Annotated in this window: 68 protein-coding genes and 7 pseudogenes (2 of these 75 running past the window's edge); 23 read left to right on the forward strand and 52 right to left on the reverse strand. The window is 40.7% G+C overall.

Translation table 11 applies throughout. The features are described 5' to 3' along the window. A protein-coding gene (deoD, locus tag G9F75_RS10535) for a purine-nucleoside phosphorylase (protein WP_003153702.1) crosses the window boundary here: on the reverse strand, nt 1-112 show its 5' portion. Its footprint begins 587 nt before the window's first position; the window shows 112 of its 699 coding nt (coding positions 1-112); it begins with the start codon at nt 110-112; its stop codon lies off the left edge, out of view. Nucleotides 113-248: 136 nt separating this feature from the next. Between deoD and G9F75_RS10540 the strand changes: the two genes are divergently transcribed. Continuing rightward, nucleotides 249-374 (forward strand): hypothetical protein, encoded by a 126-nt coding sequence (locus G9F75_RS10540; protein ID WP_003153701.1) that lies wholly within the window; start codon nt 249-251, stop codon nt 372-374. A gap of 54 nt (nt 375-428) precedes the next feature. Here the strand turns inward: G9F75_RS10540 and G9F75_RS10545 are convergent, their stop codons facing one another. From G9F75_RS10545 to G9F75_RS10555, 3 genes are all read right to left on the reverse strand, one after another. After that, nucleotides 429-749, reverse strand: coding sequence for a YodL domain-containing protein (locus G9F75_RS10545; RefSeq protein WP_003153700.1), 321 nt, complete (start codon nt 747-749; stop codon nt 429-431). A 59-nt stretch (nt 750-808) separates the two neighbouring features. Continuing rightward, nucleotides 809-1,420, reverse strand: coding sequence for a phosphatase PAP2 family protein (locus tag G9F75_RS10550; RefSeq protein ID WP_017417984.1), 612 nt, complete (start codon nt 1,418-1,420; stop codon nt 809-811). A gap of 73 nt (nt 1,421-1,493) precedes the next feature. Beyond that, complete coding sequence (locus G9F75_RS10555; protein ID WP_003153696.1) at nt 1,494-1,667, reverse strand: YozD family protein; 174 nt, start codon at nt 1,665-1,667, stop codon at nt 1,494-1,496. 117 nt (nt 1,668-1,784) lie between these two features. On the opposite strand from G9F75_RS10555, the gene G9F75_RS10560 reads away from it, so the two are divergent. After that, a complete protein-coding gene (locus G9F75_RS10560) occupies nt 1,785-1,928 on the forward strand; it encodes a hypothetical protein (protein WP_014418137.1) in 144 nt (47 codons plus the stop codon). Here the strand turns inward: G9F75_RS10560 and G9F75_RS10565 are convergent. The 15 genes from G9F75_RS10565 to cgeC form a co-directional block, all read right to left on the reverse strand. Then, on the reverse strand, nt 1,925-2,605 hold the full coding sequence (locus tag G9F75_RS10565) for a hypothetical protein (protein WP_014418138.1): 681 nt from the start codon (nt 2,603-2,605) through the stop codon (nt 1,925-1,927). The genes G9F75_RS10560 and G9F75_RS10565 overlap by 4 nt on opposite strands. Nucleotides 2,606-2,855: 250 nt before the next feature. Next, entirely contained in the window at nt 2,856-3,062 is a 207-nt protein-coding gene (locus tag G9F75_RS10570; protein WP_167409094.1) for a VOC family protein, read from the reverse strand. A gap of 303 nt (nt 3,063-3,365) precedes the next feature. After that, nucleotides 3,366-3,590, reverse strand: a complete 225-nt coding sequence (locus tag G9F75_RS10575; RefSeq protein WP_003153684.1) for a YozE family protein — start codon at nt 3,588-3,590, stop codon at nt 3,366-3,368. Nucleotides 3,591-3,664: 74 nt separating this feature from the next. After that, nucleotides 3,665-3,943 carry a YokU family protein gene (locus G9F75_RS10580; RefSeq protein ID WP_012117773.1) on the reverse strand — a complete coding sequence of 93 codons (279 nt, stop codon included), beginning with the start codon at nt 3,941-3,943 and terminating at the stop codon, nt 3,665-3,667. Then, complete coding sequence (kamA, locus tag G9F75_RS10585; RefSeq protein ID WP_167409095.1) at nt 3,940-5,361, reverse strand: lysine 2,3-aminomutase; 1,422 nt, start codon at nt 5,359-5,361, stop codon at nt 3,940-3,942. The genes G9F75_RS10580 and kamA overlap by 4 nt, the downstream gene beginning before the upstream one ends. Next, nucleotides 5,358-6,230 (reverse strand): putative beta-lysine N-acetyltransferase, encoded by an 873-nt coding sequence (gene ablB / locus G9F75_RS10590; protein WP_014418140.1) that lies wholly within the window; start codon nt 6,228-6,230, stop codon nt 5,358-5,360. The genes kamA and ablB overlap by 4 nt, the downstream gene beginning before the upstream one ends. After that, entirely contained in the window at nt 6,193-7,494 is a 1,302-nt protein-coding gene (locus G9F75_RS10595) for a peptidase (protein WP_017417986.1), read from the reverse strand. The genes ablB and G9F75_RS10595 overlap by 38 nt, the downstream gene beginning before the upstream one ends. After that, nucleotides 7,466-8,161: a 3-oxoacid CoA-transferase subunit B gene (locus tag G9F75_RS10600; protein ID WP_065180610.1), complete on the reverse strand. Its 696-nt coding sequence runs from the start codon at nt 8,159-8,161 to the stop codon at nt 7,466-7,468. Before G9F75_RS10600 ends, G9F75_RS10595 begins: the two co-directional genes overlap by 29 nt. Beyond that, a complete protein-coding gene (locus G9F75_RS10605; protein WP_072177840.1) occupies nt 8,146-8,835 on the reverse strand; it encodes a CoA transferase subunit A in 690 nt (229 codons plus the stop codon). The genes G9F75_RS10600 and G9F75_RS10605 overlap by 16 nt, the downstream gene beginning before the upstream one ends. Before the next feature lie 6 nt (nt 8,836-8,841). Beyond that, nucleotides 8,842-10,173, reverse strand: a complete 1,332-nt coding sequence (locus tag G9F75_RS10610; protein WP_045511216.1) for an aspartate aminotransferase family protein — start codon at nt 10,171-10,173, stop codon at nt 8,842-8,844. A gap of 246 nt (nt 10,174-10,419) precedes the next feature. Further along, nucleotides 10,420-10,866, reverse strand: a complete 447-nt coding sequence (locus G9F75_RS10615; RefSeq protein WP_029974271.1) for an AraC family transcriptional regulator — start codon at nt 10,864-10,866, stop codon at nt 10,420-10,422. A 137-nt stretch (nt 10,867-11,003) separates the two neighbouring features. Next, complete coding sequence (locus G9F75_RS10620) at nt 11,004-11,150, reverse strand: YjcZ family sporulation protein (RefSeq protein WP_014418145.1); 147 nt, start codon at nt 11,148-11,150, stop codon at nt 11,004-11,006. A 78-nt stretch (nt 11,151-11,228) separates the two neighbouring features. Beyond that, nucleotides 11,229-12,008: a GNAT family N-acetyltransferase gene (locus G9F75_RS10625; protein ID WP_017417993.1), complete on the reverse strand. Its 780-nt coding sequence runs from the start codon at nt 12,006-12,008 to the stop codon at nt 11,229-11,231. Between the two features lie 38 nt (nt 12,009-12,046). Further along, nucleotides 12,047-13,318, reverse strand: coding sequence for a glycosyltransferase family 2 protein (locus tag G9F75_RS10630; RefSeq protein WP_017417994.1), 1,272 nt, complete (start codon nt 13,316-13,318; stop codon nt 12,047-12,049). Between the two features lie 64 nt (nt 13,319-13,382). Further along, nucleotides 13,383-13,682 (reverse strand): spore maturation protein CgeC, encoded by a 300-nt coding sequence (gene cgeC / locus G9F75_RS10635; protein ID WP_007407929.1) that lies wholly within the window; start codon nt 13,680-13,682, stop codon nt 13,383-13,385. A gap of 210 nt (nt 13,683-13,892) precedes the next feature. Between cgeC and G9F75_RS10640 the strand changes: the two genes are divergently transcribed. Both G9F75_RS10640 and G9F75_RS10645 read left to right on the forward strand, forming a co-directional pair. Next, nucleotides 13,893-14,324 (forward strand): hypothetical protein, encoded by a 432-nt coding sequence (locus G9F75_RS10640; RefSeq protein ID WP_014418148.1) that lies wholly within the window; start codon nt 13,893-13,895, stop codon nt 14,322-14,324. Between the two features lie 6 nt (nt 14,325-14,330). Continuing rightward, nucleotides 14,331-15,287, forward strand: coding sequence for a CgeB family protein (locus tag G9F75_RS10645; protein ID WP_029974272.1), 957 nt, complete (start codon nt 14,331-14,333; stop codon nt 15,285-15,287). Between the two features lie 51 nt (nt 15,288-15,338). On the opposite strand, the gene phyC is transcribed toward G9F75_RS10645, so the two are convergent. After that, on the reverse strand, nt 15,339-16,490 hold the full coding sequence (gene phyC, locus G9F75_RS10650) for a 3-phytase (protein ID WP_014418150.1): 1,152 nt from the start codon (nt 16,488-16,490) through the stop codon (nt 15,339-15,341). Nucleotides 16,491-16,806: 316 nt separating this feature from the next. Here phyC and G9F75_RS10655 point away from each other — a divergent pair, with 316 nt between their 5' ends. After that, complete coding sequence (locus G9F75_RS10655) at nt 16,807-17,232, forward strand: SDR family NAD(P)-dependent oxidoreductase (RefSeq protein ID WP_003153663.1); 426 nt, start codon at nt 16,807-16,809, stop codon at nt 17,230-17,232. A gap of 33 nt (nt 17,233-17,265) precedes the next feature. On the opposite strand, the gene sprB is transcribed toward G9F75_RS10655, so the two are convergent. From sprB to G9F75_RS10670, 3 genes and pseudogenes are all read right to left on the reverse strand, one after another. Next, entirely contained in the window at nt 17,266-17,442 is a 177-nt protein-coding gene (sprB, locus tag G9F75_RS10660) for a recombination directionality factor SprB (protein ID WP_007612049.1), read from the reverse strand. Nucleotides 17,443-17,444: 2 nt separating this feature from the next. Further along, a pseudogene (locus G9F75_RS10665) lies at nt 17,445-17,618 on the reverse strand (hypothetical protein); the annotation flags it as partial. Between the two features lie 185 nt (nt 17,619-17,803). Then, nucleotides 17,804-18,148 carry a YobA family protein gene (locus tag G9F75_RS10670; protein WP_260399126.1) on the reverse strand — a complete coding sequence of 115 codons (345 nt, stop codon included), beginning with the start codon at nt 18,146-18,148 and terminating at the stop codon, nt 17,804-17,806. A gap of 465 nt (nt 18,149-18,613) precedes the next feature. Here G9F75_RS10670 and G9F75_RS20090 point away from each other — a divergent pair, with 465 nt between their 5' ends. Continuing rightward, nucleotides 18,614-18,850: a hypothetical protein gene (locus G9F75_RS20090; protein ID WP_021493521.1), complete on the forward strand. Its 237-nt coding sequence runs from the start codon at nt 18,614-18,616 to the stop codon at nt 18,848-18,850. 37 nt (nt 18,851-18,887) lie between these two features. Here the strand turns inward: G9F75_RS20090 and G9F75_RS10680 are convergent, their stop codons facing one another. Next, complete coding sequence (locus G9F75_RS10680) at nt 18,888-19,358, reverse strand: hypothetical protein (protein WP_021493932.1); 471 nt, start codon at nt 19,356-19,358, stop codon at nt 18,888-18,890. 346 nt (nt 19,359-19,704) lie between these two features. Here G9F75_RS10680 and G9F75_RS10685 point away from each other — a divergent pair, with 346 nt between their 5' ends. The 4 genes and pseudogenes from G9F75_RS10685 (at nt 19,705) to G9F75_RS10695 (ending at nt 22,013) form a co-directional block, all read left to right on the forward strand. Continuing rightward, complete coding sequence (locus G9F75_RS10685) at nt 19,705-20,133, forward strand: hypothetical protein (RefSeq protein WP_021493933.1); 429 nt, start codon at nt 19,705-19,707, stop codon at nt 20,131-20,133. 74 nt (nt 20,134-20,207) lie between these two features. Continuing rightward, a complete protein-coding gene (locus G9F75_RS10690; RefSeq protein ID WP_021493934.1) occupies nt 20,208-20,729 on the forward strand; it encodes a hypothetical protein in 522 nt (173 codons plus the stop codon). Nucleotides 20,730-20,886: 157 nt separating this feature from the next. Then, nucleotides 20,887-21,286 (forward strand): annotated as a pseudogene (locus G9F75_RS20095) (ATP-dependent DNA ligase); the annotation flags it as partial. Between the two features lie 262 nt (nt 21,287-21,548). Continuing rightward, nucleotides 21,549-22,013 (forward strand): hypothetical protein, encoded by a 465-nt coding sequence (locus tag G9F75_RS10695; protein ID WP_021493936.1) that lies wholly within the window; start codon nt 21,549-21,551, stop codon nt 22,011-22,013. Nucleotides 22,014-22,191: 178 nt separating this feature from the next. Here G9F75_RS10695 and G9F75_RS10700 read toward each other — a convergent pair whose 3' ends face one another. Beyond that, nucleotides 22,192-22,488, reverse strand: a complete 297-nt coding sequence (locus tag G9F75_RS10700) for a hypothetical protein (protein WP_021493937.1) — start codon at nt 22,486-22,488, stop codon at nt 22,192-22,194. Nucleotides 22,489-23,066: 578 nt separating this feature from the next. Between G9F75_RS10700 and G9F75_RS10705 the strand changes: the two genes are divergently transcribed. Further along, nucleotides 23,067-23,441: a YoqO family protein gene (locus G9F75_RS10705; RefSeq protein WP_095060707.1), complete on the forward strand. Its 375-nt coding sequence runs from the start codon at nt 23,067-23,069 to the stop codon at nt 23,439-23,441. A 246-nt stretch (nt 23,442-23,687) separates the two neighbouring features. Here G9F75_RS10705 and G9F75_RS10710 read toward each other — a convergent pair whose 3' ends face one another. Then, complete coding sequence (locus tag G9F75_RS10710; protein ID WP_094295960.1) at nt 23,688-24,140, reverse strand: YoqH family protein; 453 nt, start codon at nt 24,138-24,140, stop codon at nt 23,688-23,690. Between the two features lie 376 nt (nt 24,141-24,516). On the opposite strand from G9F75_RS10710, the gene G9F75_RS10715 reads away from it, so the two are divergent. Further along, nucleotides 24,517-25,632 (forward strand): Rap family tetratricopeptide repeat protein, encoded by a 1,116-nt coding sequence (locus G9F75_RS10715; protein WP_159354279.1) that lies wholly within the window; start codon nt 24,517-24,519, stop codon nt 25,630-25,632. Then, a complete protein-coding gene (locus G9F75_RS10720; protein WP_029974280.1) occupies nt 25,629-25,751 on the forward strand; it encodes a PhrK family phosphatase-inhibitory pheromone in 123 nt (40 codons plus the stop codon). The genes G9F75_RS10715 and G9F75_RS10720 overlap by 4 nt, the downstream gene beginning before the upstream one ends. Nucleotides 25,752-25,796: 45 nt before the next feature. Here G9F75_RS10720 and G9F75_RS20100 read toward each other — a convergent pair. Beyond that, nucleotides 25,797-25,914: pseudogene (locus G9F75_RS20100) on the reverse strand (DNA polymerase); the annotation flags it as partial. Nucleotides 25,915-27,143: 1,229 nt separating this feature from the next. Beyond that, nucleotides 27,144-27,431, reverse strand: a complete 288-nt coding sequence (locus G9F75_RS10730) for a hypothetical protein (RefSeq protein WP_022553196.1) — start codon at nt 27,429-27,431, stop codon at nt 27,144-27,146. Nucleotides 27,432-28,121: 690 nt separating this feature from the next. Here G9F75_RS10730 and G9F75_RS10735 point away from each other — a divergent pair. The 3 genes from G9F75_RS10735 to G9F75_RS10745 all read left to right on the forward strand — a co-directional run bounded on the left by G9F75_RS10735 (nt 28,122) and on the right by G9F75_RS10745 (nt 29,850). Next, nucleotides 28,122-28,400, forward strand: coding sequence for a collagen-like protein (locus G9F75_RS10735; RefSeq protein ID WP_022553195.1), 279 nt, complete (start codon nt 28,122-28,124; stop codon nt 28,398-28,400). A gap of 141 nt (nt 28,401-28,541) precedes the next feature. Continuing rightward, the gene (locus tag G9F75_RS10740) at nt 28,542-29,678 is read left to right on the forward strand and encodes a response regulator aspartate phosphatase (RefSeq protein ID WP_029974900.1); all 1,137 of its coding nucleotides are present in this window, start codon (nt 28,542-28,544) and stop codon (nt 29,676-29,678) included. Next, nucleotides 29,668-29,850: a hypothetical protein gene (locus G9F75_RS10745; protein ID WP_029974898.1), complete on the forward strand. Its 183-nt coding sequence runs from the start codon at nt 29,668-29,670 to the stop codon at nt 29,848-29,850. Before G9F75_RS10740 ends, G9F75_RS10745 begins: the two co-directional genes overlap by 11 nt. A gap of 33 nt (nt 29,851-29,883) precedes the next feature. Here G9F75_RS10745 and G9F75_RS10750 read toward each other — a convergent pair. The 7 genes and pseudogenes from G9F75_RS10750 to G9F75_RS10785 form a co-directional block, all read right to left on the reverse strand. Beyond that, nucleotides 29,884-30,512: pseudogene (locus tag G9F75_RS10750) on the reverse strand (DinB/UmuC family translesion DNA polymerase); the annotation flags it as partial. A gap of 62 nt (nt 30,513-30,574) precedes the next feature. Then, nucleotides 30,575-31,987, reverse strand: coding sequence for an MBL fold metallo-hydrolase (locus G9F75_RS10755; protein WP_167409096.1), 1,413 nt, complete (start codon nt 31,985-31,987; stop codon nt 30,575-30,577). Between the two features lie 158 nt (nt 31,988-32,145). Further along, nucleotides 32,146-33,345, reverse strand: a complete 1,200-nt coding sequence (locus G9F75_RS10760; RefSeq protein ID WP_022553191.1) for an FAD/NAD(P)-binding oxidoreductase — start codon at nt 33,343-33,345, stop codon at nt 32,146-32,148. A gap of 177 nt (nt 33,346-33,522) precedes the next feature. Next, nucleotides 33,523-34,167, reverse strand: a complete 645-nt coding sequence (locus tag G9F75_RS10765; protein WP_022553190.1) for a response regulator — start codon at nt 34,165-34,167, stop codon at nt 33,523-33,525. Continuing rightward, nucleotides 34,160-35,233: a sensor histidine kinase gene (locus G9F75_RS10770; protein WP_022553189.1), complete on the reverse strand. Its 1,074-nt coding sequence runs from the start codon at nt 35,231-35,233 to the stop codon at nt 34,160-34,162. Before G9F75_RS10770 ends, G9F75_RS10765 begins: the two co-directional genes overlap by 8 nt. A gap of 447 nt (nt 35,234-35,680) precedes the next feature. Further along, complete coding sequence (locus G9F75_RS10780; RefSeq protein WP_029974893.1) at nt 35,681-36,460, reverse strand: sulfite exporter TauE/SafE family protein; 780 nt, start codon at nt 36,458-36,460, stop codon at nt 35,681-35,683. 602 nt (nt 36,461-37,062) lie between these two features. After that, nucleotides 37,063-37,358 (reverse strand): annotated as a pseudogene (locus G9F75_RS10785) (hypothetical protein). A gap of 330 nt (nt 37,359-37,688) precedes the next feature. On the opposite strand from G9F75_RS10785, the gene G9F75_RS10790 reads away from it, so the two are divergent. Next, on the forward strand, nt 37,689-37,772 hold the full coding sequence (locus tag G9F75_RS10790; RefSeq protein ID WP_082786706.1) for a putative holin-like toxin: 84 nt from the start codon (nt 37,689-37,691) through the stop codon (nt 37,770-37,772). A 308-nt stretch (nt 37,773-38,080) separates the two neighbouring features. Here G9F75_RS10790 and G9F75_RS10795 read toward each other — a convergent pair whose 3' ends face one another. From G9F75_RS10795 to G9F75_RS10810, 4 genes are all read right to left on the reverse strand, one after another. Continuing rightward, entirely contained in the window at nt 38,081-38,539 is a 459-nt protein-coding gene (locus tag G9F75_RS10795) for a YrhA family protein (protein ID WP_021493963.1), read from the reverse strand. 92 nt (nt 38,540-38,631) lie between these two features. Then, nucleotides 38,632-39,093, reverse strand: coding sequence for an SMI1/KNR4 family protein (locus G9F75_RS10800; RefSeq protein ID WP_021493964.1), 462 nt, complete (start codon nt 39,091-39,093; stop codon nt 38,632-38,634). A gap of 15 nt (nt 39,094-39,108) precedes the next feature. Further along, on the reverse strand, nt 39,109-40,872 hold the full coding sequence (locus G9F75_RS10805; protein ID WP_167409097.1) for a T7SS effector LXG polymorphic toxin: 1,764 nt from the start codon (nt 40,870-40,872) through the stop codon (nt 39,109-39,111). 36 nt (nt 40,873-40,908) lie between these two features. Then, nucleotides 40,909-41,343: an SMI1/KNR4 family protein gene (locus tag G9F75_RS10810; RefSeq protein WP_110124793.1), complete on the reverse strand. Its 435-nt coding sequence runs from the start codon at nt 41,341-41,343 to the stop codon at nt 40,909-40,911. A 260-nt stretch (nt 41,344-41,603) separates the two neighbouring features. Between G9F75_RS10810 and G9F75_RS10815 the strand changes: the two genes are divergently transcribed. Beyond that, nucleotides 41,604-42,569: a thermonuclease family protein gene (locus G9F75_RS10815; protein ID WP_110124210.1), complete on the forward strand. Its 966-nt coding sequence runs from the start codon at nt 41,604-41,606 to the stop codon at nt 42,567-42,569. A 134-nt stretch (nt 42,570-42,703) separates the two neighbouring features. Here the strand turns inward: G9F75_RS10815 and G9F75_RS10820 are convergent, their stop codons facing one another. Then, nucleotides 42,704-43,024, reverse strand: coding sequence for a hypothetical protein (locus G9F75_RS10820; protein WP_021493967.1), 321 nt, complete (start codon nt 43,022-43,024; stop codon nt 42,704-42,706). A 23-nt stretch (nt 43,025-43,047) separates the two neighbouring features. After that, nucleotides 43,048-43,680, reverse strand: a complete 633-nt coding sequence (locus G9F75_RS10825; protein WP_050569603.1) for a hypothetical protein — start codon at nt 43,678-43,680, stop codon at nt 43,048-43,050. Nucleotides 43,681-44,409: 729 nt separating this feature from the next. On the opposite strand from G9F75_RS10825, the pseudogene G9F75_RS10830 reads away from it, so the two are divergent. Both G9F75_RS10830 and G9F75_RS10835 read left to right on the forward strand, forming a co-directional pair. After that, nucleotides 44,410-46,093, forward strand: a pseudogene (locus G9F75_RS10830) (recombinase family protein). Beyond that, nucleotides 46,069-46,689 (forward strand): annotated as a pseudogene (locus G9F75_RS10835) (polysaccharide biosynthesis protein); the annotation flags it as partial. The pseudogenes G9F75_RS10830 and G9F75_RS10835, both read left to right, overlap by 25 nt. A 40-nt stretch (nt 46,690-46,729) precedes the next feature. On the opposite strand, the gene msrB reads toward G9F75_RS10835, so the two are convergent. Further along, nucleotides 46,730-47,164 carry a peptide-methionine (R)-S-oxide reductase MsrB gene (gene msrB / locus G9F75_RS10840; RefSeq protein WP_115940578.1) on the reverse strand — a complete coding sequence of 145 codons (435 nt, stop codon included), beginning with the start codon at nt 47,162-47,164 and terminating at the stop codon, nt 46,730-46,732. Nucleotide 47,165: 1 nt separating this feature from the next. After that, nucleotides 47,166-47,699 (reverse strand): peptide-methionine (S)-S-oxide reductase MsrA, encoded by a 534-nt coding sequence (gene msrA, locus G9F75_RS10845; protein ID WP_003153641.1) that lies wholly within the window; start codon nt 47,697-47,699, stop codon nt 47,166-47,168. A gap of 128 nt (nt 47,700-47,827) precedes the next feature. Between msrA and G9F75_RS10850 the strand changes: the two genes are divergently transcribed. Beyond that, the gene (locus G9F75_RS10850; protein WP_025649777.1) at nt 47,828-48,253 is read left to right on the forward strand and encodes a MarR family transcriptional regulator; all 426 of its coding nucleotides are present in this window, start codon (nt 47,828-47,830) and stop codon (nt 48,251-48,253) included. A 49-nt stretch (nt 48,254-48,302) separates the two neighbouring features. Here G9F75_RS10850 and G9F75_RS10855 read toward each other — a convergent pair whose 3' ends face one another. From G9F75_RS10855 to ilvA, 5 genes are all read right to left on the reverse strand, one after another. After that, complete coding sequence (locus G9F75_RS10855; protein WP_110124212.1) at nt 48,303-48,866, reverse strand: YpmS family protein; 564 nt, start codon at nt 48,864-48,866, stop codon at nt 48,303-48,305. A 9-nt stretch (nt 48,867-48,875) separates the two neighbouring features. Then, nucleotides 48,876-49,631, reverse strand: coding sequence for an SGNH/GDSL hydrolase family protein (locus G9F75_RS10860; RefSeq protein WP_003153635.1), 756 nt, complete (start codon nt 49,629-49,631; stop codon nt 48,876-48,878). A gap of 77 nt (nt 49,632-49,708) precedes the next feature. Beyond that, nucleotides 49,709-50,290 (reverse strand): SCO family protein, encoded by a 582-nt coding sequence (locus tag G9F75_RS10865; protein ID WP_128496690.1) that lies wholly within the window; start codon nt 50,288-50,290, stop codon nt 49,709-49,711. A 99-nt stretch (nt 50,291-50,389) separates the two neighbouring features. Continuing rightward, nucleotides 50,390-50,641: a DUF2535 family protein gene (locus G9F75_RS10870; RefSeq protein ID WP_128496691.1), complete on the reverse strand. Its 252-nt coding sequence runs from the start codon at nt 50,639-50,641 to the stop codon at nt 50,390-50,392. 92 nt (nt 50,642-50,733) lie between these two features. Next, nucleotides 50,734-52,002 (reverse strand): threonine ammonia-lyase IlvA, encoded by a 1,269-nt coding sequence (gene ilvA, locus G9F75_RS10875; protein ID WP_007612085.1) that lies wholly within the window; start codon nt 52,000-52,002, stop codon nt 50,734-50,736. 184 nt (nt 52,003-52,186) lie between these two features. On the opposite strand from ilvA, the gene G9F75_RS10880 reads away from it, so the two are divergent. Together G9F75_RS10880 and trhA are read left to right on the forward strand one after the other, a co-directional pair. Further along, nucleotides 52,187-53,179: a sigma-54-dependent transcriptional regulator gene (locus G9F75_RS10880; protein ID WP_061862300.1), complete on the forward strand. Its 993-nt coding sequence runs from the start codon at nt 52,187-52,189 to the stop codon at nt 53,177-53,179. 16 nt (nt 53,180-53,195) lie between these two features. Further along, the gene (gene trhA, locus G9F75_RS10885) at nt 53,196-53,834 is read left to right on the forward strand and encodes a PAQR family membrane homeostasis protein TrhA (RefSeq protein WP_003153625.1); all 639 of its coding nucleotides are present in this window, start codon (nt 53,196-53,198) and stop codon (nt 53,832-53,834) included. Nucleotides 53,835-53,875: 41 nt separating this feature from the next. Here trhA and G9F75_RS10890 read toward each other — a convergent pair whose 3' ends face one another. The 4 genes from G9F75_RS10890 to G9F75_RS10905 all read right to left on the reverse strand — a co-directional run. After that, nucleotides 53,876-54,499, reverse strand: coding sequence for a lysophospholipid acyltransferase family protein (locus tag G9F75_RS10890; RefSeq protein WP_017418002.1), 624 nt, complete (start codon nt 54,497-54,499; stop codon nt 53,876-53,878). 21 nt (nt 54,500-54,520) lie between these two features. Further along, complete coding sequence (locus tag G9F75_RS10895; RefSeq protein WP_095060730.1) at nt 54,521-55,006, reverse strand: dihydrofolate reductase; 486 nt, start codon at nt 55,004-55,006, stop codon at nt 54,521-54,523. Beyond that, on the reverse strand, nt 55,003-55,797 hold the full coding sequence (locus tag G9F75_RS10900; protein ID WP_003153622.1) for a thymidylate synthase: 795 nt from the start codon (nt 55,795-55,797) through the stop codon (nt 55,003-55,005). The genes G9F75_RS10895 and G9F75_RS10900 overlap by 4 nt, the downstream gene beginning before the upstream one ends. A gap of 99 nt (nt 55,798-55,896) precedes the next feature. Then, on the reverse strand, nt 55,897-55,968 hold the end of the coding sequence (locus G9F75_RS10905; protein ID WP_167409099.1) for a YpjP family protein. 537 nt of this gene lie beyond the right edge of the window; only the last 72 of its 609 coding nucleotides appear in the window; its start codon lies off the right edge, out of view; it ends in the stop codon at nt 55,897-55,899.

Here is a 55,968-nt window from a genome sequence, read left to right on the forward strand (position 1 = left end):
ATTCCACATTTTCAAGATAAGTTTCCGCAATAAATTTCGCTCGGAGCGGATCTCCCGGCAAAAGCACTGTATCCGCAATTTGGCCTTTTTCTGCGTTTATATGTACACTCATTTCCTTTTCCTCCTGCCTATTCAAACTCCCACCCATTGTACACTGAATAACGGTAAGAGACAATCATCAGCATGATCAGGGCGATCTTGGGCAGAATATGCGGGATGACAAGCCTAAAGAAAAAGGAGTGAACATAATGGGCAAAAAACAGCGCAACCGGGTGACCGGCCAGAAAAAAAACAATCATGTGCCCGTTTCAGACGTCATTGCAGCTGATGAAGCGCATGGAAAAGAGCATTCCGCCGCTAAACGGAAGCCTTAACACTGTCTTTCCCAGACAATACGGAAGCCGGCTGAAGATTCAGCCGGCCCCGTCTTACCTCGGCTGGACGAGCAGCCGGTTAATTTTGCTCCATCCCGCAGGGTTAAGCCTGTAATAGGTCTTTCCTTTTCTTCCTTCGTCTATGAGTATGACATCTCCGGTCGCTATGAATCTGGCTTGATAGTCGTTTGGGACCGTATCAGGCACATTAAAAACAGAAAATGCCCTTTCCAGTGCGTCTTGATGATTGTCAGCGGCCAGCTCTGTCCGATAGACGACCCTGTATCCCTTTTTCTCGCCGTAGCGGGGTGTTTGAAAAATCGTCACATCATAGGCGCAAGTCTTTTTTTTAAACACGGGCAGCGATAACAGCATCAAGATCCCTCCCTCTTATTTCTTAATAGTATTAGCGTTTTTTCTCATTTTTCCTGTCTCTATTTTTGTCGAAACGGATGATACTTTTCGTCAAAGAGCGCAAAAAGCGAAACGAGGCAAAGTCCGAGACTGAATCCGGCAAGGACATCCGTCGGAAAATGCGCGCCTAAATAAATTCTGCTGAGTCCGATCAGAATGACGAGAACTCCGGTAAAGACGGTGACGGCCCGTTTTCTTTTCGTAAAAAACGGAACATGCTTAATCAAAAAGTAAGCGATGACGGGATACATCACTGCCGAATTCATGGAGTGGCCGCTCGGAAAACTGTATGAGGTTTCATGGACGAGCGGTTCAAAAGCGGGTCTGGCTCTTTCAATCAATTCTTTTATTTTTATGTTTACAATCCGTTCAATGAGAAAGAGAAGCGGCAAAAAAACAACATCCGGCGTTTTTTTGTACATATACAGAGCCGCGCCTGTCAAAAGAAGAAGCGGTAAAAGCACCGCGGTCGTGCCGAGCTCCGTTATCCATAACATCAATTCATTCAGCCAGGCAGCCCTGATCCTGACAGCCGCTTCTATCACACGCTCATCAAAAGCCCGGACGGCTTCTATCCGGATCGCTGCTGCGAGCAGAATAAACAATGCGAAAAGACTTGCTGGCTTGTACAACGTTTTCCCCCCATGTTTCATTCTCCCGAGCCGATTGAAAAAACCGAAGCTTTTTCACTTCGGTTCCGCAGTTTCAGTCTTCATCAAGCTCTTCGTCTATCATACATTTTTCTAATAAATAATCAAAGGTGATGTCGGCTATTTCGAAGATTTCCTCTTCACTCGGTATGTACCCGCGCATAGCAAGCTGACTGTAAAAATAATCAGCTATTTCTTCTGTGTCAATCACAAGATCTATTTCTTTCATGCAAACACCGCCTCCTTTTTTATGTTTTATGAAAAAACCGTTCAAATTATACCCGAAAGTTCTAAACGTTTTGTCCGCTCATATACTTTTAAAAAACAAGCCCCGGAGGGAGAAAAGATGATGACGAAAATGATGGCTTTTTTGGACGGAGATGGATTTGATATCGTATTGGAAAAAGTGCTGAAAGGAATGTCGTTTGTAATCTTTGCCGGCTGTCTGCCCTGGTTTTTATATGTCACCGTCCGTTTTTTTGCCGGCTAGCTGAAATGCTCCCGCAGGCTTTCCAGCACAAAATTCATCATATCTTTATATTCTTCGTCACCGAACAAATGATAAAGAATCTTATAATCGTTATAAATATCAAGCAGCTCATCTACAATCGATACCGCCAGCACATGCAGGGTATCGGGATCATCAGCATCGCCTTCAAACTGAAGAAGAGCAGACGCGACGGTATCCTCGCCGATCTCATGAGATGCTTCCCCAACATAGTGGACAAACAGCAGCTGATGCACAAACTGATCCATTTCATATTTTCTCAGAACCAGCGTGAGATCCTCTTCCTCCGTTTCAAGCCACTCTCCGTCTTTCAGCCGAGTCAGCTCATAAATAATATCCTCCCAGCCATCCTCTAAATATCTCCATATTTCAGTTCTGTGGCCGATGACACGGAATAATTCCTTTCCGTAGTCCTTTACATATACGACGTCGCCGATCAGAAATTCATATTCAATATCCAATTTCTCCATATCGACGATCACGCCCTCATAATCTTTATAAAGCTGGATGGACGATTCAAAATAAAGCACTTCATTATGATTGACTTCGTAAAGATAATGTTTATCAATTTGATGAACCTTCGTAATGGTGCCGACGGTTCCGTACATCACGACGACCACGATGTCTCCCACTTGAAATTTCGGTTTATCTGGCTTCATGCTGTCTCCCCCTTGCCGCGGACTGTCATACGCTATCGTATGCCGGCCGCCATAATTTCGCATGGGCATGAAAACCACAGGAAATATCTATTTCTGCACCTGTTCAAAATGTCAAAAACCGCAACATGCTTGTGCGTTTTTTCACTTATCGTAAACAGAAGCGTCCGATGACATTCCGCTCTCGATCGAATGAGCAGTAACAATGCTGAGACAAAAAGCTTCTATTTTTTATGAGTTTTTGTTTTTTTCTCTATGACGCAAAGGAAAATACCCGGCCCGAAGGCATGTTGACAATATCACCGCCGTGATGTTCAAGATTTGCCGTGAAACACATCATCGAAGGTGTATGGAGATCCAATTCCGGCTGCATATTTGCAATGGCTTGTGTATCATGAAGAACCAAACTCGTTTCGGCTTTCAATGAAGCCACAGCTTCAATCCGCTTCAACCTTGTCACATAAAATCCCCTTTTCCGTCCAAACGTCAGTGCCTCATCAGCCTTACCTAATGGATCATTCGATTCCCCTCACTTCATTAGAAACATTTCTCAGTGAAGATGCTCCTTACACGGGACCCCGCCGGCAGCAGGCCTGATCCGGTGAACTCTGCAGCTATACATTCTACTGCCTTAAGATACGTGCTGTCAGGAAGATTTGTTTACGTGCTGATCAAAACGGACGGCGTCGCGGGATTTGATCATACGGCACCTCATAAGCGAGTGATTTCAACAGAAAAAAACCGCACAATGTGCGGTTTTTCGTCAGGCGTGATGCACCTCGGTCTCATATTTTTCCCAAGCTTCATCAAAGGTCGCCATCGTTTCTAAATAGTCGGCGCTCAGTTCTAAATAAGAACTGAGCTCGTGATAATCGCTTGACGTTTTCGGAAAGCCGTGATCTTCGTATGCCTGATTCGCAAACCGGCTGATTGCGTCCTGCGGTTTGGGATGCCTGTATTTCATCAAATAGTGATAAAAGGATTTCATGGGTTTCCCCTCCTGATGACTGTCTTTTGTTGTACTATTATACAATTCAAGTGTGAAATTACAACAAAAGAAGACTAGGAGAAGTCAAAATAATTCCGTTTCAAGATCCGTTCTGTCTCCATCAGCTCTTGATATGTGAGTGTTTCCGGTAATTTTTTTGCATTGACTAAAAAAAGCTGATTTTCGATTTCTGCTATGACCGCTTCCTCCTGATAAGTCATGCCGCAGGAGGAACAGGCGAATGCAGGTGTTTCTGTAATTTCTATGGCCCTCGTACCGTCAGGAAGCTCCCAGTACACAGCCGCCTGACAAGCTGACGCCTTCTGATTGCCGCACCACTCGCATGGCTTCACGGCGATTCACCTCCGACTTCCGATCCTGCTTTTTGCTCTTTCTTTTGCTGTGCAATAAATTTCTTTTCTTTTAATTCATCTCTCTTTTCCCTGCGGTCTTTCAGCGTTTCATGATCAGGATTTGATGTAAACGTTTTCCTCCTGTCGATCCTCGATACATTTTCCGGTGTCAACGAAACCTCTTTGTCCGCGAAAATGGCGCTCAGTCCGACCGGCTCTTGTTTAGCCATCGTTCCCGGAAAAACAGATTCAAAATAGTCGTCGGCTTGATTCGGGATATAGTTTTCCGGCTCGGGATAAGATGTAATCACCCCTTCGAAGTTTCTGATCACAACTTTCTCCGGACTTTGGGAGAGCAAGTAGTTCGGCTGCAGGGCGATTTTACCGCCTCCGCCCGGGGCGTCGACGACAAAGGTCGGCACGGCAAAGCCCGTTGTGTGGCCCCTCAGTCCTTCAATGATTTCCAGCCCTTTTGACACAGGCGCTCTGAAATGGCCGATTCCCTCTGACAAATCACATTGGTAAATATAATACGGACGCACGCGGATTTTCACTAAATCATGCATGAGTTTTTTCATAATCGGCACCGAATCGTTAATGCCTGCTAAAATAACGGCCTGGTTACCGACCGGAACACCTGCGTTAACGAGCTTTTCACACGCCGCAACCGATTCTTCCGTCAGTTCGATGCTCGTATTAAAATGAGTGTTCAGCCAGACCGGATGATATTTTTTCAAAATCTGACAAAGGTTATCCGTTATCCGCTGCGGAAATACGACGGGCGCTCTCGTTCCGATCCGGATAATTTCAAGGTGGGGAATGTCACGCAGGTTTTTCAAAATATATTCCAGAATCTGATCGTTGATTAAAAGCCCGTCTCCGCCGGAAATCAGGCAGTCACGGATTTCCAGCGTTTCCCGGATGTAAGCGATTGCCGCATCAAGCTGTTTTTTCGGCACCCCCATTCCGATCTGTCCGGAAAAACGCCTTCTTGTGCAGTATCGGCAATACATCGAGCATTGATTTGTCACCAGAAAAAGAACGCGGTCGGGATAGCGGTGCGTAAGACCGGGAACCGGTGAATCTTCATCTTCAAACAGCGGATCTTCAAGGTCATATTTCGTTTTGTGCATTTCTTCTGACAGCGGCACGGACTGCATGCGGATCGGACATCTCGGGTTATCGGGATCCATTAAAGAAGCATAATAAGGCGTAATGTTCAGGGGAATGGTTTTTACAGACATCCTGACGCCTTCTTCTTCCTCTTCGGTCAAATGAATGACTTTTTTCAGGTCATCGACGGTTCTTACAGTATGGGTGAGCTGCCACAGCCAATCATTCCACTTTTCTTCCGGCACATCTTTCCACAATTCAATCTCCTTCCAATGACGCTTTGGCTGAAACCATTTGTTTGTCAAACGAATTCCTCCTTATGAATGGCCAAACGTAAAGTCTTGCACCATATATTCATATTTTCGAGCCCTTCTGAAATGCGGCAGTTGTTCACAAGCCTGCCTCTGTAGCCGTATCCCGCATGGTACAAAACGGCATTCATCCCGTAAGACGCTGCACGGGCCAAGGAAAAAAGATGAATGATTCCCCGGCCAGCGAGTTCCTGCTCCAACGCTTTAAACAAGTGTGCTGTTACGGAGTTCCCCCTGTAATCTGACAGAACCGCGCAATCGGTCATTTCAGCGTGCCCCAATACCGGATTGATATCTGCGCTTGCCGCCCCAATGAGACGATCCTGATCAAATGCGGCATAATAGATGGTGTTTTCTCTCATTGTTTTTTTAATATAAAGGGGATTAAAGACAGGAGTCGGATAGGTAAGAAAAACATGTTTATATAAGTGCGATAAGCGGTCTGCATCATCTTCGTCCGCTTTTCTGAACATCAGCGCGCTTTCAGTCTGAGTCAGTCCCCGCTGCGGTGTCTCATATAAACGGTCAACAGTCGAATCTTCTGATACATATGAATCTGACCGTCTCCGTTCCTCTGATAAATAGCGCACCATCACAACAGCCTCATGCCCGTTGTAATACCCGTCTATGACACCCTCAACAATAAAAAGATGCTTGACAAATTCCGGCTCATCGCCGCGCTTAGCAAAGAAAATTACCTTTTGGGCTCCTTCTTGCTTTGCTTCTGCCAAAACGGCCGGAATAAGCGCCGTAATCTGCCCGTCATAACGAATGACTCTGAGCCGCTCATTGAAACGGTCTGCATCAATCTCAGCCGCCCCCTTTTCAGCCCTCAGTTCCTTTATCAGCTCCGTCACCCCCATCTGCCACCCCGCACCATTCCATCATAAAAAGAGAAATGATTTTGACGGCATCGATTAACGCCCGGATTTCAATGTATTCATTCGCCTGATGCGCCGCCTTGACTTCTCCCGGACCGAAGACGATGACCGGCGTCTGTCCCGCGTGCTGCAAAAGCCCTCCGTCCGTTCCCCACGGGGACGCTTCACGAACCGGTTTTGCCCCTTTCATTTTCTCAAAAGATGATTCCAGAGCGGAAATCAGCGGATGCTCATCCGGGAGATCATTCGGAAGCCACTGAGCCCCAAACCATTCTATTTCCGCGGGGTGGTGTTTAAACCATTCATCCCGGTACTCCAAATCTTTCAGCCAGCTTGCCAATTCTTCTTTTACTGCTTCCGGCGTTTCATTCGGCGCTATTCCGCACCTGCCTTCTATCACCACACGGTCAGCTACCGATGATGGCCACGTTCCCCCTTGGACGGTGCCGATATTAATGGGAACCGGAATCGGAACGTCCCGATAAAGCGGGTCTGTGATACGGGCGTTGCGGACGTGTTCAAGCTCTTTAAGGGCTGTGATGACATGCAGGCTTTTTTCAATGGCGCTCACCCCTTCATAGCGGGTGCCGCCGTGTGCGGACAATCCTCTTACCGTAATGCGGAACCACATAGATCCTTGCTGCTTAACAAACAGCTTTAAATTAGTCGGTTCCGGAATAAGCGCCCCGTCAGCCTTGTAGCCCCTCATAACAGCCGACAGCGTTCCCGCGCCGCCGCACTCTTCATCTACGACACTTTGAAACAGAACATCTCCTTTTAACGTAATCCCGCAGGCTTCAAGCGCTTCTAACGCAAACAAGAGGGCTGTATTGCCGCCCTTCATATCCGTTGAACCGCGGCCGTAAACTTTGCCGTCCTTTTCAACAGCGGTAAACGGTTCATACGTCCATGCGGCGGGATTTCCTTCCGGGACAACATCAATATGTCCGTTCAGTATCAGTGATCTTCCGCCCCCGGCCCCTTTTTTTACGGCTGTGATATTCGGGCTTTCATGGAAATTTTCGCGTTCCGATACAAAATAAGGATGCTCTTTCAAATGTTTGACACTCGGCTCCCATACATCAATATCCATGTCAAACTGTCTCAGTTTTTCTAAAACGACTGCCTGTGCGTTAAATTCATGGCCGAACGTGCTTTTTTCCCCGATCAGCCGTTTCAGCAGGCTTACCGCTTTTGCTGTGTTTTCTTCCGCCCACTCAGTGACTTTCTTTTCTAATTGATCCATGGACAGACCCCCTTTTAAGAAAACATTCTCCCAATCTGATTTCGGCATCCGTTGTTTGAATGACATCGTCTATGGTCGTGCCATTCAGCAGTTCCTCAAGAACAAAAGCCCCATCATCTATGCTGATGACGGCTTTCTCTGTAATGATGAGATCTGCACAGCCCGCTGCTGTAAGCGGCAACGAACAGCTTTCGACCAGCTTCGGCCGGCCTTTCTGATCGGTGTGGCTCATGACGACAACCACTTTTTTTGCGCCTTGGGCAAGCTCCATCGCCCCGCCCATTCCGGGCACTTTTTTCCCCGGCACGAGCCAATTGGCGAGATCACCTGTCCTGCTGACTTGGAGCGCGCCTAAAATGGTAATATCTATCAGCCCTTTTCTGATCATGGCAAAAGACAGAGCTGAATCAAAATAGGAAGCACCCTTAACTGTACTGACAGGAAATCCGGCCGCATTGCATAAAAGCTCATCCTCCTCTCCGCGCTCCGGACTTCCGCCGATCCCCAGGACGCCGTTTTCCGCCTGCAGCATTACCTCCATGCCGTCCGGCAGAAAATTCGGCACTAAAGAAGGAATGCCGATCCCCAAGTTGACGATCATTCCTGAGGTAACTTCACTGGCGGCCCGCCTCGCGATACTCTCTCTTTCCGCTATTCCCAAGCCCATCTCCACTTCACTCCTTCACTTTGCACGACACCCTCCACGAAAACGCCCGGCGTTACAATATGCTCGCTGTCAAGTTCGCCGGCAGGCACAATCTCTGCAGCCTCAGCAAATGTTCTTTCGGCCGCCGCAGCCATCAGAGGGTTCATGTTGCGCGCCGTTTTGTCAAACGTCAGATTCCCAAATTCATCAGCAGTATGTGCGGACACAAAAGCGAAATCAGCCGTCAGCGCTTTTTCAACTAAATAGGACTTTCCGTCAATCGTTACGGTTTCTTTGTTTTCACAAACGGTTGCGTTATCAATGCCGATATCAGTTAAAATACCGCCTAGCCCCGCTCCGCCTGCGCGAATCCGTTCAGCAAGCGTCCCTTGCGGCGAAAATTCCACCTCAAGCGTTCCGTCAGTCATTTGCCTGCCCGCGACAGGATTTGAGCCGATATGGGAAGCGATCAGCCTTTTTACCCGTTTATGAACGATAAGCGGGCCGATGCCGATTTCCGGAAATCCGGCATCATTGCAGATGACGGTCAGCTCTTTAACGCCGCTTTCCAAAATCGCTTCGATTAATGACGGAGGTGAACCCACTCCCCCAAAACCGCCGAACATGATGACAGATTCGTCCTTGACATCGGCAATTGCTTCATGAATATCGGTTTTTTTATGAAAAATAGACATATCAGCTCAATCCTTCTTCATCATTTTTTCAACTTCTTCTGCGGCCTGGGAAAATAGATCTGACAGCTCATCCAGCTCAGCATATGAAATCGTGAACGGCGGGGCGATGATGACGGCGTCTCCTTCCCCGCTGTCAATACCGGGCTTTGCAGGGTAAATAAGCAGGCCCCGTTTTTTTGCCGCTTTAATGATTTTTTCGGTGAAGGCCTGTTTTTTCGAAAAAACGTCCTTCGTCGTTTTATCCTTAACGAATTCAACCCCGATCAGGAGGCCTTTACCGCGGACATCCCCAATCACCCCGCTGCGCTCTTTGATTTCTTCTAATTTCCGTTTCAGCATTACGCCTTTTTCCTCTGACTGCCGAAGCAGCTCGTGTTTCTTAACATAGCGAAGCACTTCAAGCGCCGCTCTTGCACAGTATGGGTTGGCGCTGTACGTATGTCCGCTCATAATGACCCCGGAGCCCCGCTTGATCGTTTCAATGATGTCATCAGACGCAACAGCTGCCGCTATCGGAGCGTAACCGGCGCCTAACCCTTTTCCGAGCACCGCGATATCAGGTGCGATCCCCCAATGCTCAGAAGCAAGCATCCGCCCTGTTCTCCCGAGCCCCGTCATGACTTCATCCGCGATAAACAAAATACCGTGCCGGCGGCAGACATCCTCAAGCGCTTCATAATAACCTGCCGGCGGAGTGATGGCCGCCCCGGCTGCTCCGACAATCGGCTCTGCGACAAATCCCGCGATAAATGAGGAACCGACCCGCTGAACAGCCGTTTCCAGTTCAGCTGCCGCAGCCTTCACAAATTCCTCTCCCTGCAGCTCAGAACGATACATATTAGGCGCTGAAACGGCCGGAAACCGTTCGAGCAGTTGGGTGAAGCGATATCTCCGTTCGTAGAACCCCGATAATGAAAGCGCTCCCAAAGTAATACCGTGATAACTGCCCCATCTTGATAGAAAGACGGATTTTTGGTATTGCCCTTTTTCCTGCCAATATTGAACGGCTATTTTCATCGCTGTTTCGACTGCCTCTGAGCCGCTGTTTACAAAAAATGACCAATTCAGCCCGCCCGGCAGATGATCGGCCAGGAATAAAGCCAGTTCTTCTGCCGGAGTACTGGTGAATTGCGAGCGATACACAAACGAAACGGAGTCAAGCTGCTCTTTTAAAGCTTGTATAATATCCTCCGTGCCGTGGCCGATATTGCAAGTGACCGCCCCCGATGCTCCGTCAAGATACTTGTTCCCCTCCTGATCATACACATATGATCCCTTTCCATGACTGACTGACGGATAATTCCCGTCAAGCTCCGGTTTGATTAAATAGCTCCCCATATCTTTCCACCTCGAAAACCCATTTGCTTCATTGTATGAACAGATGAATAACCGCATTCTTATCCTTCAGAAAGTTTTTTGCAGAAAATACCTTTCTGTAAAACAGGCTGCCGGAGATGTCCGACAGCCTGAAGAGCGTTCTGGAAATTCTATTCCTATTGTTGATTTTATTCTTTGCTCAGCTCATCATCACATCATTTTTGATCTGAATCAGTATAAGCAGAAAGCGGAAAATTCCCGTCTTCTTTACTGTATGGGAATCAATATTTCACACAAATGATGATTCACCTTTTGTAAAGTATACCTTTCGATAATGGGCTGTTCTCTGATTGATAAATTATTTTTTTCGATCTCAGAAAAAACAGTGTTCCAAAATCCACTGACTGCCTCTTTTGTATGATCAAGCAAGAAAACAGCGTACTTCCCTCCGGAAAATGTACCGATCCGGGCTGGTTCAGGCACATGGTCTTGATTGATAACAAGACAAACATCATAGCGGCATTTCTCTTTAGGAGTACGATTCGGATGATCTTGCGGAATTCCTAAAATGACATAATGATCAAGCAGACCATTCAATTGCGCCCAGTTTTTAAATGACTCCATCAGTTCTTTGTTTTGCTTTCCGCCATACTCTCCGACGTTTCGGAAATAAGCAATTCTTGATTCAGGTAATTCTTCAATCGTTATGTCCACATTTTCGCCCCCTTCTCCAGAAAGGTAATATGTATTAAAATGTTTTTCAAGCTGATTTTTCAGCATGGAAATAACAAAAAGCCTGCAGAAAGTGATGTTCTCTGCAGGCTGATTTTCATTATAGGATTTTTTTCAGTCTAACAAATAAAAGCCGCACCGACGATGATTAATAAAATAAACAATACCACAATCAGCACAAAAGTGCTGGTTCCGCCTCCGCAGCCGCCGTGCCCGTAACCATAGCCAAAACTGCCGCAGCCGTAGCCATATCCGTATCCGTACATACGCAAATCATCCTTTCTTCTTACGATATACGGCATTGTATGCGGGCCAACTCCCAATTGGTTTATGCGAATGCCCAACTATGTAAGAAAATAATGAAAAATTGTATGCACGCGCCGAAATCTTTTGAAGCCGAGTTTTTCATAAAAGCGGTTTACACCGTCCATCCCGGACGTCACAAGGTATACGGTTTCCATGCCGTTCAGCTTTGCCGCCGCCATCAGCTCATTCATCAATATCGATCCGTAGCCTTTTCGTTGGAATTGATCCAGAATTGCGACTTCTTCTATTTTTGCGGTTTTATCTGCTTTGTTGATGAAAAGCTCTCCGCAGCCGATCGGAATCGTTTGTGAGGCATCGCTGTAGCACACGACAAGCATAACCGTTCCGTCCTTATACAAAGGATATTTCCGCTCAAGCTTTTGTTCGGCCGCCGCCTCGCCAATGTAAAGGGCATCATAGATGTTCATAATAGACGACCCGTCGGCGAGGCTTTTTTCCGTTCCCCAAGCAGTGAGCGGGTGTCCGGCCTGCAGGTCCCCATTTTCCAGTTTCCTTGCAAAAAACAGCTCATCTTCCACTACGCAGCCCTGCTTTACCAGAGTTTGTTTCAGAAGAAGCGGAAACGTGTGCTCCGGAGCCGCTTTCACATGAATATAATTGGCTTGAAGCATGCCCGGAACGGACGAAAAAAACGGCAGGAGTTTGTCTAACGGAAATGTATGGTGCAGCTGAATAAAGTTATGCGAAAAAATCTGCGGCAAAAAAGGGTCCGTATATACACTGAAATGCTCGAACCTCTGAATGCCGGAAGTAAGCTCTATATACTGCTTCTCGGTTTTATCAAATTGATCGGTCATAAAAGCTCTCCTTTTCCTTACACATCCAACTGCATCTCTCAACCTTTTGTTATATTGAGATTTCTCATAATTTCATCGTACACCGGATAGAACGGCATTCCAATTGGTAATTGTTTAATTTGCTGAAAGGAAATGGGTATCGCCTTCTGATTCGCAAAAAAGCGTTTCGCTACGTCATGACTGATCGGATGGAGAACCCCTCTCAAATAAACATAAAATTCCCGTTCAATGCGAAACAGCATTCTCCCGGGCAGATGTTGAATACAGCCCGATGTCCCCCGGCTGATCGGCGGACCGTCCGGAAACGCTTGTATTTCGTCCCGTTCTAAAGCCGGGATGTCATGCCGTTTAAATCGGTAAAAGCGAAATGCGCTATGATCAACCAGCCTTTTCTCCCCGTCTTCTATAAAATAAACATGAAACTGATCCCTGACGAGCTGAAAATTCGGAATACTGACGGAGTTCTCTTCCTCATATTGAAATAAAAACGGATCCGGAATGACGACGGTTCGCCCTTCATATAACGTATGCCAGCGCTCGTTTACAGGCTTCCTTTTATTTCGGTCAAGCTGATATACTTTCTGATCCGTCCCCTTTACAAAGGACCCGTCGATCAGGACAGACGGAAGCGATTGATACGTGTTCTGAAATGAGTGGGGTGTTTTATAGGTCGTATCCAACACTTCTTTTATCGGCAGAAATGATGTAAATGTGTTGAGCCTGCTCCAAAAAACAGAGTCTCCGTGATTCCAATGCATAACATCTTCGTCCCAAAAGCTGCCGAACTTCTCTTTCACACGCTCAAGCAATGATCTCCGGTGCATCACCGAACAGTGATCAACGAGAAAAGCGGCCTGATCAAGCACCTCTTCAGCAAAACGATAGAAGTGGAATTGTTCTGTTCCGCGCCCGTTTACATGTATCACCTTCTGGCTGGAATAGACGGCATCAAACCCGCTGCATTGATTAAGAACTTCCGCCATGCGGCTGAGCCTATCCGGATGAAATACGGTGTCGTCTGTCAAATAAGTGATGTATTCGCCTTTAGCCCGTGAAAGCGCATCATTAATCAAAACGGCATACCGGGTCGACTTCAGCCGTTCGGCAGGATTGATAAAACTGTTGTCATAATATATGCGAGGATCTTTTATATACGTACTGATGGCAGCCGAAGTTTCTTCATTTGAATGATCATCCATCACAAACAGCTCCCAATTGCTGTAGGTCTGATGCAAAACACTTTCAATCGCCTGTTTCACAAGATCCGGTTTGTTGTAACTCGTTAAGATAATTGAGATCTTCTTTTCCATCCCATCACCCCTTCTGTAAAACGTAAAAAACGGCTCCGAAAGAGACAGAGCCTGATATCCGTTATTAAAAAGCACCCCAGCTGACGATGCTTGAAATCGCGACGTTTGATCTCGTATTATTGAGCGGATTTTGAAAAACGGCCAAATCTGACAGCACTTCTTTGACAATTACGTTTTGCAGTGTGCTGCCGTTAATCAGATTGACGCGTGATACAGGAACCCCAAGCTCTTTTGCCATTACAAGCTGACGCCGCAAATCTGAATGATCTCCGGACGGCTGACGGGATAACAAAAGAAGAAGAAGCAGTACGAGCTGAAATTCCTCCTCAAAACCCCCGTGTTTTACAGTTTCTTCTGAATCCAAAGTATTCCTCTCCTTCATTTTTTAATCTATACAACGTATGTCATACTCTTACAATCCGCATAGGCAAACAAAGCCTGATTCGAAAATTCAGCTGTTTGATTAAATATTGAAAAAAACACAAGCAAAACGGCATTCGACTTATACCAATCTCTTCAATCAGGAATATGAATAAACGTGAGGTTGAAATTGTTAAAGGAGGTGTATGTTCGCATGAGCGAGGATCGTTTGGAGCTTAAAAAGGAGTTATTGAAAACTCTTTTAGCCCCTGTATTTGACAACAGCGCTTTATCTGGCGGCACAGATGGAGGAGATAATGTGGAAAACAAAGTAAAAGATTTATTGGAATCGGCAATTGATGCAAAAGTAGATGAAGCAGCGGCGAAAGACAGTCTCAGCGCACAATCTGTATTGGGAAGCGGTATTTCATTAGCGGCGAGATGGATTTTTGCAAGAATTCAGCCCGGCACTGTCATCAGCATTGTGATGGATTCAGGAGACATGATCGGCCCGGTTCAATTTGTTGCCTTTGACGAAATTCACGGAATCGTTTTTGTTACGCAGGAAAATTCCGTTACACCGGCAGGCTCTGCTACAACATTGCTTGACGTCGACAAAGTTGAAAGTGTCACGTTCACTTCGTAACAGCATATGAACGTTTTATATATCCGTTCAGGATATAAAGGCATATACACGTATTTTGACCGCTGGATCGAGGAAGGCTTTTTACAGTCTTCCGTCCGCTTTTTTTCTGTTTCTGAGTTTGAGGAAGATACCATCCGCAGTATACGGGCATTCAAACCAGACATCAGTCTGATGATGACGGGAGACCGTATTCCGTCTGAATGGCTTCAATGGCTGAAGACAGAACAGATTCCCGTTTATCTATGGATGACGGAGGATCCTTTTTATTTCGATGTGAGCATGACAATCGCCCCTTTCGCCGATGCCGTTTTGACGATAGAACAAAACGCGCTTGATGCTTACCGGCAAATGGGCTTACAGCACGTATATTATGTCCCGATCCCCGTTAATCAGCGGCTTTTTAAGAAACAACCTGCTGAAGCCTCTCTTCACACAAATCTGCTTCTGATCGGATACCCTTACCCGAACCGCGTTGAACTGGTGAAAGCAGCGGCGAAGCTTCCGTATACGCTTCGTATTATCGGGAAGGGATGGCGCAGACATCTGCCTAAAAAAATCGCCAGGCAGCAAAATGTGCTCGTAATGGATGAATGGATTGAACCCGAACATGCCGCATTATATTACAACAGCGCAGACGTGGTCTTAAACCCTCACCGTTCTTATCGGTTTGCGCTCAATCAGAACGGACGCGGCATCGAAAATATCAGTTTAAATACGAGGAGCTTAGACATTGCGGCTTGTCAGGCCTTTCAGCTGACAGACCTTTCTTCCGCGCCCCCGTTTTCATCCTTTGTTTCTTACAGCGGGCTTGCGGATTTTGCGGATAAGATCCATTTTTATATGACAAACCCGGGTGAACGTAAACAAATCGCGGCGCTTAATTACCAAGAGACAGTACCGGCGTACACGTATGACCGGCTGCCGGCTGTGCTTGCGGCTATCCGTTCCAGGACTTTCTCATGAAACGCTCTTCACATCAAAAAAAGCAGCTTTGATAAGCTGCTTTTTTCATGTTTATTTTCCGCTTCTGTCAGTCAGTTTTCTCGGGTCAACCTGTTTATTGACCTGCGGGTGAAAGCCGATTTTATCGGCGATTCTTTCCCAAGGCACCATTTTAAAATTTTGATTCACTTTTTGGCCGTGATCTATATTTTCTCCATCCTGTGCGACAAAAAGGCCGAACGGATATTCAGGCCCCAGCCCGAAACCCAGAACGTCAATTCCGTCTGTATCGCTTGTGCCGTCTGTTTCAGGCCCGTCTGTTATCTGAAAGTCCGCAACATATTTGTTCTGTCCCTGTCTTTCATAAATCGCGTAGCTGCTGTTACCCTGGCTTGATGCAAGCAGATAACCTTTCCCGTCAGCAGCGTAGTAAATCGTCAGTCCTTCAATATCAGGGGTTAAATGCCTGCCGTCGGCACGATCGATAACCGTTCCGTTACTGCCGCCGTCCGGCTCAGCGCTGAACTTCCAGATGGCCTCATCTTCTTCTGCGATATAAAGACTGCCGTATTCATCGTCTGCTGCCATCCCTTCTGTCTGAGAATTCATTTTAAACGCCCTTACCTTTTTGCCGGATATGTATCCATTTTTATCCGCATTTAATTCGTATTGTTCAAATTCGCCTTCTTTCCCTGTCACCATCGCGTAATATTTTCCTGTTTTTTGACTGTGGTACAAGCTGAAACCGTATACTTCATCAATTGCTGATGCAATCGGGCGGTCTGGATCTGTAATGCTTTGTAATGTGCCGTTTTTCCCGTCAATGGCGTAAATCTCAATGGTATTCTTTCCTTCAGACCGATTGGATGCCGCCGCAATATCGACTTTTTTTCCGTTCAACGGAAAATCATAGCGGATATCAACATTGTTCAGCTTCCCGGTATGATAGGAATGAAGCGTCTTTCCCTCTAGGCTGTACACGACTAAGCCTGATTTTTTATTGGTTGTGATCAATTTGCTGTTCTGAGGATTCTTGGGGTCCAGCCAAATCGCAGGATCATCAGCTGCATCACCGGCTGTATCAACCGGCTCCGTTTCCGCCGCCGCATTCACGGTAAAGTGATAAGGATCAGACAGCTTATGCTTGGCCTGGGAAGAAACCGCACCGCATGTGAGCATCAATCCGGCTGCCGCGGTTAACAAAAGTGTTTTTGAATGATTCATTTTCCTTCCTCCTTTTAATGAACGTTCACTTTAATTGTAAAATACATACAGGAAGTTCAGTGTTAAGTTTTTGTGAAGATTGTCCGCATGTGAGAATTTACGGAGAGAAAAAATTGACGTGAGCAAATATTTAAAATGAATATTTAGTACAATGTTTTATTTGTGATTTCTATTCTATTAATCGGATAAAGCGATATGAAAGCGCATCAGATTAATGTTTTTCTCTAATTTTTGATTTATTGGTTTCTTTCATTAACTCGCTGAAATTGTTCAACATATGATGCATGGTAGAGAAACGAGAGTTGGAGGATAAGCCATGCCTAAACAGCAAGCAGTAGAGCTACAACCGTTTTTTCACGATAAAACTGTTCTCGTCACAGGCGGGACAGGATCAATCGGAAGCCAAATAGTAAAACGCCTTTTGCTCTTAACCCCTAAAGAAGTCATTGTGTTCAGCAAAGATGACAGTAAACAATATGTAATGAAACAAAAATACGCGGATGAACAAAGACTGTCGTTTGTGCTCGGCGATGTTCGTGACTACAGAAGAGTCAACCAAGTGATGAAAGGTGTTGATATTGTCTTTCACACAGCTGCGCTGAAGCAGGTTCCGACATGTGAGGATAATCCCTTTGAAGCCATTCAAACCAACCTTATCGGCGGACAAAATGTCGCAGAAGCCGCTTTGCTGCAAGAGGTGACGCATGTGATTAATATCAGTACCGATAAAGCCGTTTATTAAGATACTTACTACAAACCAATCAAAAAAAGAAGTCTACTCTGCACTCCTTTCCAAAGCAGCCTCCAATAAATGCTGAGCAAATTGTTTATAAAATTCATCTAAGTCATTACTCGCTTCATCCTGATCTATATAGCGGATACTGTAATTATCTTTATGGACAACCTTTATTGTTTTCTTCTTTAATTCCTCATAACGTTGGTAAGGTTCCAAAACTACACCCCCGCTTTCACAGGAGTATTATATGTATGTAATGGTTCGTCTCTTGACTGTTCTTTCTTTATCAAAGCCTCGCAAGCTTGTTCAAATGTATGGTTAACTTTTTTCTTTATCCAGCGTTCAGTACCGATCTCTTCGCATATAAATATGGGAATGCTGGCTTTATTCAAGGTGCCCAGTAATTCAAAATGTGTTCTTGACATATGCCTTCTCTGCACCTGAGTCAACAATCGTCAAATAAATCTCGGGGCAGGAATAAGCCACCGCGAATGAGGTGAGGTTTGAAGACATTAATTTCTGTTCAATATGCCGCTTCAGTTTTGCAGCGGCATTCCTAGGAATGAAAGAATATGAACTAAATACTTTCAAACTTTGAGATGTTTGTTTTTGGAGGTGAAGATTCATTTAATTTTTTATACCAAATACGAATTTTTTGTCCTTTGCTCAAGTCATCTTTATTGTTAAGTTCACTAAGTCCCAGTAAAACTATATCCGATCTATACTTTTCAATAATCTCTTTTTCACTAAGATTTTCATAGTCTTTAACATCAGCTTTTTCATTAGGTATGAGAATTGCTTGATTCTCTCCTTTTAAAATGACATAGCCGACCATGGTTTGCTCAGCCTCCATAAAATGTTTGTTATGTTGGTTTTGACACCCTAATGTTATACATAACAAAATTAACAGCATTATAAACACTCTATACAAGTTCAAACCGCCCTTCTTGCATATTTGTAACAAGGATAAAACACTGTTTTAGGAAATGACAGACTAAAACGCCTCATGTTTATGAATTTAAACAAATTCCCCCTGGACAAATGGAACACGGCGAGGTCTTCACCATTATAGAACCGCACAATTGCATCATGAAATATTCCATTGGCTGATCAACCACATCACCTTCTTTAAGCGATCTAATGTTTAGGTAAGGTCTGACTTATAAGTCTATCTAGCCTTTCCGCTTAATCATTTTGCTTATCTATAAGCAGTTTAAATGTACTAAGGATTTGTACAGTTTTTCAGACATGTTCAGCTTGTCCTTGAAATGCCGGATTACTTTATCTTGTTCTTTACTTAAAATGTTTATCATTTAATCATATGCTGACTTAATATAATGTTTAAGTGTTTTTATATGGGGAGAATATGTGTAAGGAGGCGGTTTATTTGAAAAACGATCAGAAAATAACACTAAACTCTTCTTTTGCGTTATCCACTCTTATTGTCTTACTTATTGCATTGTACCCGTCCTATTCTTCTTGGTTTGTCACAATATTCTTTTTAGGGTTTGCACTAATTTACACATTTGAAAAAAATAAGAGTAAATCCTCAAAATTAATTGCCATTATCTCTTATCCATTGTTTGTTGTAGCATTAGTTTACAGCATAATAAACAGCATATAATAATCCTCCCACCTAAGGGAGGATTATTTTTTATCCATTACATTTCAACAACTTTTGGGCCACCTTTGTCTGTGATGATAAAGCTGTCACTCCCGATTTTTTTCTTTCGATCCTTATCTTCATAAATCGTTACATGGTGCTTTGTCATGAGAGTTGCCCCTGCCATCTTAAATTCCTGCTTATCCTTAAAGTAAACAATTTTATATTCACCTAGAATAATCATGTTAGCTAGTCCAGCTAAATAAGAAGACCATCCCCCTGTAGGCAAATTTAATGCAAATCCTAATGTTTGAACGACTGCAGCAGTTGAATACTTGTCAAACTTGGTATCGCCGTATGTAGTTCCGGCATCTTGCCAATCATCCGCAGTTGTCGAAAAACCTGGGCTCTTAATATTTGAGGCGGTCTTAAGTACATTGATTGGTTGGTGGTAGACATTGCTTTCAGTATCATTCCTACTTTGATTTAGCTCTTTTGCATTTACTCCTACTCCAAAATCACAAAGCAAACCACTTCAGTAAAATTCCAATCTTGTCAATGGTGTTTCTCAAACCTAATTCCCCCTCTGAGTGTTTTAATGATATTACACTCAGACGTTACCCTGAAAATATTTGTTTTTGTTAAAACTACAGTTTTATTGAATCTTCTCCACGGCATAAAATGGGCATCCCCAATGAGACTTTCGGTTCTTTTTTAAAAAAGTTGTGTCTCGTATAATAACAAAAGTATGTTTTTAAAATTCTTGTTCCTTCTTTTATAACTGAAAATTTTTAGGTAATATATTGATTTTATTACAAATATCCAATATAGTTGTAAATATATTAAACTAATGGTTATTTAAGGATGGTGAAGAAATGAAGAAAAAACTTATTTCATTTATCATGGTGTTCACGTTGACTGTGCTGGCTATATCAGTTGTTTCTCCTGGCTATGCAAGTGCAGCAGAAAGTAAAAAAGCACCTGTAGTTCAAAATAGCGTACAGGCTCCTTTAGCTTCAAATTCTGAAGTACATACACAGGGCATTCCTTTCGCTAAACAAATATTAGTAAAAGCACTTAGGGTTGGTGGCCCCGCTTTAGGAAACCTTATTAAAAAGATCCCATATAAATGGGCTCAAAAAGCTGGTGATGCTTGTTCTAAGTGGGGACACAAAGCGGCGGACGTTATAGATGAACTTACAAATTTCGGAGAAACAGCTGTTACTGTGGCCTTAGTGAAAGCCGGAATTCCATTAGCTGATGCACAGTTAATTGCGAAGGTTGTTGTGTTCTTTTTGGTATAACTATACATTAAAAACAAGAGAGTGAGGCTTACAACCTTCACTCTTTTGTTTTAATTAGGTAAGGAGAGATCACCATGAATCTGCTTGTTATGACGTTATCAATTTATCTTTTATCTCTCATCGTCTTTTTTATTTTTATGTACAGAGGAGAAAAGAAAGAAGCTGCAGAAAAAAACACAAATGAAAAATTTTTATTATCTACAGTAATAGGAGCTTTGGTTTTATCACTCATTCCTACTGCAGTCATAATGGTGATAATCTTATTTGCAACAGGATCAGCAAATGTGCTTGTAAGCTTCTTTGAATTAGAAATAGAATTTAAACAGATTGTTATAACAAGTGTGTGTATGGTTGTTTATTCTTTTACTTTTGATAATATTTTTGTGGCTGTTGGAAGGCATCTCATTGGGGATAACTTCTTCAAGTTTATATTTGCCTCATTGTTTAGGTTTTTATTCATTTATATAGTGGGTATCTTATGTTCAATTGGGAACAGCGACAATTTTAAATTATCATTAGGATTAACTTTATTTTTTCTTTTGTTAGAATGTATTTTCCCTAAAAAGTCTGATCGTGCCCAGAATTTAAAATCTTAAGGACGGGCATTTGGTGAGAACATAATGCATATTAATGTTCAAAAAGATAAAGCAGGCTTAATGTCTGCTTTATTTAATTAAAATCCCTCTTCATACAGTGCTTTCTCTAAGAAATTCAGCCCCTAAAGCTCACACTGAACCTTCCAGCTTTATACTTCGTCACAACAATAAAGTAACAAACAAGTTCCCAGAACTCTCGAATCTTGATATGCTCAATGGTACTGTTGTTTTTGCAGCCCAAGGTGGTGTTCCTGACTTTGAGACTGTAATGGGACGCTTTATGTCTAAAAAATCTGCCCATAAGGTCGTTTACTGTGTAGTCGATGTAATTTATATTAATGGGCATTCAATTGCTAATAAGCCGCTCACTGAACGAAAAAACATGCTTTTAGACATTAACCTTGAACATTACAATGTATTTGTTATTGAAGGTCTGCAGGGAAACGGTTTAGCTTACTTTAAGCTACCAAAGAAAAGCATCTTGAAGGAATCGTATTAAAAAAGCTAACTCCCCATATGAGATTAATAAACATTCTTATAGCTGGCTGAAAGTGATTATAGATTTAAGGACTACATGGAACTCCGCATACATTCCTTTGAATCTTGGAGAGTATAATCTCTCCATTACATAACTCCTTAATGCTTAGCCTTTTAAAGTCAAGTACGTAATACAATAAGTTATCCAAATCGTTTAGCTGTAATTCACCAAAATGCTCTTCATATTTTGTGACAGATTCATTCCAGTTTGAATAAACCTATTGACCTCCTAAAATTAAATGTTATTATTTACTTTAATTTACAAATAAAGGAGTGTTTAATTTGGAAAAGTTGTTTAGTTTTATTATTTGCACCATGGTGGCCATTCTTTCTCTGAGCATTGCCACTGCCGCATCTGCTGAGACCGACAATTCTAGGTTTTCAACTAAGCTTACTAGCTCTGTCGAAGGTGAATTTAAAGCTTTTGGTCTTAACCCTCCTAATTCAAATAGCGTTGTAAATCTTACGAAAAACAAATTGACATTCGCTGGACAAGCAACTGGCAATACATTATATTCAAACAGTTATTTTCAAGGCAAATCTACGATAAGCTATTCAATTACAAACAATATTGGAACTAAACTAACTGTGAAAGTTTGGAATGATTCCGACTGGATTTTTGCTACTGAAACACTAACTGTAAATGCTAATGGTACAGCTACAGGAACAATAAAAAATCTAGATGCCAATGCGCTTTACTATCTATCTTTCTCTGCTCCGAGCGACTTTTCTGGCTATGTTCAATAAAACGTAATTTAGCAGCTCCATTCGTGGGGCTTTTTTGTATTCGTTAAAAACTATCGTAAGACAGAAATGGATTATTTGTAAAAATTACGATATATTGGTAATACAATCGAATATTCAAGGCTGCTCCCACACAAAAAACAAGTCTAGATAAAATCCTTCTTCTTTTATCTAGACTTGTTCAGCTCTCTCCAACATTTAAAAGAAATTTTGCCTCAATTAGTTTGGCATTGTAGTCTTCAACTTCTTTCTTTGTGCTGCCCAATTTATCAAAAGCTACTCGCCAATCACCATTATGAATTCTGATAAAAGATTTAATCCTCAAGCCATCAAAACAAACATCTAAAATTATCCTGTTGCCTGAAGTGCCATCAATTTTGCTAAAGACAGCTTCTTTATTGTCACCAGCATAAAGCACCTCTTTAATTGATTCATTGGTAAAGTACTCAGTTTCCTTGGTTGCTACATAGGTTTTCATTTCTTCTTCTTACTCCGTTTAAAATCATGATTTCATCTTCACGTCCTAGTGATCTTAAGTCCTTTCTCTATATATACGCAGAGCTGTATTATGAGTTCACACAGTATTTAGTGAAATGTATTTGATATCAATCACTTCAATATTAATTAACTCTGCTTTTATGAAACCATTTAATAGCCTATCAATTTCAACAATTCACCATTGCAATATTCATCTTGGAATAGCGGTATTTTAATCATTGTCTAACCCTTCCTTTAATGAACTGCTTTCGTTTAACTTTCGGAAAACATATTAATCTGCTAACATTAATAGCTCATCGACTTTATCATTGTATTCACCATATTCACCAGAGTCCCATTCAACACCTACAGAACCTCGAATTGTCGTCCACAATATAATTCCCAATTCTTCATTCTCAAAAACCTTACTTGCTCCCCTTTTTGACAACCGAGCATATTTCAACCTCTTTCTTAAAATAATCACATTTTAAGTTAACTTTAAACTGCATTATGTTGAGAATATCACCTTTAATTGGTAAGCTGACATCTAAGTCATACTTATACAAAGCAGGTGATATATTGAACAAAATAATCGGAATGACCGGATTAATTATCTCCTTACTTGTGCAAGGGTTTTCAGCAAGTGATTCATTGACTCATAAGATCGCCATGGCTTGTCTATTTTTGTTCTTATTGGTTTATAATTTTAACCATACTAAGGAGTTCTCTAAAAAGTCTCTGGCGATTATAGGCACTTCCTTTATTGTGCTAATGCTTGGTATTTATCAATTGCTCTCTTTTACTGGTGATTACTTTGAAAGTCGCGGTTTAAATTTTGGATTTATCCTCTTACTTGAAATTGTTTTAGTTATTGGATTAGTGACTGCTGCGCTGAATTTAATTAAGCATATTGCAGACCGCTTAAGGAAAACACCTGATGGTAAAGAGCGTTGACTCTTTGCCTTTTTTTAGCTAACCATTTCTTTTTATGCCGTCTTTCTTGTACAAAATCAAACGCAATATCGACTTTTACCGGCTCTGTTCTGTCAATGATGAATTGATTTCAGAACGATTCTTAATTCCTCATCATTCATACCGTTGCCTTTTGCACTCCACCTTTATGGAATCTTTTTCATTTTTCATCAGAATTTTTTCAAAAGATCCAGTCGCATCGCTCTCTTTGATAAGAGCTCTAACTTTCTAATAGCAAGATTGAATATTGTTTGTTAATACACTCGGCCCCAACTTTTGTGTCTTAGAATTTGAAAGGCGTACTTGCACTTTAACATTTGTCATTTCAGCCGATATGGAATCAATCCTTCCAGCCCAATTAGGACTCTCTCCCTCGGGAGTCGGATATAGTTTAAATCGCCAACTGATCTCCCCTGTTTTGGCGGCAAATCCTTCATAACCGTCGTAGCTTCCATAAGAAGATGGTTGAGGAAGGTGGACAGCAAGAATACTCATATTCGTTCTTGCAGCACTTGGCGGGTATAACCGCACTTTATAGATTAGTGCCGCACCCTTCGCATTTTTCAGTTTTTGATTTACCGGTTCGAGGACTGCACTACAAGGCATTGGACTTGCTTTCATTTGAGTTGAAGAGGCAATAACAGCAGCCAATAAAGGTATAACCAAGATAAATCGTTTCATCTACATTCCCTCACATTTTTTTGTTAATTTCCCTTACTCCCGAATTAAATATTCATCACTTTTGAATGATTAGCTTCATTAAAAGGTGAAAAAGGCAGTACTGGAGCTAAAGGAGCTACTGGTGCTGCCGGTAAAGATGGAAAATCAGCATATGAATTAGCTGTTCAACAAGGTTTCTCTGGAACATTAGATGAGTGGCTTGCTTCTCTGAAAGCAACAGCAAACTGATCACGTACCCTTCTCTAACGAGGAGTGTATTTTTTCCGTTTTTTCAAATTAGAAACCACAAAAACTCTACATCCTTTTACATTTTTTTCAATGACATGTTATGATTATTTTCAAGGGATTTTGGAAATTTTCAGAAAGAGGGGTTTGGATGAGCAAGATCGCTTCAGAGGTTGTCGCTACTACACTGAATGATTGGTACATTGCTATAAAGAAACAAAAGGTAAATGAGTCAATAAAATATTACTCAGAGATAAAAAGCCTGTTCGATGACATGGAAGAAGATCAAGAAGTTCTTGCATATTACAGTTTATTAGAAGAAAGACACAAAATGTTGCTGCATTCTTCACGCGGAGAGCCATTACAAAAGCACACTTATTTCACTGAAGAGAATGAAAATTTCATAAAAAGAACGAACGATAAATTGGAATATAACTTTTATCTATTTGAAGCAATGTACGAGGCATACAACAAAAATTATGATCGAGCAATTAACTTATATGGATTAGCTGAGAAAAAGCTTGCAGAAATTCCGGATGAAATTGAAGCAGCTGAATTCTACTCCAAGGTCTCCTACTTATACACTCTTGTTAAACAAAGCATTGTGGCACAACACTATATCAAGAATGCAATTGCAATATATAAGCGACACCCTGACTATAAATGCAAACTGGCAACTTCAACAATGATTGCGGCTGCAAACTATTCCGATATGAAACGGTTTGAAGAGTCAGAAACATATTATTTAGAAGCAATAGACATTGCACAAGAAACAAAGGATGAATTTTTGGAAGCTCAGTTATATCACAACCTTAGTATCGTGTATTCTGATTGGGACAAACCTGATAAGTGCATTAAATCTCTCGAAAAAGCTATTGGAAATGAATCTTGGATGAATTCAAATTATTATATAAATTCTTTATTCATGATGATTAAGGAACAATTTAAAATTGACGAAAAAATGAAAGCCATTAATTTTTACAATAAAGCACAGGAAAGACTCATATTAATGGAGAATAAGATATACGAAGCCAAAATTAGCATCCTATACAACCTATATTGTGGTGAATTAAAAAACAACTTCAATAATTGCATCCGTTACATTGAGTTTTTAAAACAACAAAATGACCTTGAAAGTGTAGATGAATTGTCCTACATAGCTACAAAAAGGTTTGAATCAATAGGTGCTTTTGAAGAAGCAACAAGCTTTTTCAATGAAAAAATTTGGGCTGAACAGAAAATGAATCAGGTGGAGGGAATCTTATGAAAAAAATTATGCTTTGCGTATCTATTTTAACTGTAATTTTAAGTGGAGTAGCTTTAACGCAATTGAGTACAGATTCACCATCTAACATCCAGATAGCTGAAAGGCCAGTCGGAGGTTAAAAAATTAATTAATTTAGCCCTACTCATATGAGTGGGCTTTTTATTTTATGATTTGTGTCCGCCCGTCAAACCTGCTCTATGCAAAGCTGTGCCTCCAGGTGTATATGAAACAGCTCGTAAGCGCTTTAGATCCATATTTATTTCTTATCCCGTCCGTAACAAAATTATGGAAGCATGGGCTGGAAAAGGGGTAAGGAATTATCAGAACAACTGGGGTAAGCGATTCAAAAGCAAAAAGAAACAGTATGTTAAGGGCGCAGATATCTATGATAACGTGATTATTTTTAACTAACATAAAATCAGGGGATCTTAAATTGTTCTTTTGAAATCTATACACAAACTCTTTTATATAAAGATAATTATGAAGTTTTAAAATATGTTCTATGTAATCTTCGTAAGGGTGTTTTCCAAAAGCACTTTTGAATTCCAAACCTTTTGCAGTGCAAATTTGTTGATACATCCCCTCTGTAACAGCTATGAAAATTGAAAAAGGCATTGGAAATAAAAGGTCAGAGCCATTTGAGGTTACAATCGGTTTCATTAGTAATGGGTTGAAATCATAGACTTTCATTTTTGGATCAATTGTTGCAAATTGTTCATACAAAACTATAAATTCTTCTCTATTAATTAAAAAGGTATTTATTAAAGTTTTCACTTTTGTTTCAGAAAATCGGAAAATTTCCCCAAGTGTTCTAATAAAATTATCTTTATCAATTTCCCAGTATTTCGAGGAACAATTATATAAAGCCCAAGAGAATAACAAATAATCTTCATACTCATAACCAAACAATTCAAGAAAAATTTTTTTAACATTAATTTCAGGGCTTTCATAATTAAACAGATAGTGATACCTATAAAAACTTTTAAAAGGATGCCTCTGATAAATAAATTGTTGTAAACCGACTCTCACAGAAAATTGTGACAATAATTCCTGATCAGACAAATTCAAATCATCTTTATGCTTAAATGGAATATTATATTCTCGATATAACTTAATTACTTTCACTAAATCATTATAACTAATATCTGGCGTATATCCACCCCACTCTTTCCCTATTATAGAGGCTAAGGAGAGATATGCTAGTTCATGATTATATATGTTACCTCTAATTTGTTTTCTTAATATATTATTAGGCAATAGACTGATTAAAAAATCATCATTAGGATTAATTACAGATGTAGCATGATGTAACACTCTTAATAATTCAAGTTTAGAATTAAAATTAAATCTCCTTAATCTTTTATCAATCTCATTAAGTATATTTATGTTAGACTCATAGTTATCCAATCTCTTCCCGCCCTAAATATTTTTCTCTTACTAAACACTACTTCTAATTAATTCAATATTATAGCATGATACTCTATCTGTTAACTCTCTTTAAAACTGCTGTTTTATTTGAAATCAGCTTTATTATTTTCATTTATCGGATTTCCAATAGGCTTAGGATTTAATTCAATAGTAGCTTTCATGAAATCCTTTCTCCTGTCGGTTGAAACCATATCGTGAGAGGATTTATGTATAATGCCTTGTGAAATCCTTATTGCTTCTGAAAGATTCTTGTAATTGTCATCGGACTTAAATTCGCTCACTTTCATTTTTGCAATTTTAACTAAGGCTTGATAAACTTTATCCAACTGATTAATGTCTTCAATTGACTTTTCCCTGTAATCCCTTACCATCCTAACTGCCGAATCAATTTCTTGATTAAGTTGTATCAGATTTCTCCCTTTTTATTTTCTGTAGCTGTTGATTTAATAATAAGTTTTCTTTTTCAAGTTGATTAATTTTAGAATCCATTAACTCACCCATTTCGTAATTGTTGTCTAATTATACTCTGATTACATTCATCTGAAATTGTTGTTTTATCTTAATTTAGTGGTATTAAGTTATGATGATCAACAATCCAACGAGTTTCCCCTTCAAAACTTTTGCTATCGCACCTTGAGATTATGGGCCTGCCTCCAAAAGCTTTAGCAAAGGCAACCACATAATACTCAGCAGTGATATCTATCTTAGGGGGATCACCGCCTAATCGGGGAGTTTATCTCCCCTTTTTTCATTTTTAAGAAGAAAGGAATGATTGTTGAACATGCAAATAGGATCTGGATATATCGGGAGTTCAATGCTTGAGAAGTCAGAATCTAACCATGAAGTAATCCCTTCCCCACCTGCAACATGGACGATTAAATATTCTTTCTATAAGTTCAGCTGCTTTTCGATTGATCAGGAATGTCACGTATCAACAATGGTGGAAATCCTATCTATTTAAGAGCTGGACAAGGCTTTCAAATGGACGCTCGTGATTCACCTATCACAAGCTTCAAGATTTCTGAGTCAGGAATAACATATAACTTTTTGGGGGCGCATAAATGAGTTTCTTCAATCCGATGGTTAATGTCTCAATTGTCACTGGGAAGTCTGCTTATGATATTGCAGTGGACAATGGTTTTTCAGGAACTGTAGAGGAATGGTTAGCTTCATTAAAAGGTGAAAAAGGCGATACTGGAGCTACAGGTGCAACCGGGGTTAAAGGTGCTACTGGCGCTGCCGGTAAAGATGGAAAATCAGCATATGAATTAGCCGTTCAACAAGGTTTCTCAGGAACATTAGATGAGTGGCTTGCTTCTCTAAAAGCAACAACAAACTGATCACATCCCTTCTCTAACGAGAAGGGTATTTTTTTTGCATTTCATATCTAAATTGATAAATAAGAAAAAACACCCTTCCCAACTTATTACATTATGATAAAATATTACATAATCAGACGAAATGCTAGGAGGGTGATTTTTTTGGAGCAATTGATCTCTTCTTCAAAAGTTGGCTTAAAAATCAATGAATGGTACAAATACATAAGATTGTTCAGTGTTGCAGATGCAGAAATCCTAAAGGATGAAGTTGGACAAGAAATAGAGTGTATGGAAGAAGATCAAGATTTATTGTTGTACTATTCGCTCATGTGTTTTAGACATCAATTAATGCTTGATTATCTTGAACCAAAAACTATGAATGAAGAACGACCCAAGATTTCAGACTTATTAGAAAAGATCGAAAGTAAACAAAGTGATCTAAAAGGAATTCTTGAATATTATTTTAACTTTTTTCATGGGATGTATGAATTTGAACAATACGAATATCTTAAGGCAATAAGTTTTTACAACCGAGCTGAAAAGAAGTTAGCCGTTGTCCCCGATGAAATAGAGCGCGCCGAATTTCATTATAAAGTAGCTGAAGTGTACTATCACATGAAGCAAACCCACATGTCTATGCACCATATTGTTCAAGCAATAGGAACCTACAAAGCGCACGAAACATACTCAATAAGAGTAATTCAATGTTCATTTGTCATCGGCCTGAATTATTTAGACATGGAATATCCTGAAAAAGCAATTCCGCATTTTATGAATGCATTAAAACAAGCACAAGAAATTAAAATGCCTCGGTTAATAGGCTCTTCTTTGTATAATCTCGGTTTATGCTCATTTGCAACAGGAAATATGGAGAAGGCTTTAGAGTATTTTAAAGAAGGTGTCTCGATTTACGAAAGTAATTCTCTTCACAATTCTAGCCGACTGCTAGACATACTTCTAATGTTGGCAAAAACACACTTTAAGTTGTCCAACACAGTTGATGGAAAACAGGTTTGTGAACAAGGTCTTATGCTGTCAAAGGAGTTGAACGATGACGTATTAGGAAAAATGTTTGATTTTCTTATGGGTTTATTCGTTGAGAATGACAAAGACCGACTTTTTAAAATCTTAGATTACTTAGAATCAAAGGCTATGCTTTCAGATGTGGAAGACCTAGCGACTGATGCAGCAATGTATTATAATGTAAATGAAGACCATAAAGTAGCTACCGCCTTTTATGAGAAAGTGCTTTATGCCCGAAAACAAATTCAGAGAGGGGATTGTCTTTATGAAATTTAAATTTGCATCAGCTTTTATCTTTTTAGTTATCTTACTTGGCATTGTTGGACATCACTTTCTTGACGACCACAAGGTTTTAAAGGAAGCTCGAAGAGGCCACACAGCCAGTATCCAAATTGCTCTTGATCACTATGGTGACTTCTCAGTGGAACGTAGAGGGCAAACCGCATAAATGTTTTGCCTACCCCCTTTTATGGGGGTATTTTTATGACTTATGTCCACCAGTCAAACCTGCTCTATGCAATGCTGTTCCACCAGGTGTATATGAAACAGCTCGTAAAATCGCTTTAGATCCGTATTTATTTCTTATCCCGTCCATAACAAATCCAAGCTTCCTTCTTTTCTCTCTATCCTTTTCAAACAGACTTAATTGCTGATTCACATCGTCTTCAATATTGGATAAAGTAACTGAAATACTTCCTACTGTTTTTCCTGTATAGAACTTATCAAACAAAATCAAGCAGTATCGATAATTGTCCATTGTTATATTCGTGGGAAGATCAATTGTTTTAGATCGGTGAAATCCATCGCCAAGCTCATCTTTACTGTAACCAATTCCCAAACTGAGTGTTCGACCAACTTTATTATGTGCACGTGCCCTTCTTGCGACTTCTCGCAAATCTCCAGAAGAACAGCCTTAATCTCTTCTCTCCTTGTGTAATCCCTCAGTAAAATCTGACTCTTACCAAAACTAATCTGCCCTTGCATTAACGGAGCTCCTATTTCAGATAAATCAATTCCATGTGCATGATAATACAACTGGTTCCCCATTATGCCTAACTTCTTCTCAAGCAACTCTAAAGAGAACTTAGCTAACTGCCCTACAGTTGACATAAGTTAGTGTACTCAGTTGCATTGAAGAGAAAACTTGAACAGAGACAAGGGATTGGTCCTTGTCACACGATTGGAAGACCAGCTTCCTGCCACTGGGAAATTCCACCATCCAATTTCAATACTTGTTTAAAATCGTTATTAGCTTGGAGGATGCTGGCACCAATAGCAGACCTAGCTCCGGAAAGACATTGAACAAGAATCGGTTTGTCACTTTTGATTTCATTTAGCCGTCCTTGAAGCGTTCCTAGCATGATATGTTGTGCGTTCGGAATGTGACCTTCTTGCCATTCAGTCAGATTGCGAACATCAACCACTTGTACGAGTCCGTTCTCAACCGCATTTGCTATTTCTAACGATGTTACCTCCGTGTATGATTCGAGCGAAAACATACCGCTTGCAATGATTTTTCCACTGTCCATGAATCCTGCCACATTTTCTATACCTATGGAGTGAAGTGCTTTCAGAAGTTTATCTGCTTCATGCGGGTTCGTAATAAAATACACAGGACGATTGTAATCAATAATCCAACCCGCCCAGTTAGAAAAAGCTTTGTTAAATGGGATGTTTATTGCACCTTTCACATGCCCTTTAGCAAATTCTTGAGAGGGACGGGTATCTACAATTTGTTCGCTATCCAGCAAGCCTCTCACTTGTTCCATTGAGGTGATCTCTGACACTACAGGTAAATCTTTAAGCAACGCAGGGCCTTTTTTATTAATTTGTTTCATCACAGAGAAATATTTTGGCGGTTCTGGTTGCCCTTCAAGCAAGGCTTTCACAAAATCTTTTTCGTTGGTGTAAGTCATTGACCAGTTGAATAGCTTTTCGTAACCAACAGTGGAAGAAGGAATCGCCCCCAATGCCTTACCACAAGAGCTTCCTGCACCATGAGCCGGCCAGACCTGCAGATAATCTGGCAGTTGTTTGAATTTCAATAGGGACTTGAACATTGCTCTTGCGCCACAATCTGCCGTACCCTTGATGCCAGCCGCTTTCTCCAGCAAGTCGGGTCTTCCGACGTCGCTTACAAAGACAAAATCTCCTGTAAAGATGCCGATTGGACGATCCGCATTACTTCCGCGATCCGTCAACAGAAAGGAAATGCTCTCCGGGGTATGGCCGGGGGTATGCATAACCTCAAAAATCAGCTTTCCCATGGAAAAGCGATCACCGTCTTTCACAAGTTGATGTTTTATTTCATCGACATATTGATACTTCCAATCTGCATCACCTTCATCGGAAAGAAACAGCTTTGCTTGATGCGTAACGCCGAGTTCGCGAGCACCGGAAACAAAATCGGCATGAATATGAGTTTCTGCAGCCGCTACGATGTTTAGTCCTTCTTCTTTTACAAATTGCAAATATGGTTTTATATTGCGGCTGGGATCAATCACAATTGCGTCTCCCGTTTTCTGGCAACCAACAAGATAGGATGCATGGCCCAGCTTTTCATCGTAAAAGTAGCGCAATAACATGTTGTTTCCTCCTCTTACATCATTACATATTTCACAAAGAGTTTATCGGATAGAGAAGCGAGTTTAAGCGGAATATGTTTAGGATTTTCGAACTTTTTATCATACATATTCATCTATATATTTACCAAAACCTTTGTCCTTGTCTTCCTGACCTCTCCTTACATCAATCCTTTTAACATGCCATTCCAATATATGATGGGAAGCAACCTTCTTTTCAACAAGTACATGCTGAATCTTTCTTTTGACTGATCAAACGGAAATGTTTCTTGCGGATCCTTGTTATAGTCAAACTCAGCAAGCACCACTTTGTTGTACCCAGTTACCAGCGGACAAGAGGAATATCCATTATACTTCGCACCTAGTGACGAGCCAGTCATCAAAGAAATCAAATTTTTAGCCACTACCGGAGCTTGTTTGCGAATGGCTGCTCCTGTTTTAGAAGTTGGCAAGTTTGCGCAGTCCCCGATTCCAAAAACATTGTTAAACTTTTTATGCTTTAAAGTGTACGGATCAACGTCCACCCATCCGCCGTCATCCGCCAATGTACTCTCTTTAATAAATTTTGGAGCTATCATCGGAGGAGTAACATGAAGAATATCGTATTTCATGATCTCCAGCTCCTTGGTCTCCAGATTCTTGAACACGGCTTCTCTTGAATTCGGTCGAATTTCGGTCAGGTTTCTTTTATACATTGTTTGGATGCCCTTGCGCTGGACGACTTTCTCGAGCGAACTAGCATATTTCGCGACATCAAAAATAGTTGATTTTGCGGAGGCAAATATGATTTCGGATTGATTGCGTACATTCGACTTACGGAAATAATCGTCTGCTAAGTACATGATTTTCTGTGGAGCTCCCCCGCATTTCACAGGAGAATCCGGATGAGTAAAAATGGCGGTTCCGCCTTTAAAGTTGCGGATGTTTTCCCAAGTACTGTCTACCGTATGATACGAGTAGTTGCTGCAAACGCCATTCTTTCCGACAGTGTTCTTCAAGCCTTTTACCCCATCCCAATCGATTTGCAAACCGGCTGATACAACGAGATAATCATAGGAAACGGTCGTTCCTTGTTTTGTAAGGAGCGTGTTCTGACTCGGCCGAAACACCGTTACAGCATCGCTAATCAAATCAATCCCAGCAGGAATCAGTGAAGCTAGATCACGCTCCGACTCTTCCTTCTTCGCTGCGCCAGCTCCAACTAGCGTCCACAAAGGCTGATAGTAATGCTTGGACTTTGGGTCGATGATAGCAACTTGTCCTTTGAGGTTTTTGGAAGTTCGGACGAGACGGGCAGCTACAGAAACACCAGCAGTTCCGGCTCCTACAATTACAATGGAATAATGAACTTGTTTTGCCATAGATATCCCCTTTTTCTTTTTAAAAATTTGTTGTTTTTTATAGAGGAGTAGCTCTATTTTTAAGTTTAGTTTCATATCAATTTTTCTAAATAGGGGGACTCCCCTATTTTTCTGAAATCCAGTTCTTTTCAAAAAAAATCCCATGAGTTTATGATAGGCAGTTCATGGAACAGTGCGTTACAATGTAAGATCCAGGTAGTTGTTATTGATCGCATATTGAATCAATTCATGTTTCGAATCCAGTTCTAACTTCTGCATAATATTCGTCTTATGGTTTTCCACGGTTTTGAAGCTAATCGATAGCTCATTAGCAATCTCTTTATTTGTATAGCCCAGTACTATTAATCTAACAATCTCCTTTTCTCGAACTGTTAAAACAGAAGAAATCTTTTTAGATTCTGATGTCATCCATTGAGAGAGAATCTCTTGTGATACAGATGTCTTGTAAAAGAGTTTCCCTAAGGAAACCTCGACTATCGCTTTATAAAGCAGTTCGTAATGGCTGTTCTTTAAAATGTATCCATAAGCCCCTACTTCGATTGCTTTTTGGACAAATATCTCTTCATCATACATAGTTAAAATGATGATTTTAACCGGTAGATTCAAGTTAAGGATTTCACTGCTTGCTGTAAATCCATCCAATCCAGTTGGCATCGACAAATCCATCAACACCACATCCGGTTTCAACTGTCTTGTCTTAAGGATCGCATCATTCCCATTATGGCTTTCCCCAACAATTTTGATTTCAGGATAGCCTTCCAAAAGCACACGGAGACCCTTTCGAATCATTGTATGGTCATCGACCAACAATACCCTAATCACTCTCCTTCCCCTCCTTATACTGTACTTCCACTTTAATAGACGTACCTTTATAAGGAACGGAGTGAATTCGAAGACTTCCTTCCATTTGATCTACTCTCTCTTTCATATGTTTGAGCCCCAGACCATCCGCTATTAGGTCACGATCAAAACCAATGCCGTTGTCCCGAATCATCAAAGTTAGCTTATTGGCTTCTTTTTGCAATATGACTTCAATAAATGTCGCTTGCGAATATTTCAGAGCATTATGTAGCGCCTCCTGAATGATGCGATATAAATTGATTTCCAAAACTGGGTGCATGCGATCGCTGACATTGCTACAGGTAAACGTAATAGAAAAATCCTTATGAGTTTTATTCAAGCTAGAAACTAAGTACTTAGCAGTAGGGACCAGCCCCAACCGATCGAGACTATGCGGACGCAACTGAAGAGTATAGAGCTTGATGTCTTGTATCGCATTTTCCAGTTCATCAACGATCTCCTGCATGTATTCTTTAAATTTTTCCTCCTGATGAATACGAGATTGAATTGCTTGAATGCCTACTGAAATTGAATAAAGCGATTGTCCTACTCCATCGTGGAGTTCTTGAGCCAATCGTTTGTGTTCGTTTTCCTGTGCCTCCAATGTTTTTTGCAGAACCAGCTTGGAGATCCTAGCTTCCTCTTCTGCTTTCTTTATTGTTATATCTTTCAGAACCAAAAGTACTTCTTGTTTCTTTTGTTCGTCGTTTTCATATATAACAGCCGTGCTCATCTCCATGTCGACGAATCGTCCCTCATAGGTCGGCATTGCAGAAAGAAAATAAGGGACTTCACGCTTGGCCAACAAGTAACAACGCTCTTCTCCCGCTTCCAGTTTTCTCTTTTGACAGTAGGAACAGTATGGAACCTTATCACCTAATTTCCATCCCGTCATTTTCTCTGCGGACGGATTCATCACCAAAATTCTACGTTCCTGATCCATAATAATGATTCCATCCTGCAAATAGTAGAAGATTTGCCTTAAATAGCCGCTTTCCATTGACTTTTCTTCTTTATGCCGTTCAAAAAAAGTTGGGTTTTGACACATAATGTACCCTCCAACATAATGATTTTAAGACAGGTATCCTATAGAAATTAAAGAGCTGAGATTCGAAGGTCTTATAATTCCTCACACAATTGATAGACTTAACTTCTATTCAATCTGTTCAAATCGAAAAACATGTGCTACTCTTAGAAACCAGTTTCCTTAATAAACAAAAAAAGCACGGAACTGAGAAAACCTTCCCCCTCCACTATGTCAGCATTTATGTATTCCATTTTGATCCTTGGAAATCGAGCCAACAGTACTTTCTAAGCAGCGTGACATACCGTGCATTGATACCTTGATATATATAACTTAATTTATGATCGTTTACGAATTTCCAATTGACACCAGTGAAGTTAGCTCTGCAACCTCTTTCATCTAATTCCTCCTTCAAAGTGTATTTTTTGATTTCTCTAAAAATTATGTCTTAATATAGAACATCTTCAACAATTAATGTAAGATATCAAACCAAACTTTTACTGTTGTAATCAAAATAACGAATATCAAAATACCTTGAAGAATGTTAGCATTCATTTTCTTGCCAATTAAAACACCTATCGGAGATGCAATCAGGCTGGCAGCCACTATTACTAAAGCTGGCAGAAAAGGCACCTGTCCAATTACGAGCTTTGTAACTGTTGTTCCAATCGATGAAATAAATGTAACTGCGAGTGATGTTGCGATTGTGATTTTTGTAGGGATTTTTAAAACGACTAACATTAGTGGAAAAAGTAGAAAAGCGCCGCCAGCACCGACTATACCTGAAGCCAAACCGATAACAAAAGTCATTATTGAGGTCAATATCTTTGGAGGGCGAATGTGATCACTTTGATTATCTTCTGTTCCTGTCTTTGGAATAAACATCATGACTGCGGCAATTATCACCAATATTCCGTAGACCAGGTTTATGATATCTTCAGAGAAAAAATGTGACCCAAAACCACCCATTAGACTTCCAATCAAAATACTTAATCCCATGATGGTGATAAGCTCTTTATTTAAGTAACCACCTTTCCGGTAAGCCCATACACCGGATAATGTTGCAAAAAAAACCTGGACTGCCACAATACCTGAAACCTGGTAAGCATTAAAGCCTGTAAACCCAAATAAAACAGGTATGTATAATAACAAAGGATAATTAATAATTGCTCCCCCAACACCAAGCATCCCAGACATAAAAGAACCCACTAATCCAATTAAAAATATTAGAAGAATAAAAGATATGCCCACTAACTTTCTTCCTTTCCAACAAAAAAAAGAGGGAATTGCTTTCCTTTAATTTACCCTTTTTTAATCCAAAACTTTAATATACCATTTTCTTCTGTATCTTTAAGCAACTCATGACACTTGACTTCCAATAAAAGTGGGGAACAGAAAAATGCAACCTGATTATCTTTAGATTTCTCCTTGAAACTCAATTTTGGCATCAGCTTTTTTTAATAAATTTCTTACAGTGCATCCTTATCAGCTGCTGTACCTATTAGCGTAAATACCAAAACTTGATAATCCAAGGGCTGTTACCACTAAGATTGTCCTCGGATAAACTTCTTCATCAAATCCTCTTCAGTTTTCTCATTTTCTCTTTGACTTAGATTTCTTTATAAGCAATTCTAAAGCCTCTTCATGTTGATTGTCCTTCATAACGTCCTAAGATAATCAAAGTAAGACCACTTGCTCTATCTTAATAATCTTTCCCTTTTAAGCTTTGTGCATTTTACATATATTTGTCAATAATAAAGAACGAAGGAAATGAAAAGTAACTTCAAGAAGAAAAAGATGATCAATAAAAAACAGTGTCCAACTTTTATTAAGCTGGGCATTGTTTTCATTATTTAAATAGAATTTTTATAAGCATTAATAGGTTCGTTTCGCAATAGCATATTATCTTTATTAACCATGCCTAAGTTATAAGCTTTTTTAATAATATCTAATACCTGCGAATCTAGCGCAGAAAGATTGCCTCCTGGTTTAAATCTTGATTCCCAATAATCTAAAGACTTATTTTGATCAAGTGAGCTTTTTTGGTTCTCGGGTTTGACTACTTCATTTTTCTCAAGCTTATCACAGAATTCACTAAAACTAATTGATGAAGGAGTAGGATTACCCCCTCCAACCTTTCTGTACCCAAGCTGCAAAATGCTAAGAATTTTGGATCTTAAATAAGATCGATTGAGTTTATTTTCACCACCAATAATCACATAATCACAATCCTCTCAGAGCTTTTTATAATTTTAGCACCTTTTCCATTTTTACACGTGTTAAATATCGACAATCGCCCAAATGATTTAATAACAGAATACAAAAAAAGAACCTGCATTTTGCAAGTTCCTTTCACGTTGCCGATATATTGTGAATTTTTAACGGCAAGGGCATTTACGTATAGTAATATATTTCTGTACAGTAAATTTTGCTCGCTAGAGGGAGTCTTGCTCATCCCCTAATGAAAGGGGGTGATGCTATGTCAACATTCCAGGCATTAATGCTAATGCTTGCATTCGGGTCGTTTATAATTGCCCTGTTGACGTATATAAATAAAAAATAGACCTCCCTTGAGCCTCAGAACCTGAAGGGATAGGTCTACCTAGAAACCACATCGAGCAAGCCCTTTGATGGGCAACTTTTTGTACAGAGCCGGGGTGTTGGTAGCAACTCGGTCTTTTTTATTTTATGCATTTCTCATTAAAGAAATACGCTATAACCAATCAAATGTCTTACAGTTCTGATTATAACACATCAAGTAAAACGATTGAAATAATTTGCAATACTTTTGTTTTATGGATAAAACCATTATTTTATTTTGATTGCGAATGCTTACTTTTTCATCATCCCATACAATTGCAATACTTTTGTTTAGTTGCCTAAACTAACTTTCAATGCATCAGCTAGCATGGTGTTAAAATCATCAAATTTGTTCATCAACGTTCCAGAGGGTTTATCAAGCTCCAAATATTCATTCTCAATCACATCTAAGCAATACCAAGCTGTATCTGAATCACCAAAAAACAGGTATTTTTTCGGTTCGTCATTTTCGTGCCATTGTTCATTTGTTTCAATAAAACCATAAACTTCTTCATCATTTTCTTCTTCTAAAAATACTTTATCCAGCCCATAGATTACCAAGCCATTAAAATCTAATCCGTTAACGGTTTGAAGAAATTTTTTATACCCTGATGGAATTTCATTTATAGGGAACTTGCCTAATACTACTTCATTAAAATTGCTTAATTCTTTGTCTGTAACAGGAGAATTCAATTCATCTCCATACTTTGCTTCAGTTTTTCGAGTTTTCTCTAATAAATTTACCCACATAAAACTGCTCCTAATTTTTATTACTACGCCAAACTCGTAATCGAAGAAAAGTCCCTTAGCAAGAAATTAATCATCAATTGCATTACTTTTGCTTAATCGTCCCAGTCTTCATCTTCTTCCCAGTTTTCTTTCATTCTTTGGAGCTTATCAAAGAAAAATTCAATGAAATTATCCGAAACGACTTCTTGGTAACCAATTACTCTATCCCACGTAAATACAGGACATTCTTTATTTTTCATCTTGTTGGTATCTAGACAATATGCAAAGTAATCAACATCCTCTATTACAACAAGACCTTCGGTTAAGTTATAGTGTTCTTGATACTCGTTGGTATATTCAACAACTGATGGGCCTCCAAAATCATAACCTAGAATATCAATTCCATAAACTCCCCCAGAACCATAGTTCCGCAGAAACCATTTATAGCTCTCCGGAAGTTTCACTTTAAGATCTTGTTCTATTTTAGATATTTTGTCTTCTCCAATTCCTCCTGTGAAATCTCTTTCTTTTGCATTATCATTTAAAAACTGTTCCACTTGCGTGTATAGTTCCATTTTTCCCAACCTCTTTTACTCTGAATATTGAGTGGCTCTCCATTTCCAATATCTCGCTCTAAAATATTCATATTGAACTTTCAATTCTGGATTATTTCTAAAACTCTCTCCATCAGTTTTAAGTTTATGTATGACCTCACTATATTTTGTGTGTAAACTGTTTGGAATTTCAACCATATTTCCAGGTTCCTCCTGAATTAAATGGTGCAAATTGATTTTTGTGCCGTCTTTGGCTTGAGGTGCCTTACCGTCTTTCATTAATTCAAGATTTGTTCGACCTTTACGATCTTTTTGATTAATATCGATATCTTTCATTGTATAAACTCTTCGGCTTACATCTTTGATATTTCCTTTTACTTTCACCTTGCCCTTAACCTCATAAGCACCATACTTTTCTTTATTTAACCAAGGGACATTTACTTTCTGACCAGTAAATGGCTTTCTTGTTTCATCTAATTTTTTAGCAAGCTGAAGCAGCCTGTCTTTTGCGCTCACACCATTGATGACATTATACGGCACACCACCTGCTACAACAACATCTTCTCGCATGACAAACAGTTTAATTGCTGTTAGTGGATCAGGAGTTTCATCAAGTTTTTTAGACACTTTTTTGACTGCAGCTTTTCCGGCTGTTTTCACTCCTATTTTAGCAACTGAACCAGCACCTTTTAAAGCGAAGATGTTGACTGCTGCACATGTAATCCAATGAGCCGTTGATTCTGCGTCTCCGTTCTTTACGTCTCTAACATAGGAGGTTATTATTGCATCTTTAATTGACTTAAGCGTGGAATCATAGTGATAAACTGCAACTGCAGAATTAATAACCATGTCGACAGGATGATTGTGTGCCATATAGTCTAATGTTTCAGCTGTCATATCATAAAGAGCTGTAACAGTACCTTTGGCTCCAGCCATTAGCTCACGTGTGTTTTCAATCTGTGTGAAATATCTTTGTTGTTCTGCTGTCAGATTTTCATACCCAATTGTTTTGGCCATTGAATAGAATTCATCGGCATCTGCATAATCATAATTCTTTAGTCTTTCTTTCAGTTTTTCAATCTCTCGCTCTTTTTCTTCCTTCTTCTTAATCGTCAAATAAGCTTCAGTACGTTTTTCAATCTCGCCTTTTTTCTTATGTATGTCGCTTTCTCTGTACGCCTTAGCGTTATAGTGGAGTGGTGTTGCATTTTTCCCTTTGCCTGTAGCATTTTGAAGCTGTTGAAAGTCAGCTTGGATGAAATGCTCATTCGCTTCGGTTTCTGCGTATTCTTTCGTTAGATCGTAATCGAGCTTTCCGAGCTTGTGTATGGTATTGTCTCGTTTCTTGTCTGCTGAGTCCAGCTTTTGATCGACGTCCTCTGTCGAGAAAACATCAAGATGAATGATATCGCTTATCTCATTAAGAATATCCCTCAGTTCATTCCGTTGCTCCTGCATGATGGCTTTTGATTTATTCTTCGCATGAATCAGCTCGTGTTCTAAAAAAGACTCTTCCACAAACGAATCGGCCAATCCGGCAACAGCTACTTTTCCAGAAATACTGTTAAGAAAAGCAATTTTCATATCGATCAGATCAAGCCAGCTGTCTGTGACACCGGCGTGATCTTGAAAGAATGCTTTAATATTTTCTGCGCCTTTGCCTGAAAACTCACTGTCGTCTAAGTCAGCCATTCCCTGAAACGCTTTTCTGAGATTGATAAATTGTTCTCTAATCTGATCATATTCTTTTGCCCGCTTTTCTGCGGCTGAAATGAACGAGGCTGCTTCAAATACTTTCATTTACGTCTCCTTTCCACTTGATCTTATCTAAACTTTCTATTCTGAGACATATTTATAATACCCTTGAATTTCCGGCTTCACTTCCCAGTATTTAGTTCCATTTGATGCTACCAACATGTCAAACCATATCTCAAAGTTAGAGTCTAAATATACCGCATCTTCAATGTCATCAATTGAATCTAGATACATCATATATCCTAATCCCTTATTTGATTTGTTTGTGTCAACAACATACCTGCCATCATAATGATACCCAATTAGGACATATCCCTTAGGGAAGTCTTGAACTTCATTAAATTCAATTATCCCTTCAGTGCTGAGAAGTTCAACACCATTAAACATTTCCATTCCATTGTGACTGAATAGGAACTCTTTATAATCATTAGGCAAAGTTACCCCTAGCTTTTTTTCTAAACTGTTAATTTCTTGAGGACTGGCCGGATCTCTGAATTGAAAAGCAGCATCTTCCATGACATGTCCCCCATGTTGGAACATAGGAAAAGTTCCGTATTTAGAAACAGCATCCTTTATTCCATTAAGAGTCATGTGAATTAACTTCCCTTCTGCCATATAAAAACCCTCCTCTAATGTTTAGACCGCTAAATTCTACCACAAAACTGTATTTGAGTGTCTTAAAATGAGAAACCTAATTTACAATCTTTGGTTTTATATTTATAATTAGGAAGGTTTGTCCGATATAGAGACAGAACAAACAAATTGGGGGAATTACATTGAAGAAATGGCTGTTAGGTATTGGCGCATTATCTCTAAGCTTTTCTTTGGCTGCGTGTGGATCTGATTCTGCTTCTACAGATAAAACAGATTCAGATAAATCTAAAACAACGCAGCAAGAAGAAAAGGATGCAAAAGAGACAAAGGCAGACACTCAATCAAACGACAAAAGCAATAATGACAACAATGAAAAAGCCGAAAATGCTTCAAAGAAGGATTCGTCGGATAAAAAGGCGTCTGACAAAAAGAAAAAGCTGGTCGATGTAACACTTAACAGAACAGTTGATGGGAATACAATTAAAGTTAACTATAAAGGCGAAGTCAAAACTGTTCGTTATTTACTTGTTGACACGCCTAAAACTAAGAGCCCAAACTCTTGCGTACAACCATATGGTGAGGATGCTTCAGCAAGAAACAAACAGCTGGTTAACAAGGGAAAACTTCAACTGGAGTTTGATAAAGGAGATCGCACAGACAAGTATGGCAGAATGCTGGCTTACGTTTATGCAGACGGCAAATCAGTACAAGAAACACTGCTTAAAGAAGGATTAGCACGAGTAGCTTATGTATATGAGCCAAACACGAAGTATTTAGACACGTATAAGAAAGATGAGCAAGCTGCGAAAGATAAAGACTTGAAGATTTGGAGTAAGCATGGATATGCGACTGATAAAGGATTTAATGGCTGCGTAACGAAACCGAAGAAATCAGTAAGTGTATCTAAGCCGGCTCAAAAGTCAGTTGCAACACACCAATCCGAGACACATAAATCGAACTCAAGCAGTTCAGCATCAAGCAGCTCTTCTAACTCTGCACAAGCCTCCCCTTCTGCCGGAGGAATAGAACACTTTGCAAACTGCACAGAGCTGAGAAAGAAATATCCGCATGGCGTACCAAGCACTCACCCTGCTTATACATCTAAAATGGATCGGGATAATGACAACTTTGCATGTGAGAAGAATTAATTATTTTGAAGCCCTCTGAGGCTTCTTTTTTTATTCGAATACATTCATCTAAACAAAAAACCACAGAGCGTGTGAGGGACTCTGTGGCCTATAGTGGCTGATTAAACCCCTATGATACATCAATTAGGATTTTATCAAAACTTTTCTTTTAAAGATAACATCATCTCTGTCTCAAATAATGCCTGCAGCAGTTCATCTATATTAATTTCGTTCTGTTTGTAATTATTCTTTTCATAAGTACGAATAATTTCTTCATATTCTGATCGATTATCTCCTTTAATGGAGCTAATTCCAAGCTCTTCACCGTATCGGTTAATGAATAGTTGTTTATTCATTTCTTTCGCTTTATCATTTTCATAATTACAAAATGCACCTGACAACTGGACGAGAAAAGTTTCGTCTTCAGAATTTAGGTTATTTTCGTTACACCAGTCTACAAAACGATTTCCAGTCATGTTATCACCTTTAATTTTAGTATTTAAAGAACAAGATAATCTGCAGCAAGGATGATATATTCTACTGCCATGCCAATTGTTTCAGCAACTCCTGCGCCAACTGCACCTTTAATAGCTGGTGGAATTTGTTTTCTTGCCATAGCAGCAACCTCTTTAGGAGCCCCGGTTATATCTTCGAGAACCTTACAAATTTTGTTTGTGTTTTTAATAATCTTGTTTACCGTGGACTTTCCAAACATTGTACCTAAAATGTCTTTTGCCCAAGCATTATTCGCTAGTCCTCTAATAACCTTAATCGCTTCTTTAGCTGCGGCGCTTTTAGCTCCCATAGTACTCATTTGATCTTGTGAGTTACCATTTTCGAGACCTTTTAATTCTTCAGCAGCATCTAAAATGCCTTTTTCTTTTACTGACGGGACTGAGTATTCTTTAGCTAGTTTTTGAAGCTCGGTAGGATTATAAGTAAATTGCACGTCCTGTTTAGAAACACTCGCTTTTTGCACTTCTGAGGCCGAAGCTCCAACAGTAGGGATGGCTATAACGGCTGCAAGCAACATCAAAAGAATTTTAGCAAATAGACTTTTCAATTTGAACTCTCCTTTATCCCTAATTTTATTGTTCAACACATTGACCACAATACCATAAAATACTAACATTTTTTCCTGTTTTTATTATATTCGTTTAAAAAAGGTAAGGCAGCCCTACATTTGAAACTGTTCAGAAATCACTACGGTGATCAAATATTCATTCACAATTTAAGATATTTTTACTACACAAAAAAGACTGTTCTCAAAAACAGTCTTAGATGTTTTTAGAATTAACGTATCCGTTAATTTCTTTAATTCTTATTCTGATTTTTAAACGCCAAGTGCTCAATTCTTTGATCCTTAAAAACTTGACGGATATAGGGAGGCGAATAATTATATTTCCGGCCAATTTCTTTAGGCTCATTTTTTTGTTGAAATCAGATCGTATAGCAGATCAAAGTCTTTTGCTCTCCTCCTCTTTGACAATTCAGAGTAAGAAAGCTTGTCCACTTTTTTTGCCTTAAATAGATTCAGAATACCCCAGTCTGGGATATTAAGTTCCTTTGATATTTCCCCCACCGTTTTAAGTTCTTTGTTTATGGATAAAACCATTATTTTATTTAGTGTTCAAGTTATAGTTGCTCATAAGCGCTGCCATATGAGGATTACATGAACAAAATAAAAACCCTGTTAATTACAGACGGCGTTTAATTAAAAAATGAATACGATTAGAATAAATATTCAAACAATACAATCCTTACAATATATTACGTTATTTTCGTATTCAATGTCAGACAGAATATTGTATGAATACTTCTGTTTTTACAGTAAATACAATAAAGAGGAGGTGCTGTTTTTTTGGAGTTAAAAAACATCGTTCATTCTTACAACATTACAAATATTTTGGGTTATCTCAGACGCTCTCGTCAGGATATGGAGCGGGAAAAAAGAACAGGCGAAGATACGCTAACAGAACAAAATGAACTCATGAATAAAATACTGAAGTCGATTGAAATCCCCTATGAATTAAAAATGGAAATCGGGTCAGGAGAAAGCATTGAGGGCCGCCCTGTTTTTAAAGAATGTCTTAAAGACCTCGAGGAAGGCAAGTACCAGGCAATTGCTGTTAAAGAAATAACAAGACTCAGCCGCGGGAGCTACAGCGATGCGGGACAAATTGTTAACCTTCTTCAAAGCAAGCGATTGATTATCATTACACCATATAAAGTTTATGACCCTCGAAATCCTGCAGACATGCGTCAAATTCGTTTTGAATTGTTTATGGCCAGAGAAGAATTTGAAATGACCAGAGAGCGTATGACAGGCGCTAAATACACATATGCGGCACAAGGGAAATGGATTTCCGGACTAGCGCCTTATGGATACCGGTTAAACAAAAAAACATCCAAACTAGTCCCAGTCGAAGAAAAAGCAAAAGTCGTTCAACTCATCTTTAACATCTTTTTAAATGGGTTGAATGGAAAAGATTATAGTTATACAGCGATTGCTTCTCACTTAACAAAATTACAAATACCGACTCCATCAGGAAAAAAGCGCTGGAATCAATACACAATTAAAGCAATTCTGCAAAACGAAGCGTATATCGGAACTGTTAAATATAAGGTTAGAGAAAAAACAAAAGACGGTAAACGAACAATTAGACCTGAAAAGGAACAAATTGTAGTATCGGATGCACATGTCCCTATAATAGATCAAGAACAATTTCAACAATCACAAGAGAAAATTGCAAACAAAGTCCCCCTGCTGCCTAATAAAAATGCATTGGAATTAAGTGAATTGGCAGGCGTATGCACTTGTTCTAAGTGCGGTGAACCATTATCTAAATACGAAACTAGGAGAACGCGAGAAAACAAAAACGGCACGGAAAGTGTGTATCACGTTAAATCACTCACTTGCAAAAAGAATAAATGCACTTATGTGAGATATAACGATGTTGAAAATGCCATTTTGGATTACCTCTCTTCTTTAAGCAACTTAGATAATAAGACTTTAACAAAACATATCATTTCAATGATTTCTAAATACGAAGACGTAAATAGTAATGTGAAAACAAAGAAGCAAATGTCTGAACATCTTTCACAAAAAGAACAAGAGTTAAAAAACAAAGAGAATTTTATCTTCGAGAAATATGAGAGCGGCATTTACACTGATGAACTTTTTTTGAAAAGAAAAGCTGTTTTAGATGAAGAATTTAAAGAACTCCAGATTGCCAAGCATGAGCTCAATGGAACTCAAGAAGCGAAATCAGAAATAGACAGTAATACAGTCAGAAACAACATAAATAAGATAATTGATCAATATCACATTGAATCAAGCACAGAGAAAAAGAACGCGCTATTAAGAATGGTCTTTAAAGATGTTATCGTTACTATGACACAAAAAAGAAAAGGGCCAAATCCGGCTCAGTTTGAAATCACCCCTATCCTGAGGTTTATTTTTCGTTTTCGACCTCACCGTCACTGATAGTCCCTCAAAATACAGTAAATATCTTAAAAAACCGATAAAGCCGTTTCCCCGGTAAACACAATGGGAGCTACGAAATTGTTGTCCGAGAAGCTGTTTCATCAGGCAAATCATCATGTTCAAAACCGCGGTACGGTGTTTTGTTCGGTCCGCTTCGGCAATGTGCTCGGTTCACGCGGTTCCGTTATTCCTATTTTATTTGAGCAGTTGATGGCAGGCGGCCCGCTCACCATTACGGATAAAAACATGACGAGGTTTTTTATGTCGATTGATGACGCCGCAACGCTCACCCTGCAATCTGCGGCGATCACAAAGGGCGGAGAAACGTTTATTTTTAAAATGGAGTCCCTGAGGCTCGAAGAACTGCTTCACGGGTTTGAAGAATATGCGTTCCGGCACGGACTGCCGCGCCCCGCCGCTGTTGAAGTGGGAAAACGCCCCGGTGAGAAGCTTCATGAAGAACTGACCTCTCCTCATGAGACGGAATCTTTATATGAATGGGGCAATCTGTACGCAATATTGCCGGAACCCGCCAAACATCCGGAATTTCGGAAGGTCAATCTCCCCAGATATCAATCCGATCAGGCGCCGCTCATCACAAAAGACACAATCGTAAAGATTATTGAACGATTACATGAAGAAAAAAAAACATAGAAAAAAGGCCTGTCTGATAGGCAGGCCTCATTGCTGAGCTCTATTTTTCAAATAAATGCAGACAGGCTTCATAGCCCTCTTCCTTCAGCTTGTCTTTCGGAATAAACCGGAGTGCCGCAGAGTTAATGCAATAACGGAGACCGCTTGGCCCCGGGCCGTCATTAAATACGTGGCCTAAGTGGGAATCCGCTGTTTTGCTTCTCACTTCCGTCCGGATCATCCCGTGGCTTGTGTCCAGTTTTTCGTCAACCTCTTCTTCCTCAATCGGTTTTGTAAAACTGGGCCAGCCGCAATGAGAATCAAATTTATCCAGAGAAGTAAACAAGGGCTTTCCCGATACGATATCAACATACACCCCCTCTTCTTTGTGATCCCAGAATTCATTTTGAAACGGCGGCTCCGTTCCGTTATTTTGCGTGACTTCATATTGCATGCGGTTTAATGATTTGATTTTTTCTTCTTTATTAAAAGCCATCTTATCTGTCCCTCCAATGCTCATCCAGAAAGCCTTGACGTCCGGAACCTACACGGTAGCGCCCGTAATGATCAGGATTTTTCTTATAAAAGTGCTGATGATAGCCTTCCGCTTCATAAAAAGGCTCAGCCTTTAAAATGTCTGTCACGATCGGCTTTTTAAATATGCCGCTTTCTTCAAGCTGTTTTTTTGAGGCTTCAGCGATTTGTTTTTGTTCATCGTTATGGTAATATATCGCCGCCCGATATGAACTTCCGCGGTCTGCAAACTGGCCGCCTGCATCAGTCGGGTCGATCTGCTGCCAAAACAGCTCGACAAGCTTTTCATACGGATAAATGTCAGGTTGGAATGTGATTTGAACGGCTTCTCTGTGTCCGGTCGTTTCACTGCACACTTCTTCGTAAGTCGGATTCTCAGTATGGCCTCCTGTATAGCCGGACACCACCTTTTCAATTCCGGGCTGTTCGTCAAACGGCTTCACCATGCACCAAAAACAGCCGCCTGCAAATGTGGCGATTTCTTTTTTTTCTGACATACGGGTGCCCTCCTTTGTTCATACGTGGTATTATTATATTATAGCATGTATAAACAGAATAAAAATAATTCTGCTTTCAGGGGAAGCTGAACGAATGCCACGCTGACTACATATTGGAGGTTCATGATTTGAAAGTAAGGACACAAATGATGTATGATATGGAAGCTTTGCTTCGAAAAGTGTTTAAACAAATCAGAAATGAAGTTAATGAAATTCTAGATAAAGAGCTGTCCAGGAACGAATTCACCATTTTGCGGATTCTCAGTGAACAAGGGCCTAAAAAAGTAACGGAATTCGCCCCCATTCTTGAGGTCTCCGCAAGCCACATTACCGCAGTGACCGATGCTTTAGTAGAAAAGGAATGGATCACCCGCATCCGTTCTAAAGAGGACAGGCGAATTATCAGAATCCATATTACGGAATCCGGGGAGAAAATTGTCGATCATTTCAACCAGAAAAAAACAGAATACTTTTTTAAACGGTTTGACTGCTACTCTGATGAAGAGCTTGCAACGTTAATCAAACTGTTCAGCAAGCTAGACAAAAAACGCTGACACGAAAAAACACAAATCCCTGAAAGGATCTGTGTTTTTTTATGAAAACTTATTGTTTCGGATGATAATAGGAAAATTCAATTTCATCCGTGTCGAGATTGATTTTATCCGCTTTTACATACATGCCGTTGTCTAAAGGCATTTCTGACAGACGGATCTCGATGCTTTTATCCCCAGGATGAACGTGCACAAATGACGGGAGTTCATAAAAGCTGTCCATATAATTCAGCACAAAGCTGATCGGCAGGCTTAATTCGCCTAATGAAAATTTCGTCACTTTCAAAATCACATCTCCGTTCTCCTGTACGGACGGTTCAAAAGTGACGACCGCATTAATGGAGGTTGAGAATGCTTTGATTTTACCTGCCACGTGCACATCGTTATTGATGTCCACTTTGTAGTCAAGCTGATTCGATGCCTTCTCTTTTAAGTAAGCATTCACAAACCTGGCAAGAGATTCTTTGGAGCTTGTGATATGAAAGCCGTACTCACTTTTTGTCTGATCTTGTATTTCCGCCTGCTCTCCCGGCATAACCAATAATGTCACAATTACCGCGGCGGCAATCACATTGAGTGCGAGAAGAACAAAAAACAGCGATTTCCACTTTTTCATCATTTCACCCTATTCTGCTGGTAACCCTTGTTTTTCAATGATGCCGTACAATCGATCGGCGATGAGTGCATACCCTTTTGCGTTCGGATGAAAATCATCATCCTTTGAAATCCGTCTGCTGCCGCTTTTTTGACTGAACAAGTCTTCAACATTCACCGCGGCGGCGTGGGGATCTTTTTCCAGCTCTTTTGCGGCGATCTTGTTCCAATCCGTTACAACCCCATTAATTTCTTTTAATTCAGGCAGCGTAAACGTGAATGGGTTATACATGCTGACATACACCAGCTCTGCGTTTTCATTATATTTGCGGATTTTTGAAACGATCGCCTTGAATCGTTTCTCAAAAGGTTTCTCTTCCTTTTGGAACGGCTGAACCGTCAGCTGCATCATATTCTGGCGGAGCACCTTCATTAAGTCATTGCCGCCGATGGTAAAAAAGATATAGTCGGCGCTCTTTAATGATTTCTGAACTTTTTTATTATCAAGCTTTTCCAGCAGGTCCGACGTTTTGTCCCCCTGCACCGCATAATTTTTAATATCTACCGTTTTCACATGTCCCTTTTTCTTAAGAGACTCCGCTGCCCTGCCGACGTATCCTGAACCGTCAGGATCTCCTACTCCTTCAGTCAATGAATCACCGACCGCAGCTATGACAATATGATCTTTCGTTTTCGGTTCTTCAGCGTCAGAACCGGTGCGCTGGACAGAACAAGCTGATAAAAGCAAAGCCAGTCCGGCGATCAATGAGAACATTCGCAGCTTCAATCTGGTTGCTCCTTCCCCGTCTACTAGTGGAAAGTGTAACATGTTTTTTCAGATTTGAAAATGTCTAATCTGCCAGTTTACTTGAGCTCCTCAGCCGCTTTGACATCTGACAGGATATCATCATACGGAACTTTCTGCACACCGTCATAATCTTTAAGCACCTTGCCGTCAGGTCCGACTAAATAAAAAGAAGTTTGATGTATGACCTGATCCTCTCCCTCCGGCTTTTTGACGATTGCTTTAAAGCTGTTCAGCGCAAAATCTTCAATGTCCTTTTGGCTGTAACCGGTCAGAAAATCCCAGTTGCGAAGCGAAAGCGGATATTTGGAAGCAAATGCTTTCAGCTGTTTCGGCGTATCCTTTTCAGGATCTACACTGAACGACACAATCCGCACGTCCAGATTCTCAGCCTTCAGTTTTTTTTGCAGTTCGGTCATGTGGGCCGTCATCGGTGGACAGACTGTATTACAGTTTGTAAACATAAAATCCGCAATCCAGACATGCCCCTTCAGGCTTTTCAGTGACACTGTTTTTCCGTCTTGGTTCTGAAATGAAAACGGTTCAATCTGATAGTTCAGCGGGTCTTTTATCGTTTTCCCCCCGCAGGCGCACAAGAGCAGCAAACAAAAGACGGCAGTGAAGATTTTCATTTTTTTCATTTCCATTCCCCCCCATGGATAAAACGCTTACAGCATTCATCATAAAAAAATTCCCGCACCCTCCCTTATCAAAAGGAAGGCGCTAAGGAATATGCACCGTTATGCGTTATGTTTTAAAATCTCTTGGTTGAAAACGGCCTCGTAATCTTTCCACTTCATACGGCGCTTGACATATTGTCGGAATGAATACACTGTTCTCATACTTTGTGAAGCAAAAACTTCTCTCAAATAAAGCTCAAGGTGCTGATGAATTTGAAAAAAATAATGTTCACCTTCCGTGACAACCGGTATTTCTGTCACTTTTACCTGAATCCCGTCCTGTCGTTTGAACTCTAGGCTTTTGAGTAACAAGATATCAATCCTTCTTTTTCGATTGTTTTCTTTTTATTATATACAATCTGAGAAAGCGTGTCTGTCATTTTGCGCGGCCGTTCTAAAAAAAGTCAGATTAACAGGTGGAACAGATCCTGGTCTTTATTCACCTCTACGTAATGAAATCCTTTTTGATTCATCCGGGCAATGAGCGCGCCGTAATCTTCCCGATGCTTGAGCTCAATGCCGACCAATGCGGGGCCGCTGCTTTTGTTATTTTTTTTCGTGTATTCAAACCGGGTGATGTCATCATCAGGCCCGAGCACTTCATCAAGGTATTCGCGAAGCGCTCCCGCCCTTTGCGGGAAATTAACGATAAAATAATGCTGCAGCCCCTCATAAATCATCGAGCGCTCCTTCATCTCCTGCATTCTGCCGATGTCGTTATTCCCTCCGCTGACCATGCAGATGACGTTTTTTCCTTTAATCTCTTCCTTGTACAGATCAAGTGCTGATACGGACAATGCACCCGCCGGCTCCGCTACGATGGCGCATTGATTATATAATTCGAGAATCGTGCTGCACACTTTTCCTTCCGGGACAAGCACAACGTCATCGACAACGGTTTCGAGCGTTTGAAAGGTTTCGGCGCCGATTTTTTTTACGGCCGCCCCATCGACAAATTTATCAATTTTCTCAAGTTCAACCACTTGTCCGGCTTTTTTCGATTCAAAATAGGAGGCTGCGCCCTTCGGCTCTACCGCTATGATTTTTGTATCCGGCGAGATGTTTTTCATGTACGTGCCGAGCCCGGACAGGAGTCCTCCTCCCCCTACGCTTGCAAAAAGAAAATGCGGTTCAACGTCAATGTCATTTAAAATTTCGATGGCAGCCGTTCCCTGTCCGGCCATGACATCGGGATCGTCAAACGGATGGATAAACGTGCGGTTTTCTTTTTCACAGCATTCCGCAGAACTCTTATACGCATCATCGAAAGTGTCACCCGTCAATATGATTTCAACAAATTCTTTTCCGAACAGTTCCACTTGGGATACTTTCTGTCTCGGTGTGGTTGACGGCATAAAAATCTTGCCGTGAATGCCGAGGTGTTTGCATGAAAACGCAACCCCCTGCGCATGGTTTCCCGCACTTGCGCATACAATTCCGTTTTCAGTCTGCTCTTTTGAGAGCTGCCTCATTTTATTATAAGCCCCTCTGAGCTTAAATGATCTGACCACCTGCAGGTCTTCTCTTTTCAAATAGATATTGCAGCCATACCTCTCAGAAAGTCTGTCATTCCTCTGCAAAGGCGTATGGATCACAACGTCCTTTACGTTTTGGTGCGCTTTTAAAATGTCTTTTACCTGGATGAGAGAGTCTTCTTTAAGCAACGGTTTCATTTACAGAGTCCTTTCTTATTTAAATCCCTATTTAATACGCCATTATAACATGAATATTCAAACAATAAGATAATTATTTTAATTTCGTAAATAAAAATAAATAAACCGATACAAGAGAAAAAGATATTTTCGATCGCACAAACGTGTTATACTTAAACCAATTAGAACCAAAAGGAGCCAATTCATGAGTGTAATTGAACAAACTGATCCTTTTTATCAACTAGCCGGCGAACATCACACCTTTTCACAAGCGAAACGATTGGCCTCGCAATTTGCCTTATCTGATTTGCCGGTCTTCATAACAGGTGAAGTCGGAACCGGAAAAAAACAAATGGCCAGAGCGATCCACCATAAATCCCGCAGAAACAGCGAACTATTTATTACCGTTCACTGCAGCCAAAGCGAAGAGCGGCTCGAGTATGAACTGTTCGGCGCTGAAGGCGCATTAAACAGGGCCCGCCGCGGAACATTATTCTTATATGAAATCGGAGACATGCCGCTCTCGGTACAGGCCCGCCTTCTTTCCGAGCTGGACGCCGGGCTTTCCGCCCGCATCATTGCAAGCAGCACGGCGGATCTTGGCGATACCGGCGCGGAAAATACGTTCAGCCAAGATTTATTTTACAGGCTTCACGTGTTATGCCTTCCGCTCCCTGCTTTATCTGAACGAAAAAGCGATATACCGCTTCTTCTGCAGCATATGCTGACAGCCACGGGGCAGCATGTTCATATCGATCCGTCCGTTTATCCGCTGTTTGAGCGGCACACCTTTAACGGCAACATCAGAGAACTTCAAAATGCGGCGTACTATATGGCCGCGGCAGCATCCGGCAGCACGATTTATCCCGATGATGTCCCGCCGTATATCAAAAACAGCCAGAAAGCGAAAACAGCTAAGAAAAAAGAAAAACGGCTGACATTGATGGAGAAAGAAGAGTTTTTGTTTATTTTGGAATCAATTAAAGACTTAAATACAAAGGGCGAACCCGCCAGCAGACGGAGCATATCCGAATTAAGCGAAAACAGCACAATGACATTATCGCCCCAGCAGGTCAGAAACAGGCTTGATTACTTAGAAAAGATGAACTATGTGACAAAAGGCCGAGGACGCGCAGGAACAAAAATTACATTAGAAGGGTTGAGCTTTTTGCAGTCACTGCAAAAACAAATCCTTTAAAAAGGAGGACATTTGATTGTTCACAATAAAAGAAGAAATCGCAAATGCCGTCACACACGGAATCGGTGTATTGCTGTCGATTCCGGCGCTTATTTTTCTCATTATCTTCGCGGTGAAATACGGCTCGCCGACAGACATCGTCAGCTTTTCAATCTTCGGCGCTTCAATGCTGCTGCTGTATCTCAGCTCGACTCTTTTGCACAGCATTCAGCATAAAAAAACGAAAGACATTCTTGAGATTGTGGATCATTCCGCGATATACGTATTAATAGCCGGAACATATACGCCATTTTTATTAGGACCCCTTAAAGGGGCGCTCGGCCTGACCCTTTTAATTATTGTTTGGTCGCTTGCCATCGGAGGCATCGTGTTTAAAATCTTTTTCGTAAAGCGGTTTATCATTTTTTCAACGCTTGTCTATTTAATGATGGGCTGGCTGATCATCATCGCCATTAAACCGCTGTACGCTTCGCTGTCAGGCCCCGGTTTCGGCCTTCTTCTATTCGGCGGCTTATTATATTCCGCCGGCACAATATTTTATATTTGGAGAAAGGTTCCGTATCATCACGCCATTTGGCACAGTTTTGTTTTAGGCGGCAGCGCCTCGATGTTTTTCTGTATTTTATTTTATTGCGTCAAAGTTCCCTTTATCTGAAATAAAAAAGCACAGCCTCTCGTATAGAGACTGTGCTTTTTTTATGCACGGAGCCGTTTCTGACCGGCCGGATAATAAGCAGGCTTTATATGTAATTCAATGTCAGCCGGTTTCAGCCGTTTCAGTAATCTGCCCCGCAGCAGCTGGTCTGTTCCCGAAGTGCTGACAGGCACAATCGGGAGATCGAAACGAAGGGCCAGTTCCTCCGGATTGATTTTGCCGTCTTCGGACAGAATCAGGCTTTGCCCTTTTTGCAGACGGACTTCCGCCTCCTGAAACACGGCATCCTGGCTGTCTCCGTCACAAATGACACCCATCAGCCGCAGCCAATTTCCGAGAAACGGCATCCGGAAAGCTTTCTCGCCAGCGATAAAACCAGCCGGCTCTTCAAGATGTCCCGCAAGCAGAAGAAGATCAGCCGGGCGCAATCTGGGATGCACATACAATACGGGGCCGTCCGGTATCGGCTGATCATGATGAATGCCGATTGCCGATCCCGACACGTCAATGCAGCCTCTCATAAAGGCTTTCGGCCGCTCATACACCAGCCTCATCTGTTTTTGAAAAGAAAGCCGCGGGTCAAGCTCTTTTTGATTGATATATTCTTGAATATTTTTCATGAACATAAATACAACGTACATCACAAGGCAGCCGTAACGAATCAATTCTTGTCCCCCTGCTTAAACTCAATTCTTTTTCTCGTATACAAGGTACTCATAATCGTAAGGGTTTTTTTCATCTTTTACTCCCTGTTTGCGGGATGTCAATTCCCATTCAGCTTCATTAAATTCCGGAAAAAAACGGTCTCCTTCAAAGACATGGTGAATTTTTGTCATGTAGAGTCTGTCCGCATAAGGAAAGAGCGCACTGTACAGCTGGGCGCCGCCGATCACAAAGCATTCTTCATCGGCCGGGATCAGCTTGAGCACTTCCTCAGCCGAGTCGGCGGTAATACAGCCCGGGAATAAAGATTCGTCCCGTGAGGTTACAACGATGTTACGCCGGTTCGGAAGCGGGCGTCCGATTGATTCAAACGTTTTCCGCCCCATTACAATGGTGTGACCCGTCGTCACTTTTTTGAAATATGCGAGATCATCGGGAAGGTGCCAAGGCAGATCGTTATCATTTCCGATCAGCCGGTTTTCATCCATCGCAAAAATAAACGAAATCATACGCTGACAGCTCCTTTGATGTGCGGATGCGGGTCATAATCCTCAATGATAAAGTCTTCAAACGTAAAATCAAAAATAGAATCAACATTTCGCGCAAACCGCAGTTTCGGCAGCGGACGGACATCCCTTGTCAGCTGCAAATTCACCTGCTCCACATGGTTTTGGTAAATGTGGACGTCTCCGAATGTATGAACAAACTCACCCGGTTCAAGTCCCGTCACATGCGCGATCATCATTGTTAAAAGCGCATAAGACGCAATATTAAACGGCACACCGAGAAAGACATCCGCTGAGCGCTGATAAAGCTGACACGACAGTTTTCCGTCCGCGACATAAAACTGAAACAGGCAGTGGCAAGGCGGAAGCGCCATATGATCAATTTCGCCGACATTCCAAGCGCTGACGATTAAACGTCTGGAATTCGGGTTTGTCTTGATGTCGTGAATCAGCCGGGAGATTTGATCAATGGTCTCGCCGTCCGCTCCGCGCCATGAACGCCATTGAGAACCGTAAACCGGTCCGAGTTCTCCGTTTTCATCCGCCCATTCGTTCCAGATGCGGACTCCGTTTTCCTGAAGGTAGCGGACATTCGTATCTCCTTTTAAAAACCAAAGCAGCTCATGCGCGATGGATTTAAAATGGAGCTTTTTCGTCGTAAGCATCGGGAAACCTTCCTGAAGATTAAACCGCATTTGGTAGCCGAACGTGCTGATCGTACCCGTTCCCGTACGGTCTCCTTTTTTTTCTCCGTTTTCTAACACATGACGGCACAAATCTTTATATTGTTTCATTTTTTTCATCCTTTTAAAGTAGTCTTTTAGTAGTGTAACACAATAAAAAATCATTTCTGCAAAATTTCTCAGAAATGATTTTTTTATTTCTTCTCGCTATTACACGCTCATCCAGTCAGGCGGCGTATTGCGGTCCCAGTAAATGCTGCCGAGCTCATGATGTGATTGAAA

It is taken from the genome of Bacillus sp. EKM208B (assembly GCF_011800725.1).
GTDB lineage: Bacteria > Bacillota > Bacilli > Bacillales > Bacillaceae > Bacillus > Bacillus velezensis.

Coding starts and splice junctions, on each gene's coding strand:
- G9F75_RS10710 (WP_094295960.1), bottom strand. CDS start 24,140: ATGAAACGATTTATCTTGGTTATACCTTTATTGGCTGCTGTTATTGCC.
- G9F75_RS10715 (WP_159354279.1), top strand. CDS start 24,517: ATGAGCAAGATCGCTTCAGAGGTTGTCGCTACTACACTGAATGATTGG.
- G9F75_RS10745 (WP_029974898.1), top strand. CDS start 29,668: ATGAAATTTAAATTTGCATCAGCTTTTATCTTTTTAGTTATCTTACTT.
- G9F75_RS10575 (WP_003153684.1), bottom strand. CDS start 3,590: ATGAAATCCTTTTATCACTATTTGATGAAATACAGGCATCCCAAACCG.
- G9F75_RS10795 (WP_021493963.1), bottom strand. CDS start 38,539: ATGTGGGTAAATTTATTAGAGAAAACTCGAAAAACTGAAGCAAAGTAT.
- G9F75_RS10560 (WP_014418137.1), top strand. CDS start 1,785: ATGATGACGAAAATGATGGCTTTTTTGGACGGAGATGGATTTGATATC.
- G9F75_RS10600 (WP_065180610.1), bottom strand. CDS start 8,161: ATGGGCTTGGGAATAGCGGAAAGAGAGAGTATCGCGAGGCGGGCCGCC.
- G9F75_RS10540 (WP_003153701.1), top strand. CDS start 249: ATGGGCAAAAAACAGCGCAACCGGGTGACCGGCCAGAAAAAAAACAAT.
- G9F75_RS10605 (WP_072177840.1), bottom strand. CDS start 8,835: ATGTCTATTTTTCATAAAAAAACCGATATTCATGAAGCAATTGCCGAT.
- ablB (WP_014418140.1), bottom strand. CDS start 6,230: ATGGGGGTGACGGAGCTGATAAAGGAACTGAGGGCTGAAAAGGGGGCG.
- msrA (WP_003153641.1), bottom strand. CDS start 47,699: ATGTCAGAAAAAAAAGAAATCGCCACATTTGCAGGCGGCTGTTTTTGG.
- G9F75_RS10595 (WP_017417986.1), bottom strand. CDS start 7,494: ATGGATCAATTAGAAAAGAAAGTCACTGAGTGGGCGGAAGAAAACACA.
- G9F75_RS10895 (WP_095060730.1), bottom strand. CDS start 55,006: ATGATTTCGTTTATTTTTGCGATGGATGAAAACCGGCTGATCGGAAAT.
- G9F75_RS10855 (WP_110124212.1), bottom strand. CDS start 48,866: ATGAAAAAGTGGAAATCGCTGTTTTTTGTTCTTCTCGCACTCAATGTG.
- G9F75_RS10790 (WP_082786706.1), top strand. CDS start 37,689: ATGTCAACATTCCAGGCATTAATGCTAATGCTTGCATTCGGGTCGTTT.
- G9F75_RS10800 (WP_021493964.1), bottom strand. CDS start 39,093: ATGGAACTATACACGCAAGTGGAACAGTTTTTAAATGATAATGCAAAA.
- G9F75_RS10620 (WP_014418145.1), bottom strand. CDS start 11,150: ATGTACGGATACGGATATGGCTACGGCTGCGGCAGTTTTGGCTATGGT.
- G9F75_RS10820 (WP_021493967.1), bottom strand. CDS start 43,024: ATGACTGGAAATCGTTTTGTAGACTGGTGTAACGAAAATAACCTAAAT.
- G9F75_RS10685 (WP_021493933.1), top strand. CDS start 19,705: ATGAAGAAAAAACTTATTTCATTTATCATGGTGTTCACGTTGACTGTG.
- G9F75_RS10880 (WP_061862300.1), top strand. CDS start 52,187: ATGAGTGTAATTGAACAAACTGATCCTTTTTATCAACTAGCCGGCGAA.
- G9F75_RS10545 (WP_003153700.1), bottom strand. CDS start 749: ATGCTGTTATCGCTGCCCGTGTTTAAAAAAAAGACTTGCGCCTATGAT.
- msrB (WP_115940578.1), bottom strand. CDS start 47,164: ATGGCTTTTAATAAAGAAGAAAAAATCAAATCATTAAACCGCATGCAA.
- G9F75_RS10735 (WP_022553195.1), top strand. CDS start 28,122: ATGAGTTTCTTCAATCCGATGGTTAATGTCTCAATTGTCACTGGGAAG.
- G9F75_RS10900 (WP_003153622.1), bottom strand. CDS start 55,797: ATGAAACAATATAAAGATTTGTGCCGTCATGTGTTAGAAAACGGAGAA.
- G9F75_RS10700 (WP_021493937.1), bottom strand. CDS start 22,488: ATGAAAACCTATGTAGCAACCAAGGAAACTGAGTACTTTACCAATGAA.
- G9F75_RS10730 (WP_022553196.1), bottom strand. CDS start 27,431: ATGGTAAGGGATTACAGGGAAAAGTCAATTGAAGACATTAATCAGTTG.
- G9F75_RS10565 (WP_014418138.1), bottom strand. CDS start 2,605: ATGAAGCCAGATAAACCGAAATTTCAAGTGGGAGACATCGTGGTCGTC.
- phyC (WP_014418150.1), bottom strand. CDS start 16,490: ATGAATCATTCAAAAACACTTTTGTTAACCGCGGCAGCCGGATTGATG.
- G9F75_RS10625 (WP_017417993.1), bottom strand. CDS start 12,008: ATGACCGATCAATTTGATAAAACCGAGAAGCAGTATATAGAGCTTACT.
- G9F75_RS10640 (WP_014418148.1), top strand. CDS start 13,893: ATGAGCGAGGATCGTTTGGAGCTTAAAAAGGAGTTATTGAAAACTCTT.
- G9F75_RS10825 (WP_050569603.1), bottom strand. CDS start 43,680: ATGTTAGTATTTTATGGTATTGTGGTCAATGTGTTGAACAATAAAATT.
- G9F75_RS10720 (WP_029974280.1), top strand. CDS start 25,629: ATGAAAAAAATTATGCTTTGCGTATCTATTTTAACTGTAATTTTAAGT.
- G9F75_RS10805 (WP_167409097.1), bottom strand. CDS start 40,872: ATGAAAGTATTTGAAGCAGCCTCGTTCATTTCAGCCGCAGAAAAGCGG.
- G9F75_RS10610 (WP_045511216.1), bottom strand. CDS start 10,173: ATGGGGAGCTATTTAATCAAACCGGAGCTTGACGGGAATTATCCGTCA.
- G9F75_RS10865 (WP_128496690.1), bottom strand. CDS start 50,290: ATGAAAAAAATGAAAATCTTCACTGCCGTCTTTTGTTTGCTGCTCTTG.
- G9F75_RS10755 (WP_167409096.1), bottom strand. CDS start 31,987: ATGTTATTGCGCTACTTTTACGATGAAAAGCTGGGCCATGCATCCTAT.
- G9F75_RS10630 (WP_017417994.1), bottom strand. CDS start 13,318: ATGGAAAAGAAGATCTCAATTATCTTAACGAGTTACAACAAACCGGAT.
- G9F75_RS10760 (WP_022553191.1), bottom strand. CDS start 33,345: ATGGCAAAACAAGTTCATTATTCCATTGTAATTGTAGGAGCCGGAACT.
- G9F75_RS10810 (WP_110124793.1), bottom strand. CDS start 41,343: ATGGAAGATGCTGCTTTTCAATTCAGAGATCCGGCCAGTCCTCAAGAA.
- ilvA (WP_007612085.1), bottom strand. CDS start 52,002: ATGAAACCGTTGCTTAAAGAAGACTCTCTCATCCAGGTAAAAGACATT.
- G9F75_RS10690 (WP_021493934.1), top strand. CDS start 20,208: ATGAATCTGCTTGTTATGACGTTATCAATTTATCTTTTATCTCTCATC.
- G9F75_RS10555 (WP_003153696.1), bottom strand. CDS start 1,667: ATGAAAGAAATAGATCTTGTGATTGACACAGAAGAAATAGCTGATTAT.
- G9F75_RS10770 (WP_022553189.1), bottom strand. CDS start 35,233: ATGTGTCAAAACCCAACTTTTTTTGAACGGCATAAAGAAGAAAAGTCA.
- G9F75_RS10645 (WP_029974272.1), top strand. CDS start 14,331: ATGAACGTTTTATATATCCGTTCAGGATATAAAGGCATATACACGTAT.
- G9F75_RS10655 (WP_003153663.1), top strand. CDS start 16,807: ATGCCTAAACAGCAAGCAGTAGAGCTACAACCGTTTTTTCACGATAAA.